The organism is Hahella sp. CR1, assembly GCF_029813005.1.
Taxonomy (GTDB): Bacteria; Pseudomonadota; Gammaproteobacteria; order Pseudomonadales; family Oleiphilaceae; genus Hahella.
This window is the reverse complement of sequence record NZ_JAPELK010000001.1, coordinates 632,831-690,501: the sequence shown is the minus strand read 5'-3', so window position 1 is coordinate 690,501 and position 57,671 is coordinate 632,831. Positions and strand designations below refer to the sequence as shown.

Below are 57,671 nucleotides of genomic sequence, written 5' to 3'. Positions count from 1 at the left end.
ATCTCAACCAAATTGAGTTAATATCGCTTTTTAATCGTTAATTTCACAGTGATAATTGCACACAGCTCAATTATCACTTATTTCAGGAGGTATGTATGCGGCCGTTTCATCTGGCCTTTCCCGTGACGAATCTGGACGCCGCCCGCGCCTTTTATGTGGATCGTTTCGGCTGCGCTATCGGTCGTACCGCGGAGCGCTGGATCGACTTTGACTTCTTTGGCCACCAGATTACCGCCCATCTCGTGGAAAGCCCTCAGGAAGACGCCGGCCGCAACGCCGTTGACGGCGACAGCATCCGCGTGCCGCATTTCGGCGTTATTCTGGATAAAAGCGAATGGGAAACAGTGCGTGATCGCATTACCGAACGCTGCGACACCTTCCTGCTGGCGCCAAAAATCCGTTTTGTCGGCGAACCGGGTGAGCAAGGCACCTTCTTTGTCAGCGATCCGTCCGGCAACGTGCTGGAGTTTAAATACTTCAACAGCGACGCCGATATTTTCAGAACCTGATCCCGCTTCCAAACAACGGTAGAGATCTTCATGAACATCGTATTTCACAGCGGCGCATTCGACCTGCGGGAGTGGCGACGAGCCGCGCAAACCATCAGCCCGGAATTCCAGCTGCTGGCGCCAGAAGACGTCGCTATCGAAGAGATTGATGTTCTGCTTATCTGGCGCCCCACTCTGACGGACTGGACCCAGGCGTGTAACCTGAAATTGGTCATCGGTCTGGGCGCAGGCATAGACGGACTGCTTCGACAATTGCGCCTGCCAGCAGGGGTACCGGTAGAGCGTATGCGGGACGCCGGCATGCGTCAGGCGATGTCGGAATACGCCACCTACGCCGTCCTGCATTTTCAACGCAACTTCGACCAGTTTCGGCAAGCGCAACAGGACAAAGTCTGGCTGCCTCACAGCCCTTACCGCGCTAATCGGGAGACCCGCGTCGGCGTACTGGGACTGGGCAGCCTGGGAGGCGCAGTCGCCCAACACCTGAGTCAGTTGGGATATTCAACGTCAGGCTGGTCGCGCAGCGGTAAGTCACTGTCCGGCGTCGCCACTTTCGCCGGCGAGACGGCGCTGGATGAATTTCTCGGGCAATGCGACATTCTCATCAACATGCTGCCTCATAATGCAGCGACGGAGAGCTTCCTGAACCGAGACCGTCTCTCCCGCCTGCCGCAAGGGTCCGCCGTGGTTTGCGTATCCCGCGGTGCGGTGACCGACGAAAACGCGCTTCTGGAGCACCTGGACAACGGCCATTTACGCGGCGTCATGATGGATGTGTTCCAACAAGAACCCTTGCCCGTCGCTCATCCGTTATGGAGCCACCCGAAAGTGTGGGTGACGCCTCATCAAAGCGCGCCCACTCAAATCGAACCGGCTTTGCGGGAAGTCATGGATATCCTGCGGGAACGAGGGCTTGTCTGAGCTTGCCCCGTCAAGTTTCCGTTCTTGCATCCTTTCATCTCTGCAATCCTGGCTTAAGAGACCTACTGTCGCCGTGATAACGCGGCGTCTTGCATCGGCTTCATTACCGGGCGCCGTTGCATGCTTCCGCGTCATTTCGGGGCGGTTTCCCACCTCCAAAACACGACTTTTTGTCTTGTTAAAACAGCAAAAAGCGTGCGCTCACTCACCTGCCAGACAGCGCCTTTTGGTACGCGGTATGCAGGGTAAAAGTTTTTTGTTATCTTCCGGGACTTTCCACTTTTACCGCCACCAATGGATAAGGGCTAGACCATGGCGAACCAAGCCAAAACCAACATCGACTGGATTGATACGGCGAAGGGCGTTTGTATTTTGTTGGTGGTGCTTCACCACGTCATTATTACTTCCTATGCTTTGCCTGGAGTTGAGTTAAGCTCCACCGCCGTCAAGTTTGAACATTTTCACCATTTGGTGAGCACCTATCTGGCGCCATTGCGCATGCCGCTGTTTTTTATGATCTCCGGTTTTCTGGTGCATCGCGCCGTCACTCAGTATCGTTGGAGCGATGTGGCGCAGAAGCGCATCTATAATCTGGCTTACCTTTTTGTGCTTTGGGGCGTATTGCAATGGTTATGCGTTACCGTAGTGGATTGGGCGGCTGGCGCTGAAAAACAACAGCCAGGTGTCACCAACGCCCTGTATTCTTCCAGTCTAACTGAATTCGTATCTCTGACTTTGGCCGGATCAAGCAGTCTTTGGTACCTCTATGCCCTACCCTGGTATTTCACCATCTGCAAATTGTTGTCCAGTCGCTGGCCGCTGGCGATGTTGGTTTTGTTGGCGGGTTATATAATTGGGCAAACCTTTGTCCTTTACTGGCCCACCAAGAGCATTATCGCCTATGGCGTATTTTACGGATTAGGTTGCTTCTACGGCCGTCAACTGTTCTCCCTGCTCAGCCGCATTAGTCTGCGCAGTATTGCATTACTGGCGTTGCTTGGGTTGGCTGCGCTGAGCTTGAAACTGCTGCACTGGGAGCACGCCTTGTTCACCAGCTTGCTGCTAGTGAGTATCAGTGTCATGGGGTTCGCGTTCACGCAATCCATTGCGGATTTCAAAATGTTGCGCTGGATGGGTAAAAACACACTGCAAATTTACGTGTTGCATCGAATATTTATAGAAATAGCTGATGTCTGGCTGGCGCCGGCGCTGATCAAGGCCGGCGTATTCGACAGCAGTGCGGCGGTCACCGGTTGGTACGCGCTGTATCCCACTCTGGCGACCCTGGGCGTCACCGCGCTGTCTCTGTTCGTCTGGAGCCTCACCAATCGCGGCCCGGGCGTCTTTCTTTACACCGCGCCTGATTTCCATGTGCGGGCGGCGCGCCTCTCCGCACTGGTGGTGAAGCGTTAAAAACGAATAGGCCCGGTGCGGCGAACGCATCGGGTGCGTTTACAACGCCCCTTCCACATAGTGATTCACAATGGCCTGATGGCGACCGTTGTTTTTCAGCTGATCCAGCGCCTGCTGAAAACGCTGCACCACGTCATCCGGCGTCTGCAGGCTGAACGCGAAATACTGATCTGAATCTTTCAAAGTAAAGATCTCTTCATAGTCACCCGGTTTCAGTTTCATCTGCTTGATGTACCAGGCTGCGCCCAGCCTGCCGTATGCCCAGGCGTCCACCTGTCCAAGGCTCAGCATCGCCAGAGCCACCTGAGGGCTGGAAGTGCGCCGCAGCGCGCTGTCAGGCACGCCGTTGTTGAGTAACAACTGCTCGCCGATATCGTCGCGCACCGTGGCGATGCGCAGCGTCTTCAAATCCTGCAGAGACGCAACGCGCAGAGATTTATCGCGGCGAGCGGTAATCACGATATGAGAGGGGATAATCGGTCCCACCCATTTGAACAGACCATCACGGTGCTCCGTGCGGGTCATTGCGAACAGCACCGCATTGGGGCTTTGCTGCACATGGGTGTAGGCGCGCGCCCAGGGCATCAACAACATATCTGCGCGGGTTTGCGAGTAACCGGCAATCTGCAGCATCTCTTCCATCAGATCCACAGATACGCCTTGCAGACGACCGTTCTCCGCAAAGTTCAACGGAGCGTAATCCTCCGTCATCATATTTAAGCCGTCCGCGGCGCGGCAGGCGCCCGCCAAAGCGAAACACAGCAAAGCGAGGCGGACGGACAGTCTGATCAGAGCAGAAATTTTCGTCATCATCAGCGATATCCCTTGTGACTGAAAGCGCTGCCCCGGCGCGGGATTGTCTTGTTTGACGCGGTATCCGGACCGGGAATGTTAGACCTGAACCTGACCCATTCTATGCCCCTGCGCGCCGCTTTTTAACCCCTTATGGATTAAGGTTCCGCAGCCTTCACGGCTTGCCAGACCAGAAGCGAACAAACGTCGACGCCCTATCCCCAGGACGCCGTTTACAGGCAAAGATATGGCTAAAACAACCTATTTTATGTCATATACGCCAGTGTTAATCCTCAACGCCATGTGCGACGCTGAAAAATCCAAAAGGCTATCTGAAACACAGTAGACGCAATCAACAATAAAGGTAATACATCCATGAGCGAACTGCTTAATAAGCAATATCGTCTGGCCAAGCGACCAGTGGGCGAACCCGGCGACGATACCTGGGAATTCTGCGAGAAACCTGTCGCGCAGCCAGGCGCTGATGAAGTACTGGTGAAAATTCAATACGTGTCTCTTGATCCCGCCATGCGCGGCTGGCTCAACGAAGGCAAGTCCTACATTGCGCCGGTGCAAATCGGCGACGTCATGCGCGCCGGCGCCGTTGGCGAAGTTATCGCCTCCAACCATGCCGGCTTCACGCCCGGAGACATGGTGGTGGGAACATTGGGCGTCCAGCAATACGCCATCTGCAACGGTAAAGAACTGCACAAAGTCGATACGCGCATCGCCCCGGCGCCACGTTATCTTGGCGTCCTCGGCATGCCCGGTATGACCGCCTATTTCGGACTGTTGGACACCGGCAAGCCGCAAGAGGGCGAGACCGTAGTGGTGTCCGGCGCCGCCGGCGCAGTGGGCGGGGTGGTTGGCCAGATCGCCAAGATCAAAGGATGTCGCGTTGTGGGCATCGCCGGCGGTACTGAGAAGTGTCGCTATCTGATCGAAGAACTTGGCTTTGACGGCGTAGTGGATTACAAGAACGAAGATGTCATGGCGGGTCTGAAGCGGGAATGTCCCAACGGCGTCGACGTGTTCTTCGACAATGTCGGCGGCGATATTCTGGACGCCGTGCTTGCCCGCATCAATCTGCATGCGCGCATTGTCATTTGCGGCGCGATTTCCCAATACAACAACACCAAACCGGTGAAAGGTCCTTCCAACTATCTGTCCTTGCTGGTCAATCGCGCCCGCATGGAAGGGATTGTGGTGTTCGACAACAGCAAACATTACGGCAAGGCGGCCATGGAAATGGCTGGCTGGATGGCCGCCGGCAAACTGAAAGCGAAGGAGCATGTGGTGGAAGGCATTGAAAACTTCCCCAATACGCTGATGATGCTGTTCAGCGGCGACAACTTCGGCAAGCTGGTGCTCAAGGTAGCGGATAACTAAGGAGCGCGGATATGGCTTACGATCTGCAGGACAAGGTGATTCTGATCACCGGCGCCGCCTCCGGCATTGGCAAGGAGACCGCTCTCCTGCTGGCGCAGTTGGGGGCGGAAGTGGTTCTGTCCGACATTAATACGGAACAGGGCGACGCCGTCGCCGCATTGATTCGCGATCAGGGCGGCCGGGCGCATTTCTGCGCCGCCGATGTCACCCAGGCGGAGCAGGTCGCCCAGTTGCACGCCTTTGTGATGGAAGTCTGCGGCAGACTTGATTGCGCCGTTAACAGCGCAGGCGTAGAGCACGTCAACGCGAAGATGGCGGATATCGACGAAGCAACCTGGGATCAGGTGATCGACATCAACCTGAAGGGCGTGTTCCTGTGTATGCGTGAGCAGATCAAATGCATGCTGCCCCGCCGCGATGGGCGCATCATCAACCTCGCCTCTATCGCCGGTCTGCGCAGCGCGCCGTCGCTCGCACCCTACTCCGCCAGCAAGTTCGGCGTGGTGGGGCTGAGCAAGTCCGTTGCGGTTGAATACGCCAGCTCCGGCATTCGCATCAACGCGGTCTGTCCCAGCTTTATCAACACGCCGATGGTGCAACGCGCGCTGCAGGCGATGGACGAGAAGAAGGCGCTTAAGGTAGTGCGCGCCAATCCGATGCAACGGTTGGGCGAGCCGGCGGAAATAGGGCGTATGATCGCCTGGCTATGTTCAGATGAATCCAGTTTCATGACCGGACAGGCGGTGGCGCTGGATGGCGGATTAACCGCCTGAAGTCTCATCTGCTCCATCATTGATATGCCGGCGTCTTTCGTCAGCGTGACGAGCGACGCCGGATGTTGAAGGATCATGACGAGGCAGTTACGCCAATCGGCGCGCCGCCTCAAATAGGGGCTCAGAGGGCGTGGCGAACACCAGCCGCGGACCGACATTATGGGTCACCGCCGCCTTGATGATGACCGGGGTTACCGCATCCTGGTAGCGCAGATCAAATTCGATGTCCTCTTCTTCCCCATCGCCCAGTTGCGCCAAGGCCGCTAACGCCAGCGCGATCTTATCCTGCGCCAGCGGTTCATCCAGTTGCCCGCCCAAAGCGTCGAGAAAATCGCTCAGTCCATCGACCCCGCACGCCAGTTCAAATTCATGCATCGCTCCGCTCCTCCGAAGGTTATTCCACATGCGGAAATACTATACTCTTTGGTATCACAGGGAGTTTGATCCAAGGCAGAAAAACGATGTCGCCCATGCACTTGACTTGGGTCAGCAAGATAGCGTTAGCTAGAGCTATCCTAGTAATATTCCGAAACTCCGCTAACAATAATTAAGGATATTGCCTATGACATTTGATGTTGTCACCATCGGCAGCGCCACCGTAGATCACTTCGCCGACACGGATTCCGAGCTGATCCGCATCGACACGCGCACCACACATTCCGAACTCATCGCTTTTCCGTTAGGTAGTAAACTTTTAATCAAAGAGCTCAGAACCACCACTGGCGGCGGCGGCACCAATACCGCAGTGGCATTCTCCAGGCTGGGGCTGAATACCGGCTTTCTGGGCAAAGTCGGCGATGACGCCAATGGCGATTTCGTGCTGAATAAATTGCGCGAGGAACATATCAGTTTCATAGGCGCCCGAGGCGGACAGACCGGCTTTTCCGTTATCCTCAACAGCATCAAGGACGACCGATCCATTCTCGCCTACAAAGGAGCTAACGATCATCTTGAGACGGCGGATATTCAGCCCTTCCAGACCCGCTGGGTATATCTGTCGAGCATGCTGGAGCAGAGTTTCCAGACCGTCTGCGATCTGGTCGCCGGCAACGGCTTCAAGCTGGCCTTCAATCCCAGTAACTATCAGGCGGAGTTGGGCTACGCCAAGTTGTCGAAGTTGATCGACCGGGTGGAAATTCTGGTCATGAATAAAGAAGAAGCCTGTAAATTCCTCGGACTCAATTTCTTCAAGTCGCCATCGGTTCCCGACCTGATTCCAGAGCTGGCGAAGCTGCCGCCGGCCATTTTCGCCATCACGGACGGCGCGGAAGGGGCATATGTCTATGATCGCGAGCATTTGTATTATGCGCGCCCCCTGCCCGACCTGCAGGTAGTGGAGACCACCGGCGCCGGCGACGCCTTCGCCGCAACCTTTACCGCAGCTATTATTCTCGGCGAGAATACCGCCACAGCTCTCCACTACGCCATGACCAATTCAGAATCTGTCCTGCAACATAAAGGCGCCAAGGAAAAGCTGTTACCATTAGCGGAGCTACGGGATATTGCAGCCAGAACCCGTAGAGATATTGAAACACTGAATTTATAACTCGCCGGCGGCGTCCGAATGACGCGCCCGACAGCGCACAGCACGACAGTGGAGCCTCTTTAATGCAAAGCACAGAAACGATTCAATTGGAAGTCAAAAACGCGGTTCCCAGCGGCGGCGAACAAGAGACGACGTTGTGCATCGACTTATGGCGTCAGATTGACGGTTTCTTCAAGGATCGTCCTTTCAAGGTGGAAGACCCCTATCGCGGCAAGCTCGGCGAATACGATATTTCTCTGGATGCGTCAGACATGGTGCGCGCCCTGCAACAAGCCAAGGACAGCTCCGGCAGTTTCAATCACTATCGCCGCAAGCACGCCGAAGACAGCAGCGTCAGCCTGAGCGCCACGCTGAGCCTGAAAGTGGTGGCCCGTAACGACCTGACCGCGCCCTATTCCATTTATCACACCGCCAGCGTATTCATCCAACAGCTGATGCTGGGCATGAATATCGCGCTGCCAGGCTCCTGTCAGCTCCTGGCGACCCAATTCCTCGGCGAGCAGGCGCACCGTTTCGAGGCGCAGGACTTTGACTCCAAGGCGTTCTATGACGCCAATCAAAGCGCCGTGGACCATGGCTGGCCGCGTATCAGCCAGTTAAGTTTTGAGAAGGTCTGGGACTGGTTCGAAATGCTGGGAACCAGCCATCGTAATACCGCGATTTCCACCGCCAACAAAGTCCTGGTGGATATGCTGAAAATAGCCCAGCAGCGCTATCGTTACGGCGCCCGCACCGCCATGCTGGTCGCTAATCAGCTGGAAATGCTGATGGGCGCCCGCAGCGACGAAGACATGTTGCACCTACGCGAGCGGGTCACTCTAGTTCTAGGGCGCCCGCCTGAATCGGCGGACTGCTTCAAAGAATTGTATCGCCTGCGTCACGCTCTGTTTCTTGGCGAGCATCCGGTGCGTCGACCCGCTCTGGGTTATCACGACGCCGACGAAGAGATCAAGCAACAGCTTTCCCAGCACAATTCCGGGGTGGAAAAAGCCATCGCGGTGGTTCTGGCCCTGGTGCAGGATCTGATTGAAACCCAGTCCCGTGAATACACCTTTACCGAGCAAATGAGCCGCAAATAATGCCATTTGCCGAGTGTTAAGGGCGGCGCTGCCGCCCTTTTTCATTGGCTATTGCAAAAGCCCGTCTAAACTTAAAGTAAATAAATCCAACAGACCGACCAGATTTATGCCTTCCGTACTCCGTTCGCCCGGAGCTGTCCGATATTTCAGTGTTTGCGCCGCGCTGCTGGCGTTAATGTGGCTCATCGCCAGTCCGTTATCCCAGGCTGACGCCCTCCAACCCAAACTTCTGCTCGTGCTGAAGGGCGATAGCAACGCTTATTGGCGGCAGGTTTATCAGGGCGCGCAAAAAGCCGCCAACGAGGCTGGCGTCACCTTGTTGCATCGCAGCACCAAGGATGACGGCGACATTGCGGGGCAAATACAGATTCTGTCTTACCACCTTAGCCAAACGCCACCGGACGTCCTGATTCTGGCGCCGAACTCCGCCGAAGATCTGGGCCCCAGTGTGGCTCAATACCGCGCCAAGAATATTCCCGTGCTGGTGGTGGACTCCGATCTCGCCGGCGACGCCCACCAGGGACTGGTGGCCACCGACAATTACGCCGCTGGCCAACTGGCCGCCCGCGCCCTGCTCACCACCCTCGATCTGAGCAAGAAGCGCAATGTGGTTCTGCTGCGCCTGCGGGCGGGCAACTCCTCGACGGATCAGCGGGAACAGGGGTTTCTGGACGTGCTCATGGAGTACGACATGATCCACATCGCCGCCGCTCCGTACGTCGGCGACGATCGCGGCGCCGCGCGCAGCGAAATGTTGCGCTTGCTGAAGGAATTGCCGACCATAGACGGCCTGTTCACACCCAATGAATCCACAACTGTCGGCGCCCTGGTGGCGATTCGGCAAGCGGGTACATCAAAGAGGTTTGGCTTCATCGGCTTCGATCAGACGGAGGAATTGGAAGCGGCGATGTATGCGGGAGAAATCAGCAATCTAGTGGTGCAGAATCCGGAGTATATGGGCTATCTGGCGGTGCAGAGGGCATTGGATCTGATCAAAGGAAAGCCCATACCGGCGTTCACCGACACCGGCGTCAAACTACTGCAGCCGCTGCCCAAGCCCTGAATTAATCACGGTCGCCCTGAAACCAGCGAAACAGATCCATGGCGAACACCATTGATATCGAACAACCGAAAATATATAGCGCAATCAACCATCCAGGCGGCGACTGAGTCGCCTCCTCAGGCAACGCAAGATTGAGTAGATACAATAACAACAGCAACACGCCGCACAGCCTGAGCCGGTAGGCGCGGCTGACCAGTCTGGAAAGCATGAACCACTCCTGATCAAAACCCGAGGGTCTCATTAAATCCTATCCGGCGCCACCGAAACGATAACTCCACCACAGACTCAGCCCTAAGGTCTTGGCCTGCTTCCATTGCAGACGATCCATGGTCACGCCAAGATACAGGTCATAAACCTGCAGGTTGAGATTGAGGGCGTCCGCGTTGAAATAATAGCGCCCCCCCAGCGTCAGCCCCTCATTGAAACGGTAGGCGGCCCCTATGAGACCCAGGTCGGACTTATCGTGACGCCGCCAACCAACGCCCAGACTGACTGCATCGTTCAGGTGATATTCGCTCCATAAAAACCCTCGCAGCGGCAACTCCTGCACGTGATCACGATAGCCTTCATTGCCGCTCAACGCCGGCGACACGTCCAAGGCGCCGTCTTCATCATAATCAATGGTGTCGGAGGTAGCGCGGGCGACCGTCGCCGTCGCGCGATCCCAATATATGCGGTTGAACGCATCCTCCAGCGCCAGACGCGCCTCCCATTGTGGATGCGGCCGCCATTGCAGATACAGATCCACCGCAAACCCATCGCCACTGACGTTTTCCGGCGGACGGTCCAGCAGGTGATCTTCCGTATAGGCGTAATCCAGCTCCAACTCGCCTGTGGGTGAAGCGTCCGGCGTATCCAGATAGCCGCGCAGATAGCCCTCCGTCAGCTCATCCGCACGAAAGTAGGAAAGCGCCAACTTGACGTTGAAAGCCTCCGTCAATGCAAACCGGTAACCCAGCTTAACGCCTTTCGCACGCAGTTGGTTCGCCGCCAGGTAAAGGTCATAGTGGGCGTCGCTTTCATGCGGCAGGTCATTGTTGTAGAGGTATATCAGTTCCGCAGCGTCGGGACTGAATTCAAGGTAGTAGTCGTAACGCTCGACGAAGGACAGGCTCAGGTTGCGATATTCGGCGCCGATCTCGATATGATCATGTGTGTACGCCACATCGCCCCGGGCCACGGGATCGCCTTTCAGGTCATGGGCGATTTGGTAAATCGGCGCCGCATTGCTGTAGGAAAAGCTTTCCACCTCCGTATACAGCCGCCAGTCGTCATCGCTCGCCGCAACCATCTCCCCATAGACCAGCGTGCAACCCAGCGCGCCAATCAGCGTAATACGTCTTAGCTGTTTTCCATAATCAGACAAAAGCCAGATTCCGTTTTTAATGATTCGTTTCGCAAGCGCCAAGCGTTAAAAAGGGAGGACAAGCCTCCCTTTAGGTTTCGCATACTGTATTCAGCTTAGTTTAAAACGATTCAAAGTCACCATCGCTGAAGCGCACCAACACCACGCCACTCACTTCGGATATGGTGGCGTATTGGGTTCCGTTGTTAGTGATGGTTCCAGTCACTTTATCATCGGAGCCTTCCGCCACGGACAGTGTGACGCCATCCTGGTTGGTGACGATGAGTGTCTGCGCGACGGAATCGACGGCCGCATTCAGAGTGACGCCGCCATACTTCAGTTCCAGGGTCGCCTGCCCGGATTCCAGGCCGGTGCGATCCACGATCAGCTTCACGCTGATGGCGTCAGCGACGCCATTGACCGTCACTTTGAATATGAGGGTGGCGTCAGCGTCTACATAGGTCGATCCGTTCTCATCCGTACAGGTTTCTGAGGATGTTCCGCCTGACATAGAGCCCTCGCAGCTCAGGGTTACGCCCGTGGCGTTCGCATTCAGCGCCAGCGATGCGAAAAATGAGTCTGTGGCGTTACTGAACTGACCGCTCAACGTCATCGCAAACGTTCCTGCGGTGTAACTTTCCATCCAACTCTCTTCATAGGTGCTGCTGGTCTGGGTATCCGTCTCGTCGATATCCGCGGAAAACGCCGATAAAGTCGCACTCATCGCCCCAGTGAAAGAAACCGGATTTCCTACTCCTTTCTCAGCCAGCGTCACATTCAGTCCCAAAGACAGATTACTGAGATCCAAATCTTCATCCTGTACGGTCGTAGATGTCCCGCCACTAGCGGTATCATCTTCGTCACTGGTGTAGGACAAAGTGACCATGACGCTACTGCCGTTGTTCACGCTTAGAGATACCGAGCTGGACTCCACGGCGCCCAGAATAGAGAAATTCACTTGCGCGCTGATTGCCTGGGTGGTGTTTGTGCCGCCGGAAATCGGCGTTTCCACTTCATCGCCCACATTGATGGTGGAAAGATCCGTGGCGGTCAACGATACGGCGACGCCTTCAATCGTGGTGTTTACCGTAAATGAAGCCCCGCCGCTCACGATATTAACGGTCACTATCGGAGAGCCATCCGTTGAGCCGTCTTCCGCAAAGGCCATGTAAGACGCCGCGATTTGCTCCAGCGCGATCGCCATGACGTCCAGCACTTCAGAGAGATTGTCATCCGTAGCAAAGGTAGCGGCGGCGATCTGGTCTGCAAACGCCTCTATTGACACCCGATCTGCAGTGCTCAACAGCATGCCGGTTCCCAGATTACGAATCTCCTGCACCATGGCCTTGGCCTGAGCTAATTCCGTCGCGTTGGCGGTATCGCTGGCCTCGCCTTCAGATTCATCAGTGGAGCCGTTGTTCTGCACATCGCTCTCTTCCGCAGTGATGATGGTGATCAGGCCGCCCAGGTCCAAATCGCCAGATTCATCCGCCGCCACTGCGGCGTTCAGAATATCCAAGGTGCTCGCCAAGATTTCCTGCAGCGTCGTCTTTGTCCCATCAGTGTCCGCTTTGTCCGCGATGCCGCCATCAGCGAAATCTTCCGCAAAGGCCGCTACCGCCTGCTCAATACTGAGCCCGGGAGAATCTCCCTGCACCGCCTGCACGATGGCTGCGCTTAGGGTGTTGTATTTGACCCCGCCCTGACCAGCGGCGGCCACCGCCGCCGGATTGGTGATGTCCACTATCGCAATTTTGGTCAGGTCACCCGCCACGCCAAAACGATTCGCCACTTTCGAATTCGCCGCCGTCACCGCCGCCTGGATATCAGACGCGCTGGTGGCGCCGCCCATAGTGATATCTTTCAGCGCCACCTGAGTGGCGACATCGGTCAATACAGTGATATTGACCGATATATTCGATGACCCCGTGGGAACCACTGCATTCAGCGCAAAGCCGCTGTCCGTCAGAGCGTAGTCCTGCCCAAAGGCGACACCGCTTCCGCATCCTCCGCTTAGATCGCAACGCATCAGCGTGCCGGTCGTTGGCGTAATGCGCACGACCACAGGCCCGCTGTAACCGGAACTCAACGTCAAATTGTAAGTTCCATCCGATCCAGTCGTGGTTTGGCCCAAAACGTTGGAGGTGTCCACCGCGCCATTGATCACCGGATAAGCGTGCACAAGGCCGCCGATGATAATGCCTTTCGAAGCCGCGCCACTCAGTGTGACGCTGGTCGAGCCGCCGCTGTCGTCATCACCGCCGCCACCGCCTCCGCCGCATGCAGTCAGAGCGATCGCCAGCATGAGAGGCGTCAGATTGTTCTTGAACCTATCGAATTTGGACATGTTTCCTCCTCGCGATAGCCGTAGCCTGTGAATTTTTCGTTTAACTTCCGCCTGCGTCAGCGCCGGAATCCCCCTTCCAATATGACCAGATTAAATCTGTCTCCGACCCAAATTCGCATAGGACGCAGTATTTAAGTAAAGCACAGCAGACCTGACGGAATGCTTGGCTGGCGGGATAATTCGTGACTATTTGTTACTAGTTTTTGAGGCACTGCGTAAGTGTTTAGCGCTATTGGCATTTTTTGATCTCGGGTGTATATTGATCTGCTCTCTTCAACTCCAACCCCAATGGAGGCCTGGTATCCATGCAAACTAAAAACATTCCTCTCGTCGCCTGACGAAGAACGCTCCAGGCCGGCTGATATTGATCGCGCTCAGGCGCACTACGCGTAACGCACATCATCAGCGACGCCCTTACTGATATTTTTCTGACAGAAACAAATAGGTCTTCGAATCTCCCCGTTTAACACCGGGATTGCGCTCTTTCTGCGCCGCAGGCCAGTTGTAGGCTTATAGCCAGGGTATACAATCAATGAACCACGAATTAAGGTCCCACAATCTGTGGGTGCTTTCATGGCCAATCTTTATTGAAGAAATAACCGGCGGTTTGGTGTTTCTCGCCGACGCCTATTTCCTCAGTCGCATCTCAGATGAAGTCGCCGCCACAGTTGGCGTGCTACTGCCAGTGTTATTGCTGGGGTTCTTCATCATCCCGATGTTCACCACCGCAGGCACCAGCGTCGCTTCGCAATACATGGGCGCGAAGCAAACGCAGCATATCTTGCCGACCTACATGGCGAACATCGGCATCAGCAGTCTGCTTGGGCTGCTGATGTTTATCGTCAGCTTCATTTACGCCGACCGCGTCGGCTTGTGGCTGGGCATGACGCCGGAGTTGAACGCACATTCAGAGACTTATCTTCTGGCGGTGTCGTTCAGCTTCTTCTGCATCGCTGTGCGTTTCTCCTACGCATCTATTCTGGCGTCGCGGGGCATGACCCACTGGAACATGGCCACTGCGCTGGCCACCAACGCGCTCAATGTGATTTTGAACGCAGCGTTCTTCCTGGGTTGGTTCGGGCTGCCCAAGATGGGCTTGCTGGGCATCGCCATGGCGACGTCGATTTCCTTCGCCGTGGGCGCGCTGCTGGTAATGTGGGTGGTGCATGGTCCGATGAAGATCCGTTTCCGTTTCAAAGGCATGTCCGGCCCGATTCGCCGCGTAATGCGTCCGATTCTGAAAATCGGCATTCCGTCGGCGATGGAGCCGTTCAGCTACACCGTGCAGCAGATAGTTGTATCCATGGCGGTGATCAGTCTGGGGCTGGAGGCGATGGGCGCCAACACCTATGTGTTGCGGGTGCTGGTGGTGGAAATCACCTTCGCCTTCGCCCTGGGCGCCGGCAGCCAGATTCTGATGGCGCACTTCATGGGCGCTGAAAACTTCAAAGAGGTGAACCGCATCTTCTGGAAGTCAGTGGCCTACGCATCCGGCTTCGCTTTCATCAACATGCTGATGTTTGTATGGATCTACGACAGCCTGCTGACCCTATTCACGGATAATCAGCAGATTATCGAGCTTAGCAAGTGGATGCTGGCGGCCTGCATCATCATGGAACCAGCGCGAGCGGTGAACATTATCGCCGGCATGGGCCTGAAAGGGGTGGGCGACGCCCGCTTCTCCGCCGTCAACAGCATGATCTTCATGTGGGCGGTGATTCCTTTCGTGTTCTGGGTCGGGCTCGATCTGGGCTACGGCATGCTGGGCGTGTGGATGTGCTTTGTCGTGGATGAATCCCTGCGGGCGGTCATCAACCTGTGGCGCTGGCGCACCGGTAAGTGGCGCAGCAAAGGCATCCGCCACGACAATGACGAAGGCGGCTTAGCGGAAGTTCCCGCCTGATGCGCCTCTCTTGATAAAGAAAAGCCCGGGAAACCGGGCTTTTTTTGGGGCGCGCATCCCTGTCGCGCCTTGCTCAGATAGTCATATCAGGTAAATAGCTGCGCAGGGCTTACTTCACCAGCCGAACGTTATCCACCTGGAAATGCACATTGCGCATTTCTGAATCCCACACTGGCAGAATCTCCAGAACCGAAGTCACTTCCGCAGTGTTAAGGCCATCATAGTCCGCAAAGTTAATCTCCACCGGATGCCAGACATTCAGCGCGGCGGAGCTGTCCAGAATAGCGATATCACCCGTGCCGCAATCCGCGCCGCAATTCACTTTCGCCATCAATCCAGTAGATGCGGCGAAATCGATGACTTTTACATCGAAAGTGAGTTTGCTCAGGGCGGAAACGTTTAGCGGCTTGGCCGACTTGAACAGCACAACGCCTTTCGCTGCATGCTCCGCCGCCGGAGCGCCGTATTGCGCATCCACAACGGTTCCCGCGCCGTCAGCAAGCGCCGCGTCGAGAGTCACGAAGCTGGCGTCTTCCTGATAGGGGTCCCAGGAGGAGACCGCCCACACGCCGGGCTGAGCGAACAATTCGGTGTCCGTCACGCCATCCGTATACACATCCGTGGTTTCCGTCAGCGCGACATTTTCCTGCGCGAAGCTGCTGCAATCCGGCGTGTCCGCAGCGGTATTCGGCTCCCAGCGGATATTTTCCAGAGACAGATCCATGGCGCCGCCAGAGTAAAGCAGGAACGGCGTATTGACGTTGCTGAAGTCGAGGCCGTCGTCCACAAAGCACTGGAAAGGAATGCTCACTTCCGTCCATTCACCCACCGGCAGGCCGCGCATAAAGTCGCCAACCGCTACTTCACCCAGACAGGGGTAAACGCAATGCAACGAGAGATTAACGTCGCCAGCAGGCGCTTCATTCACTTTAACCCGGAATTTCACCGACGTTTTTGAGTTGTAGTAAGGCGTCAGATCCTTGCCTTTGTTGTCTTCCGTGGCCTGCATGTAGATCTGGCCCACATCCGACCATTTCACCCGCTTGGCGCTGAACTGAATGGCGCCGTCTTCGGTGGAGACGCTCACTTCATTTCCTTCCAGCGCCGTGGTCACCGCCGGGTCCATGCTGACAGGCGTTCCGCCCCAATTGGAAGGGCCGCCAATGCGCATGACCCAGTCGCCCTGATTCTGTCCGCTGGTGAACAGATCAAGATTCACGTTGGTGGTTCCGCCATCGCCGGGATCGCTCTGATCGCAGCCAAAGGCCTGGCTTGCCTCGCTCAGATCGTCGCCCAGACTGTCGGCGTCCTGATAGCTCAGTCCGTAGCCGTAGGCGAACAGCGCATCACTGGCGTCGCCTTTATTCAACGGCGTGTGACAGGGCGAGTTTGGCCAGGAGTAAGACAACTTACCAACGAAATCGTTGTTGACGCCGCCGTCCGCTTTGGCGAACAGCACATCCGCTACACCCTCGCCTTCGCTGCCCGGCAACCAGGCGGCGACAAAGGCGTTGGAGCGGTTCAGCTCTTTATTCACATACAACGGACGCCCGGACAGGAAGACCGTCACCACCGGCACGCCGGCGTTGCGGATAGCTTCCAGCACCGCCAGATCCTGCGCATAATTGCGGGCATGCTCCAGCGTCTTGGCGCCTTCAAGATCGCCGACGCCTTCCGCATAGGGCGTTTCCCCGATCACGACAATCGCTGCGTCATGCAGGTTAGGGTCAGCGTCGCCGCCGTCCGCATCATAGGTCACATTGGAAGCGACATCCTGAATGCCTTTCAGGATGGACGTCGCGCCGGGAAAGTCCTCGGCTTCATTAAGGCCGGTCCCCTGCCAGGAAATGGTCCAGCCGCCGCTTTGATTGGACAGACTGTCCGCGGATTTGCCCGCCACCAGAATCCGGGCGTCCCGGCTCAGAGGCAGGATGCCGTTTTTATTCTTCAACAGCACCAGCGACTTACGCACCGCTTCCCGCGCCAGTTCCCTGTGTTCGCTGGAGCCCAGCACTTCCACTTTCCCCGCCAGAGCGCGCTGGGAGGGCTTGGGCTTATCAAAAAGACCTGCGCGCAGTTTGACCCGCAGAATGCGCGCCACGGCGTCATCAATGCGCGACATCTCAATGGCGCCGGCGTTTACGGAGTCGATGGTGTTTTGATAGAACGCCTTCCAGTCGGTTTTGTAAGGCACCATAAACAAATCTATGCCCGCGTTGACCGCCTGCGGACAGTTGCTTTCCGTGCAGCCATCCACCTGACCAATGCCGTTCCAGTCGGACACGATCAGACCATCAAAGCCCATCTTGCCTTTCAGCACATCGGTCAGCAGGTCCTTTCTGCCGTGCAGCTTCTCACCCTGCCAGCTGTTGAAAGACGCCATCACCGTCTGAGCGCCAGCGCGCAGGGCGGAGTAATAACCCTGGCCGTGCAGGTTAATCAGCGTATTCTGGTCCACCAGGTTGTCGCCCTGATCATTCCCCTTGTCCGTGCCGCCGTCGCCAATAAAGTGCTTGGCGGTGGCCACCACATGCGACTGATCGAAATTACCCTGCAGGCCCTCCACCATAGCGGCGCCGTAATTAAAGATAATCTCGCCATCCTCGGAGTAACCCTCATAGGTGCGCCCCCAGCGATCATCCCGCACCACGGCGAGCGTCGGCGCAAAGGTCCAGTCAATGCCTGTCACCGCCACTTCTTCCGCCGTCGCCGCGCCGATTCTGCGAATCAGATCCTTATCTCGCGCCGCGCCCAAGCCAATGTTGTGGGGAAACAGGGTCGCGCCCACCAGGTTGCTGTGACCGTGCACCGCGTCCGTCCCCCAGATAATGGGGATGGCGGCGTTACCGTCGCTCTCATCCATGGAGGCTTCCCACAACGCATCGGCGATATCCAGCCATTCCTGCACCGTCGCATGCTTTTTCGTGCCCGGCCAGGAACCGCCGCCGTTCAGCACGGAGCCGATGTGGTACTGTTTTACTTCTTCCGGGGTCAGATGCTGCAGCTCCGGCTGGATCATCTGTCCGATTTTTTCTTCCAGAGACATGGTCGCCATGATCTCGACGATCTTGGATTCTATCTGCGGGTCTTTGGCGATGGCGCTTTGAATAGCCGGCCAATCGCTGAAGGTATTGATGTAATCAACGCCGGCTACCGGGTCAGGCGTTCCCGGCCCATCTTTACCGTCGTTATCGTTGGAATCACTGCTGCACGCCGTCAGCGCCGCGACAATCATCATGGTCGACAGCGCCTTCAGCTTGAGGCGTCTGGATACGTACATGTGGTCACCTTTTTATATTTAGCGGTAGTGGACCGAAATTTTATGAAAGCGCTTTCATTTCAAAACCAATAAATCCGGCTCAATTTCCTGATACGTGATAGTTTGCTGAGTATCCCGACCTGAACAACGGACGATTACTAACGAAAACCAGGGAATTAGCCGGCTTTTTCGACGCTATGCGGTAAATGCACCGCAAAACAGCTCGCGCAAAAATGAAAGCGATTTCATAAATTGCCCTAATTCAGGCGTTATTGTCAATAGAACGCAATAACGCCGAAGCGGGGTTTTAAGATGCTGAGGAGTTTTTGGGAGGGGCGACGGAATCGCGCAACACCAGTTCCGGCTCAAACATGGGGGCCGGCTGCGTCCGGCGTTCGCCCTGAATGGATTGAATCGCCAGCGCCGCAGCGCGTTTACCCATGGCGTTCACCGGCTGACGCACGGTGGTCAGGGCCGGATACAGCAACGAGGCGTATTCCACGTCATCGAAGCCAACCAGGGAAATCTCTTCAGGAACGCTCAACTTGGCTTCGCGCAACGCCTTCATAGCGCCAGCGGCCATCTGATCGTTACAGGCGAATATGGCGGTGAAGTCGCGGCTGCGCTTCAATAAGCGCTGAGTAGCGACATATCCGCCCTCCACGGTGAAGTCGCCTTCCACCACCAAGTCCTTGTCATAGCGCATACCCAGATTTTCCAGCGAGCGACGATAGCCGGACAGACGCGCGCGTCCTTCCTCATTGCCTAACGGTCCACTGATACAGGCGATGCGGCGATGCCCTATGGACGCCAGATACTCCACCACCAGATGACTGCCCTGCTCGTTGTCGACGATGACGCATTCGCCAGCCAATTCAGGCACATAGCGGTTCAACAACACCAGCGGCGGAGATTTTTCCTTCAGGCTGATCAACTCTTCATCCGTCAGGCAGTACGGAAACAGAATGATGGCGTCGCAACGGCGGCCAGCCAGCATGTCGATGGTTTCCTTGATCTCGTCGGATGAGTAATTCTCTACGGAAATGATGAGGTTATAGCCGGATTCGCGCAAAGCGCGCTCCAGACTGGAAATAAGGGGACCGAAGAATACGCCAAGCAGATCCGTCACCACCAGACCGATATTATTAGAACGGTTGGTGACCAGTCCCTGAGCGAATGAATTGGGTCGATACCCCAGATCCTTCATGGCTTTAAATACCCGCTTACGGGTGCTTTCCTTAACGGGAGCCGTGTTGTTAATCACACGGGAGACTGTGGATATCGAGACCTTCGCACGGTCGGAGACTTCTTTTATTGTAATCATTCGGAGGACGGGCACCTTGCTTAAGGGGAAACGCTTTCAGAGCCGGCCATCATGGGAGAAGCGGGCAATGCATGTCAACTAGGCGATAGCCTAACAAGCTCCCTTGCAGCCCGCGCCTGCAGGCATAGCCACAACGGGAGTCTGCAGGAAGTTATGCGACAGTATGGGAAATTTGTCAATTCAGACGAAACACCACCGGCACCACGATGGTTTCCCGGTCGAGTCCATCCGCCGCCGCCAGACGCCAACCGGAGAGGGTTTTCAGCGCCTGCTTGTCGAGCACGGTGTAGCCGCTAGAGCGCTTGATGGAGACTTTCACGGGATTCCCCAATGCGTCCACCAACAGCTCCACCATGACAGTGCCCTGCCAGCCGCGCCGGGTGGCGAGGCCAGGATACTCAGGCTTCGGCGTATTGGCTTCGCCCAACTGATATCTGGGCTCCGAGGGCGCACTGACCGCCACAGGCGCAGAGACGGGCGCGGCGGCCACGGCTGGCGTCGGAACCGCCTGAGCGGGCTTGCTCACAGCGGGTGTGACCTGAGACTTCGCCGTTGCAGTTTGTGAAACAGGTTGCGGAACAGGTTTGTGCGCCGCCTGCGTTGGTTTAGGGGTTTTCTCTTTTACGACAGGTTTGTTTGCTGGAACCGGTTTTGGCTTGGGAGCGGGCGTCTCCACCGGCTTAAGCGCCACTTTGGGCTTCTGTGACACGGGTTCTGGCATGTCAGCGGGTTGAGGTTGTGGCGCTGACTTTAGAACTGGCTGCGGAGTCGGTTTCGGTTCCACAGGTTGAGATTGAGGTTGAGCCGGCGCTACGGAAACTGGCGTTGGCGCCGCCGGGGCCTGAATAGCCACGGTCATCGTGGTCGATTTCAACCGATCTCTAGTTGGCTGAGGGGAATTGAAATACAGCACCAACGCCAAATGCGCCGCCAGGGAGGCGACCAAGGCCATCCATAGTAATGGCGGGTATTTAGCGTTGCTGACGTCCGTGCTCACTTCAGACTCCAGGGCAGCAGATAAGGCTGTTCCTCATGTCGCCCCCGCACCACCGAGACGCCGAACGCCTGCTGGATGCGCTCATCACTCAAAACCTCGTTAGTGTCGCCCGCAACCAGGGTTCCGTCCGGCATCGCCAGCATCGCTTGTCCGCAAAACCGCAGCGCCAGGGTCAGATCGTGCAGCACTACAACGCCGATCCGGCCACTTCCAGCCCAATCCTGCAAATGGCTCATCACCTGAATCTGGTGCTGAGGGTCCAGACCCGCCACCGGTTCATCCGCCATCAATACGGGAGCGTCAACCGCCAGCGCACGCGCCAGCATCACCCTGGCGCGCTCGCCGCCGGATAAGCGGGTGACGGTGCGCTGCGCCAAATGCGTGACATCCGCTTGTCGCATGGCGTTCTGAATCAGGGCCTGATCTTGCGCGCTTAATTTGCTGCGATGGGTTTGCGCTGGAAAGCGGCCCAGACTGACCAGGGTTTCTACGCTCAAAGGCCAATGACAATCGGTATCCTGATCCAGATAAGAGATATGCTGCGCGCGCTGTTTCGGCGCCATGTCACACAGATCCTGACCTTGCAACCGCATGGCGCCGGATAACTTGGGGATCAGACCGACGATGGTTTTCAACAGGGTGGACTTGCCGGCGCCGTTGCTGCCCAGTATCGCTGTCAGTTGTCCAGATGGAAGACGGAAACTGACATCGGATAGAACCGGAGCGCCGGGATAACCCACCTGCAATCCGCTTAGCTCCAGGCTCAGCGCGTCGCTCATACCAACGCCTCCGCTTTACGCAGGTGACGCAGCAGCCACAGGAAAAACGGCCCGCCCAACAGCGCCGTAATGACGCCGACTCGCAACTCCGGTCCCGGCGGCAGACAGCGCACAGCAATATCAGTCAACAACATCAGGCTGGCGCCCGCCAAGGCGCTGGGAAGCAGTAATCGACCGGGCCGCCACTCGGTAAACGGCCGCAGCATGTGGGGCACCACCAGCCCCACGAAACCAATAACGCCGCTCACCGCTACACTGGCGCCGACCGCCAACGCTACTCCCAGGCCCGCCACCCATTGCACTTTCTGCAGACGCACCCCCATGGAGCGGGCGGTGTTTTCCCCCAGCGACAGGACATCCAGGGAACGCGACACGCTGAACAGCAACGCCATCCCCAGCAGCGCAGGCGGCGCCGCCAAATAAAAGTGCTGCAGAGTGCGATGTTCGAATGAACCCATCAGCCAGAACAGAATGTCCTGCACCGCAAAGGGATTCGGTGCCATATTTAACGCCAGCGCCGTCAACGCTGAACTGAACGAATTAATCGCGGCTCCGGCGAGGATGATCATCACGATGCCCGCTTCCGATCCTACAATCATTACCAGCGCCAGCAGTCCCAGCATGGCGCCGATAATGCCCGCCACGGGCGTAAACAGGCCGCTGGCGGAAAAGCCGAAGTAGATGGCGCACACCGAACTCAGCGCCGCCGTGGAGGAAACCCCCAGTACGCCGGCGTCCGCCAGCGGATTGCGCAACAGTCCCTGCAACACGGCGCCGGATAGCGCCAATACGGTTCCGCATAACAGCGCCAATAGTGTCCGCGGCAGACGGATTTCCCATAGAATCAATTGGGTTTCCAGATCCCACCCCGGCCAGCTCACCCCGGTCACCCGGCCGGTGCACAGAGACAAACCGATCAAAAAGGCGAGCGACAGGCTCAGAATCAGGAGCAAACGGTTATAAGTCATCTGCAGTCTCCGACCCTGACGCTTTACGCTCTTGCGCCAATATGTGATCCGCTACCTTTTGGGCCGCCAGCGTCATGGCGGGCGTTCCGCAGGAGAGCCAGTCGGCCGGGATATACAGGGGCTCGAAACGGGAAGGACGGCGCTTCAATAAAGGGTGCTCCACCCAATTCGTCGCCAACGCTTCGCTGTCATAGCTGTTGCTGACCATCAGCAACAAATCCGGCCGCCAGCGCACCAGCGTCTCCAGATCCACTTGCCCCCAGCCTTGCACGCCCTGTTCGCTCGCCACGTTAATCACGCCGATGGCGTCCAGGAAGGCGTCCTGGAAATTACTCTCGCCAGCGATCCAGCCATTGGCGTTCAGAATCAGCGCTCTGACTTGTTTATCCGCAATCTTCCCGTGAACCTCAGCGAAATAGGCCCTCAGCCCGCTAACGATACTGCCCGCCTGCTCCGGTTTGCGCACCGCTTCGCCCATCAGGCTCCAGCTTGACGCCAAATCATCGAGAGATTGCGGCAACGGAATCTCCACCCAACGCATATTAAACTTCCGCACCAGCGGCTTAAGCGAGGACGCGCCATACTGGCCCGCCATCACGATATCCGGCCGGAGTTCCAGCACTTGCTCGATAAAACCAAAGTTGGCGGGAATGTCACGCAAGGTCGGTGCAATTTCCAGCTCAGAGGGCTGATGGCTGAGCCAGGTGACCGACACCAGATTTTCCGGGGCGAGATACCCCATCATTTGGTCAACGCACTGATTGACCGACATGACCGTGGGCTCAGCGGCGCGCGCATCGCCCCCGTTGACGGAAAGTGTGAAAGTAAGCGCTGATAGCAATCCCAGGGCCCGAAAAGCCTTAACCAACATGCAGATGCCGCCTTGAATCGATGCGAGGTGCGAATCCGGCGTAAATTCCCCGTTTACGGTCGGAAAAAACAGGCTCCGAATGGGAGTCGAACAATGGCAGGTCTCCTGGCTTGCGTTTCGTAGTCCTGTCCCGCCTTCCCGAACATGGAGACAATCTCCACCCAGTGGCCTTTGATAACGTCGCGATAAGGAGGGGCGGCGTTATCCGGGACGAACTCTTCGCTCACAGTTGCGGGGACAGCTCCGGCTGATCGAACGCGCATAAAGCCGCGCCCACCGGATTCCCATTTAATCCTGCTCTCATCGAAAATGATCGAACTTTGAGCAACTGGAACCATTGCGGCCCACATTATCATGAATTGATCATTTTAAGTCCAGAAAGCCGCTGAGGGGCGCTGGACCTGCCTGCAAGATTGTGTCAGTTTTACGCTCCCGTAATTACCGACAAGAATAAGACTGTATGACCGACGCGCCCTTGTCCCGCCATGGACTCATTCTGAAACGTCTGCTGTTCCTCGTGTTCATGTATGCCGGACTGGCCTATGGCTTGAGCCTGTTGGAATATACCGTCTTCAATCTGACCGGCTGGTCGCCTGTGAGCATCGAACGCAGTGTCGAACTGCACAGCCGGGAAGAGGTAAAAAAGGAGTTCGATCTTTGCGGCGGCCCGCTATTCGCCGCCAACGCCGTGGTCAGCGCCCGGGAAGGCGATCGCCTGCTCGCCCGCTGCGGACGCTTCTGGCCTTTCTATCGTTACACCATTGAAGCCACCGCCCACCCATTGCTGCCGGGCTCTTTTATCCTGTATCCGGACGAAGCGCCGGCGGCCGTTACGGCGCGAGAGAATTTCATCATCAATATGCAGGTGATCAACGGCGGCTTCGCCCTGGTGGCGCTATTTGTGATTGGTTTGAGCTGTTTTGCAGGTTATCGCTTTCTTTTCAAGAAGGACGAAGAAGCCGGCTACAAGACCGCTTTTCACGGCTTTATCAGCAGCTTTCTGATGCTCGCCTGTTATAGCGGCGTCATGTTCTTCATTGATCCCACGTTCAGCTTCGGCTGGTAATCCCGCTTAGCCTGCGCGCAACCAAACGCCCAACTGGCGGATCGCGTCTTCCGCCTCCGCCGTCCAGGGCGCCGCGCAATTGAGCCGCAGGCAATGTCTGTACTTGTCGCCGTCGCCGCTGAACAGGGTTCCCGGCGCAATGCTCACGCCAGCGGCCAGCGCTTTGCGATACAACGCGACCGTATCGCAGTCCTCCTCCAGCTCCACCCATAACACAAACCCACCCGCTGGCTGCGATACTCGCACTCCAGTAGGAAAATGCCGCAGCACCGCCGTCGTCATACGCTCCACGTGCACCGCGAACTCATGGCGCATACGTCGCAGATGGCGGTCGAAATCCGCTTGCGCCAAATAATGCGCCACCGCCATCTGCGGCAAGCTTGGGCAGGCCAGGGTGCTGGCGAATTTCAGGTAACCGACCCGCGTCCGCCAGCGCCCCGGCGCCATCCATCCCACCCGCAAACCGGGGGCGATTGATTTGGAAAACGACGAGCAATACAGCACGCCGCCGGCGCGGTCATAACTCTTCGCCGCTCGCGGCCGCAGGCCGGAAAAGCCCAACTCGCCGTATATGTCATTTTCGATCAAGGGCACGCCCCAGACTTCCAGCAAACGCACCAGTTGCTCCTTGCGCTCATCCGGCATCAGACACCCCAGGGGATTGCTAAAGTTGGGCATCGCCACGCAGGCTTTGACCGGCCATTGCTCCAACGCCAGTTGCAGCGCCTCCAGGCTGAGTCCGCTTTTCGGGTCGGCGGGAATTTCCAGCGCCTTTAGTCCCAAGGCATCAATGACTTGCAGCAATCCAAAGTACGTTGGCGACTCCACCGCCACCACATCTCCCGGCTGTGTCACCGCCCTCAACGCCAGAGTCAGCGCTTCATGACAGCCATTGGTAATAAGAATGTCGTCCGGCTCCAGATCGCACCAAGCGTCCTTCATGCGTTGCGCAATGGCCTCGCGCAAACGCAACGCGCCAGGAGGAAAACTATACGCTTCAATCTCTTCACTGGGCCCGCGCAATGCCGCCCGGAATGCTTTTTCCATCGCCGCCGCCGGCAAGAACTGCGTCGCCGGCGCCGCCATGGCGAAATTCATACCCTTGGAAGATTGGGTCGCCTGCACCAGGCTCATGATGGTCTGCTGCGTGTCCACCAGGGTTGGCGCGCCTTCAAATCCGGTCACCTTGGGCAACGCCGCCTCCAGTTCGGCCAATCCATTCTGATTGCGACGGCGCACGTAATAACCGGATCGCGGCCGCGCCTCCACCCAACCCTGCCTCTCTAGCAGACGTTGCGCCGCCATGATGGTGGACACGCTGACGCTGAAGTGCTCCACCAGATCACGGGTGCCCGGTATACGCTCTCCCACCCCGTACATGCCCTGACGGATGCGTCCCGCCACAGCGTCAGCTACTTCTTCATATCGCTTTTTGCTCATGCCAATCGCCGCCTCATTCATACATAAACAAGTACAGTTCTTCATCGATATATCAGTACAGTGAGCGAAAATGAAAAACTGTATCGATATATATAAATTTTTCTTGGCCTATATCGCAATCTTTCGTCTGTTTATTGTTGATGTTTTTCCCCATCAACCTGATCAAGCAGGAGAAAGACTATGCAAACCGCCGCCCCCACACCGTATTGCTGGCTGAACGGAGCCATCGTTCCCGCAGCGGAAGCCGCGATTTCCGTCTACGATCACGGCTTGCTCTATGGGGACGGCGTCTTTGAGGGACTGCGTTTCTATCAACGTACGCCCTTTCGCATTGAGCGACATCTGCAGCGTCTGCAAGACTCCGCCGCCGCGTTGGGAATCACCCTGCCTTATGACGCCGACGCCTTACGCGAAGGAATCAGCGCGTTGATAAGCCGTTATGACGGCGAGAGCGGTTATCTGCGTTTGGTGGTGACCCGCGGCCCCGGCAACCTGGGGTTGAATCCGCGTAACTGTGCGACGCCGAATGTGTTCATTCTGGCGGATCAGCTCAGCATGGCCTCCAGCGAGGCGCAGGAGAAGGGGCTCAAACTGATTATCGCCTGCGTACGCCGCACCGTAGGAGCGGGATTGGACCCCAGAGTGAAAAGCCTCAACTACCTGACCTCGATCCTGGCCCGTATGGAAGCCAATGTCGCCGGCGCCGATGAAGCCTTGTTGCTGAACGAACGCGGTCAGGTGGCGGAAGCGTCGGCGGAAAACCTGTTCATCGTCCGCCAGAGTCGCCTGCTGACGCCGCCAACCAGCGACGGCGCGCTGGCGGGAGTAACCCGCTCGGTAATCATTGAGCTGGCTCAGGCCAACAACATACCTGTCAGTGAGCGCACGCTCACTCCCTACGACCTGTATACGGCGGAGGAATGCTTCCTGACCGGCAGCGGCGCAGGACTCTTACCCGTCGCGGAGGTGGACGGACGCCCCCTCCGCACATCGCCCGGCGAGGTTCTGCAACGCCTGCGTCAGGCTTTCGCCGCCTTGATAGCGCAAGAGTGCAGCGCTTAAATCACTCGCGCCCGTCAACGCATTCCGCGTTGGCGGGGTCGCTGTGGCAACGCACTTTTAGCATTAATTGCAGGGCTTTGGGGTCATAAGCGCCGTCCTGCTTCAACGCAATACGCACTTCTTTGAGCATATTGTTAAACCCGGCGGCTTCCTCCTGATTGGGATGTATCCACACCTTCGCAGGTATTTCCGCTTCCGCCTTTCGCACCATCTCCATCAGTTCATCAAAGCGCCCTTGGAAATGCTCCCGCGCATTCTGGGCGAAATCCGCATTGAAGCGGTCTTTACGCACCAGCATCTGGTAGGTCATCTGCGCAAAACTATATGAATACACACCACCATCCGGCTCTACGCCTTTATATAGCTCCAAAGGCTGGTAGGCGATCGCGGGAGCGTAGGCGACATCAACGCTGCCGTTATTGAACTTACCGGCGAAGCTGGAGGGCGTCGCGCCCACCACGGAGCCGCCCACATGGCGCACCATGGTGACCGCCGCGGGATCATAATCGAAGGTGGCGATTTTCTTGCCCTGTATGGTCTGTACGCTGTTGACGCGGCGGTCCCGCACCAGCACATACACCGCGCCGGCGGGCAACAGCCCGGCGACTTCAAAATAGCCGCTGGTCATCAGCTTGGCGGCCTTCGGCTGCGCCAGCGTCTGCAGAATCGTCTTCAGCTCGCCGTATCCCGGAATCGCGCCCAGCGCCACCAGGGTTCCGGTGAAACGGTTGAAGTCCCGCGCCCTCACGTCAGTCAGTAATACGGCGTCGCATTGGCCGGCGCGAAAGTCGTCAGCCGCGATTTTTTCGTCAGTGTAGGCGTTCAATTCCAGATCATAGCCCCAGTTCAGGGCCTGAATACGGGTGGCTTTCATCAGGTTATACACAGGGCCGGCGGCCCCAAGAGGATCAAAAACGCAATAGCTGCGTTGCTCAGCCGCTTGCGCGGTGAGTGCGGCGACGCCCAGGAATAGCCCCAGCAACGCACGACGAAGGCATGCTGTCATGGTGTGAATCTCCATTATTGTTATTGGTATTGAGGTTTTCCTTGTACAACGGTCGTCCCTGTCTGAGTCAGCCGAAATGGCCCATCCGCCGCGGCGTCATTGGGTTTCGAGTTCAGCCTGACTATCGCGAAATATATGACAAACTAACGCGTCTTAATGCCGCAGAGAGCACGTTTCCGCGATATTCAAGGAGAAGGAAAGATTCGCCCCAGTTTGGGGCAATATCCCGTGAGCCGTGTCAAAATTTACTTGTAAAACTGGCCCCAAGCCTTACTCCGCCCGGCTGAATGCATGATTTATGCGCTATCGCGGCTAGAACCACGCGGGCATTCGGGGTAATATGACCCTCCTTCGATGTAAGCCCGGACAACCAGCGGTAACGATCAGCTTTCCCTTTCAGCAATCATCACGAGTGACCACTTTTCCATGTTAAATTCCGATGCTTTAACCCAATTGAAACAGTTCAAACAAGACCTGCGTATCGCCAATAACCGTTTTGAAGGAACGGTGAAAGGCAGTCCGGGGCGTTTTGGGTTTGCTGTGTTGGATGACGGCAGAGAGTGCTTCCTGAACCCGGACGAAATGCAGAAAGTATTTCCGGGCGACCGAATTCTGGTGGAAGTCAGCCAGGACGACAAAGGCCGCGATGTCGCCAAAGTCGTGCAACACATGAGAAGTGAACTGAAGTATTTCGTTGGCCGTTATTTCACCCGTGGCCAAGGGCATTTCGTTGAGCCCGACCTGATGGGCATGAACCGTTGGATTTTCATTCCGCCGAAGAAGCGCCAGCAAGCGCACGTCAACGACCTGGTTCTGTGCCGTGTTTTGCAGCATCCCTTCCCTGAAGGCAAGCCACAGGCCGAGGTGGTGAAAATCATCGGCAAGCCAGGCGCATCCGGCCTGGAAGTGAATTACATGCTGGCCAAGTACAATCTGCAGGCGCACAACCGCGCCTCCATCAACGAAGCCGAGCTGCAGAAGCAAGTCGCCGCGGAGCTGGAAAAGCGTAAAGACCTGCGGGAAACGCCGTTCGTCACCATCGACGCCGCCAGCACCCAAGATATGGACGACGCTCTGTTCGCCACCGCCAAACCTGAAGGAGGCTGGGAGCTGCTGGCAGCCATCGCCGACCCGTCCTCACTGATTCCGGAAGGCGGCGACATCGACAAATATGCGCAGCGTCTGGGCAGCTCTTTCTACTTCGCCGACCGCACATTGCCTATGTTGCCAGCCAAACTGGCCAACCACTTCTGTTCACTGAAGTCCGGCGAAGACCGTCTGGCTCTGGTTTGCACAATGCAGATCGACGCTGATGGCGCCATTTCCTCTTACACCATCGAGGAAGCCGCTATTCGTTGCGCGGCCAATCTGGCTTATGAAGAGGTCGCCACCGCGTTAGCCTCCGGCGACGCCAGCGCCCATGCATACGGCGCGACTTTGCAAGCCTTGAATGAAGTCAGAACGGCTCTGGCCAGCCATCGCCGCGAGCACGCGCTGGTGAATGAAGACCGCCCGGACTATCAATTGGAGCTGGATGAGAACGGCAAGGTCAAGAACATCCATCGCAAGATCAACAGCGTCGCTCACTCCATCGTGGAGGAAGCGATGGTCGCATCCAATCGTTGTGCGGCGGACTTCCTGAAGCAGAATACCGAGCGTTCTCTGTACACTGCTCATAGCGGTTTCCGTCCTGAGCGTCTGGATCAGATCAAACAGATCGTCTCCGAGCAGATCTCCGACTACGATTGCAGCAACCTGCATACATGGGAAGGCTTCAAAAAATTCATGGACTTCCTGGACGCAAATCCACCGGAAGTTCCCGTGAAGGCCATCGCCAACCGTTTGCTGGCGCGTGGCGCGCTGTCTGACCAGCCCTGCCCTCATTTCGGCATGGGACTGCCTCACTACACCACCTTCACGTCCCCGATTCGCAAGTACGTGGACCTGAGCATTCATCGCCAGATCAAAGGCGTACTGAAGAATCAGAAGCCGCATACACTGAACGACAAAGCCATCCAGCAATTGCAGGAGTCTCTGCGCGCTGGTCGTAGCGCCGTGAACGAGTCTGAGACCTGGTTGAAGTGCGAATACGCGCAGACGCTGATCGGCAAGACTTTCGATGGCGTGGTGCAGCACACGACTGGCTCTGGATTCCAGGCGCGTCTGGATGAGAATGGCATTGAAGGCATGGTGAACCTGGGCGCCTTGCAGGAGAAGTTCCGCTTCGACGGCACTTACTTCCAGCACACTGGCGAGCATCGCCAATTCCGCCTGGAGCAACCTGTAAAAGTCACCATCAGCGCGGTCGACATGGAGAAAAAACTGATTCAGATGGAGCTGGCGGAGTCTGCCCCGGTAGCGCCGCCCGTTAAGGCGGAAGAGCCGCAAGCGGAGCAATAATCGTACATCGCCGCAGCGCTAGCCGGCGCTGCGGCGATTCCCGCCTCACCTCTTCAAAACAATGGCTTACCGGTACAGAGGATAAAACTTAAAGTCCTTTGGCCACTCTTCCCTGGGCTTAAACGCCAGCGCCACTTCCTGACCTTCCAGAGCGGACTCCGTAACCACCACATGGTCTGCGAAAGTTTTGGCTTTCTCGAACTGTTTTTCGTTCACCTTGCAGAGGGTTTTATAGAAAGGGCCTGACAACCACTCTCTTACTTCAGCTGTATCCTGAAACTTCAAATAGGCGGCGAGCGACGCGTGGGCCGCAGCCACCATGGCATACCCGGAAGGGATCGTGTCTTTGATCAGGATATACATTTTCATGGTAATCAGGATTCCGAGGCGTTTTTCACGCCAAAACTGGTGAGGCCCGCCTCCGCCAGTTTGCGACGGTAGCGACTGCTTTTGGGGATAAAATGAAGCTGTTCGCGCAATGAATCGATGTAGGCGTCCGGGGCCAGATCCAGCGTGTTTTCCGCGATTTGTTCTATCCAGATGCGGGTGCCAGCGGCTTGCCAGGGATCATGGGCGCTTTGTACGATATGCAGCAGCTCCAGGGCGGGCAGCAACGAAACATCGCCCAGACCGGCGTCAGTCATGTCCACCAGCAACGACCGCAGCGTAATCTCCGCGTCGATATAGCGTTCTTTGCTGTAGTAGGCCCAGGCCAGACGCAGATTAAGGTTGTAGCTGATCCCGTCGGTATATCCGGTGAAGGCCTTGGGACCGTATAGAAGAGATTCCAGACGCTTGATGGCGGCGTCGTTCAGGTCTTCATTCAGGTAGAACTCCAATAACCGCAATTCCACCGTGCGCTTGAAATCCACGGACTTGGAAGCCTTGATGCCCTGAATATAGGCGCGCTCCGCCTCCACCACCCGATGCAGTTCCGAAAGCGCATTGCCCTTCAACATATACAGTTGCGCCACACGCTGCTCATTACGACGGATATCGCTGTTGGCGAAGGCGCCGTCAATGTTCTTCAGGGCTGATGTATAGTCGGACTGGAATAAATAACACTCCACCAGCAGCTCATAAATATCAGGGATCAACTCGCCGTTCTGGATGCGCTCTTTTTGATATAGCCGCAAAGCTTCCTGCAAATACGCGATTGATACGGACTCTTTATCATTGGTGTTCATGAACAAGGCCTGCGCCAACTGATAAAGAATCTTTATTTTTTCTTCCGGGCTGATGCCGTTTCTTTCCGTCTCTTTTAGCGCCAAGTCGTAATATTTCTCGGCCATGACCTCATCGCCGGAATAGAAATAGTAGTCCCCTGCGGCAATCAGCAGACTCAGACGCTCTCTGGGGTTCTTTGCGTTGGCGATTTGTCCGTCCCAGTTCATGCCTTTCTTGGCCAGCCATGGGGCGACAATATCCTTCAGGGCGTCGCCATACCGGGTCTGCATCAGCGCCGCGGGCGCGCCAATGACCAAGGCCAGATAAAGCGTCATGCCAAACAGAAATTCCCAGGCGAATGGCGGCCTGTCCCGGAAACGCACCATCAGCGCCTTCACCTGCTGATAAGCCACTGCTTTACGCCAGGGCAGCTTTAGCGCTTTCACTCCCTCGTAGGCGGCGGCAAGCTGCTCGGGATACTCGCTCTCCTGTACGCGAGGGTGCATGCGACGAATATGGGCGAACAGTCTTGCCTGACGCCACTGATTTGGCAAAAGAAACGCCCAGAACACAGCAATCACCCCAAACACCGGCTCTTTGGACCACCAGGAAAACAGGGCGAACGCTAAGATACTGAGGCAGAAAAAGAAGATTTGCGCCGAAGGCCAGCGCCGAAACAAAAGCAGGTTCCAAAGCTGCCCGCCGTCCAAAGGTTGAATCGGCGCCAGATTTAAGTAGTTCAACACGATCAACATAAACGCCGCCGACGTCATCCAGCCTGGCGCGTCCGGCGGCATGTAAAAGCAAAGCGCAATCCCCAGGATGAGCCCTGGCGCAGGCCCCATTAAATCCACAATGACTTTTTGCCAGCTGGGAATACGTTCTTTTTCGCCCCGTGCGGCGGCGCCGAGAAAGGGAATGAAGAGTATCTGCAAGTCGCGATACCCACAGGCTTTCATCGCCAGCAAATGTCCCAACTCATGCAGAAACAATACGCCGATCAGGATCAGCAGGGAGAAGGCATCCAGTTTGAAGCCAAAGCTCAGGGCGAATACGCCCAATGAAACCAGTAGCAGTAGCGCTTTACCCAGCCATCCCGTCGCTTCCCCACTGGCCAGTATTGCGTCGTTACGCAGATGAGAAAGTACTTGGTAATCCAATGAAGATGCTGATGCTGGCGCGCCTTTCGCGATTTTCGCCAACCGCGCAGAGCCTGCCTGAAGCGATTTCTGCATGCGCCATGCGCCTTTGAGACTGAATTGCGCGCGCTGCGCATCCTTGGCAACCCGTTTCAAAACACCCTGCGCCAGCATTTGGTTTATACAATCGTCAAAGTACGCGGAGCCGGATGCGGCGATGGCTTCCGGCGTCTTTTCCAATCGCTCGACGGAGATTTGCTCTAACCGACGTAAGTGCGCGTTCCAGTGATCAGCAAGGTCGGCTACATAAGGGTCTTCTACATGGTAGTTGGCGACGTCCGACAGGATGAGATGCTTGTGTCCGTTTACCGTCTCGAAGGTTTCGCCATCACTGAAGAAAGTCAAAAAAGAGTACTGCGCCTCCCGCCCTGCGGATAAGTCCACATGGGGGCTCAGACAGGCATAGGTCCGCTGCTCAGGGTGGAACATGAAGCACAAGAAGGTTTCCCTGTCATCGTTACGGGACGCTTCACGACCACGCAGCCAGCAAAAATCCACAAATCCAAGTTCCGATAACTCCTTGATCCCTGGAGCCAAAATACGCCGATAGGCCTCTTCCACCTCGCCTTCATTAGCGACAACGAGTGAGGTTTCCAGCCCCATTCTGAGCTTCAATATTTGAAAAATAGCGGACCCGCGCACCAGGATTTGGATAAAGATGACAAATAACAGGAAACCAAACAGATAGGACATTTACCGCAACCGCTACAAAAACTTCCAGTACGCTCTCAAGTCGGAAGGAGCCGCCAGCAACGCAGTCACCGCAACGTCTGGCCGATTAAAAATCGCGCAATTATACCCAAATTGACCGCTATTACACTTAAATTCCGTCAATCCGCGGACAAATGTCCAATTTGAGACCCAGGCTACATTCAGCGCCACGGATTATTGCCAGCTTTTCCGCCATGCTGCTATGGTTTCCAGGCCTTGCCGCGCCTGGCTGTGCGGCTGACGCGATTAACAATAAAGACAAGACCGACTCTCATAATCATAATCACAACAGGAGCTAGGGATGATCGTAAAAGGGCAGCAGCATTTCCCTTACACAGCAGCCACCGTTTTCAGCGCTTTTGGCGCTCCCCACCACATTGAAGAGAAGCAACGCTTTCTCGGTTCCCGCAACATAGATATCCGTCAGTGCGAACAGACTGACTCCGCACTGGACTTGAAGATAATTCGCGAGGTGCCCGCAGAAGCCCCGGCGATGCTGAGAAAATTCATTTCCGAATGGAACCGGGTGACTCAGGAAGAACACTGGCGTGAGAATGCCGGCGAATACCGCGCGCAGGTGAAGGTGGATATACAGGGCGTGCCTGTTTCCATCAACGGCGAAATGCGTTTGTACTCAGAAGGGGAAGGCAGTGTCCATGAGGTCACGCTGAACTTCGAGTGTCGCGTGCCGCTGGTAGGCAAAAAGCTGGCGGAGTTCGTCGCCGCTAAGTCTCAGGAGACGATGCAGAACGAGTTCGCTTTTGTAGCGGATTATCTGCGCGCCAACCTCTAACGGATTGAAAAAAGAGGAGAAACAGGGAGGTTTCAGGCAGCCGGCCAACCCAAGAGCGGCCGGCGCCGGAGCGATGCAAAAAGAAGGTCTGTCAGGAATCGGCGTCGGACATCTGCTTCTGCAGATAGTTTTCCATGCCCACACGCTCCATCAGATCCAGCTGAGTCTCCAGCCAATCGACGTGCTCTTCTTCCGACTCCAAAATGTTTTCCAGAACCTCGCGGCTGATGTAATCGCGTACCTGCTCGCAATAGGCGATTGCTTCGCGCAAGTCTGGAATAGCTTTCAGTTCCAGCTTGAGGTCGCATTCCAGCATTTCTTTCGGGGTTTCGCCGATCATCAGCTTGCCCAGCTTTTGCAGGTTGGGAATGCCGTCCAGAAACAGAATCCGCTCGATCAATTGATCGGCGTGCTTCATTTCATCAATGGACTCTTCATATTCTTTCTTGCCCAGAGCCGTCAGGCCCCAGTTTTTATACATGCGCGCATGCAGAAAATACTGATTAATCGCAATCAGTTCATTAGCCAAAATCTGGTTAAGGTGTTCGATAACCTTCTTATCGCCCTTCATCACAGCGCTCCCGTCAGAATGATTCTCAATTGCAATAACCCCATAAAAACAAGGGGTTACCAACTCAACCCTTAAGGTTAGTTGTAACGGGAAGGAAAGTACAATCGAATTTTCAGGCGGCGGTCAGGGTAGGAATATCTGCTGCGTAAGCCAGTTGCTCCGCCATAGAGAGATCGTATTGAGATTTAGCCTCGTCAAATACTTCACGAGCGGCTTCCACACAGCGGGCGCAGTCTTTCGCCAATCCCAACGAACGCACTACATCACGCAGATGCTGAGCGCCTTTCGCGACTTCTTCGCGAATGGAGTGATCGGTAATTCCGTTGCAAAGACATACGTACATGAAAATCTCTCTCATTTATTAGCAGTCTGTGAAGAAAGTTAATGCTAATGAGAATGATTGTCAATAATGTTTTTAATAGTTTCTTTGCCGGACTGTAACCAAAATTTCCCGAGCTGTAGCGCAGTAAAATCGTTATAAAAAATTATTCCTGATTAATCATATGGATAGCATCCAACAGCGCGTCGCGCTTGGCTTCCGCCTCCTGTAACAGTTCGGGGGAGACGCCGCGGGCGCGGCCTTCGGCGATCAGGCGCTCCAATTCATCCGCCTTGTCCCGGGCGGCGGAGCGGAAGTTATTGAGCACTCGCTGATGCTGCTGCGCTTCCAGGCGGGCATAGGCTTCATGATCCGCCAGGGCTTCCGCATCCGGCGTTTTTTCTGGCGCACGCCTGGTGATGGGAGGAGCGCGCCGATCACCCTTTTCAATGGAGGCGGACAAGGACGCCAACGCCTCAATGTCGGTGGGCAACTCCGGGTATGCCTCTTCTTCATCTAACTGAGGTAGGACTTCTTCCTGAGTGACAGCTTGCATTGACGAGCCTACTGGCGGTGCAGATTTAGGCGCCTGCATCGGCGGTAGCTCAGCCGTCGGAACTGCGACAAGACTGGATGAAAGCGGGACCCCGTTCTTTGCCGCGTCAGCGCTGATGAAAAAGAAAAATCCTATCGCCATACAGACGGCGCAGAAGAACGCCGACAAGATCCAGCCACGTCGCCATGACTTCCGATTCATACCTTACTTTGCAGATTCGCCTGACGACGCAGATGGTTGATCAGCTCACTATAGGCCGCCACCGCCTGCTGAATCGCCAGCACATCGGTGGCAAGATAGCGCACCGTCTCGCTGTCGGCGGGATAATAGTCGTACTCGCGTCCGCTCACTTGCAGAATCACCCAATCTCCCGTCGGAGAACGAATAACTTCGCTGACGTCTCCCGGCGGGGTGGCGAAGGCCAATGACGCCAGCCAGTCCGTAGGTTTAACCGCATCCTTATGCAGCCAGCCTTCAGCGTCTAACGGCAAGTCGGCGGGATGGGATGGCGCTTTTAGATCCGCCCAGGACAGGCCGTTCATTAGCTGTTGGCGAGCGCGTCGCGCTGCGGCCTCATCGCCATATATCGCGCCGCGCGCCTTGATCTTCGCCAAAAAACGAAAGTCTTCCTGATGTCGCTGATAGTAACTGTTGATCTGCGCCGCGCTAACTTGCTCTCTGAACTTGATCAGCCCGGGATTATCGCCATGATTGCGTTTAATCACGCCCAATGCGTTGAGGATCTTGGGGTAAAAATAATGCGCCTCAATTGTCCGTCTCAGATCGTCAATGGCATCCCTTTCAACGCCGCCTTCATGACATAGCCACCATAAGCGCAGTTGATGTTGCTTCCAGGAAAGCATTTCCATACCCAAGAGTTTGACGTCGCCTTCCATCAGCGCCTTTTTACCCTGTATGGACTGTCCCTCGTATACTTCCAGCAATGTCAGCGGCACGTCTTGCTGGTCTGGAAAGGCCATACGGGCAAGTACCAGAGAGGCGGCGTTGTCCCGTTGCGCCGGCGTCAGTTGGTAGCCCAGAATCGACTGGGCGGCGATCGTCGCCAGCGCCTCCCGCGCCTCTACGCCGGGTTTGGAGTACTGTCGCATCAATTCCGAAGCTGGCCACTTGGGATATAGCTTGGCCAACGTCCGATCCAACTGGCGGCGGATGTGCCATCCATAGGCGTAGCCAATTTCAGTCCCCCGCCATTGCTCTTCAGGGAGTTCTCCTTGCGCCCAACGGTACATCAGCAAGGCGTCGATTAACTCGTCAGCAAAGGTTTTGCGATCCATTTTGCGAAGCTGGCTCGCCTGCTGATGCAACGCATCAAATGCTTCGCGCGACAGGCTGGTGTCATCCACCGACAAGTAGACGGAAGCGGAGGCCCCGCCTGCGCAGAGCAGGCAAAGGGCCAACGCCAGGACCTGGAATGTCCCGCGCATGATCAGAACCGGTTCATGGCGTGATTGAGAATGTGCACGGTCATGGCGATAGCGTGGGGCACCACGATTTTCGCCACAGCCAGCCGATCCGAGTGATCTGTGGAAGACAACACCACGCCGCCCATGGAGTAGGAAATTTCACCACCCTTGGTCAACAAAGGACGAATTTCCGCAGAGTTGGCGCTTAATGTGGGGAAGTCCGCCAGCGCCTGCTCCACCAGGTCGTCATCGTTCAGGTTCTCCGAGTCGTAGTAATCACGCACCCAGGCCTCCCAGCCGGAATGGTTCAATGCGGAGGTGGTCCAAGTATGGTGCGGCTGCAATAAGTCCGTGGTGTGCAGGGTGAAGCCCAGCGTCTGAATCGTAGGCTGCGCCCAGAATGCGCTATACCAGTATTGCCCCAGGTTATCGATGGGCTGAAAGGGAATGCTCTCAAAATCCTTGTACATGCTGTAGGTGGAGTAACTGCCCTGCCGATAGTTGCCCTCGGTGACCTGATAGCTCTTGTACTCAGAGTCCTCCGCCCCGAACCATCCAGTCTGACCGCCCGCGCCGTCATCCAGGTGGTCGCCTTTCAGCCAGGACGCCGCCATGTTATCGACATCCCCCTTCACGCTCAGCTTGGAGTAGTCATAGCCCCCAATGTCGTTGCCATGCGCGTCCGCCCCGCGAGTGTGGTTCTGGAAGTGCCAGTAAGAGGTGTAGTTGACGATGCTGGAGCCCAGACCCCATACCGGCGCCAGCACACAATCGCCGGTCACCGCGCCGCACAGAAAGGTGTCTTCGAAGTCATCCACGTCGTAGGCGCCCTGACCAATCATATCCGCCATCTGGGTCACGCTGATTCCCGCTGCAGCGGCCACCGCTTCCAGTTTGGCGTAGTTGGTGATGTCAGGATGCGTGCGCATGAACTCGACAGCGTCGATAACGAAGCGCTTGTGGGTTTCCTGTTTGAAAGCCAGAGCAGGTTGAGCCCCGAGGGAAGCAAGGATAACGCCGGCCAAAATCAGATTTTTATTTCCCATGAACAGTCATCTCCTTATTTTTTATCGTGTTTGTGCAAGGAAACTCTAACTACTGCGTGTTACAGAAAGGTTGTAACGAAAAAGATGAGAGCGCCTTTTCGTAATCGCCCGTCATTCCTGGATTAAGGGACCGACCCGCTTAACCAGGACGTTTTCTGCGGCATTCTCTGAACGCCGTTAGGAGAATAAAATATGATCAGGGTTACAATCACCCAAACAGGTGAACGCGACAGAAAATACGTATCGAAAAACCTAAGCCGCGCCAGCAACTGACTGGGTTCGTTAAGGGTTGAAATGAGGATGAAAAAAATAACTTGCGAAAAGGGGGTTGCCTTCTGAAAAGGCAGCGTCTATATTTTTCAGACCTGATTTCCAGGTCAAAAAGCATTCAAGATTTCTGACAACAGTCGAATTTAAAGTACGAATTTAGCAAACACATGAAGCAAGCCCTGATTCTAGTCGTCAACCTTATTATCGTCGCGGTGGTCGTCGTACCTTCGCGGGGGTTGGCGTTTACGAGTCGGAACTAGCAAAGTAAGACTTCGAAAAACCCCCGCTTCGCAAGAACCGGGGGTTTTTTTATGGCCCCCGCAGCAAGCGGCCACTGACGGGAACAGAGGATATGAACGGCGCACAATGTATTATCGAGAAGTTGACGAAGCACTCCGTTGACACCATTTTCGGGTATCCAGGGGGCTGCATCATGCCCCTGTATGACGCGCTCCTCGACGCCGATGTCAAACATGTCCTCTGCCGTCACGAACAAGCCGCCGCCCTCGCCGCCGACGGCTACGCCCGCGCCTCGGGCCGACTCGGCGTTTGTCTGGCCACCTCCGGTCCCGGCGCCACCAACCTGATCACTGGCGTGGCTAACGCTTACATGGATTCCATTCCCATGCTGGTTATCACCGGGCAAGTGCCGCGCGCCCTGATCGGCACAGACGCCTTTCAGGAAAGCGATATCCTGGGCATGACCTTAGGCGTAGTAAAACACTCATACCTGGTGGAAGACGCCAACGACCTGCCGCGCATCATGGACGAGGCCGTTGCGCTGGCCATGTCCGGCCGCCCTGGCCCGGTATGGCTGGATATCCCCAAAGACGTATTGCTGGAAGAGCTGGACTCAACGCCCGCACCGGCCGCCCTGGCCACAGAAAGCAGCGGAGGCGACCTGACGGATTGGGACAATCCGTTGGGACAAGCCCGTAAAATGATCAAGGCTGCAAAACGTCCGCTGATTTATAGCGGCGGCGGCGTCATGCTCGCAAAAGCAGTGACCAGCTACCGCCATTTCGCGGACGCCACCGGTATTCCGCAAGTGGTGACTTTGAAAGGCGTCGGCAACCCCGGCAAGCGCCATCCTCTCAATCTGGGCATGCTGGGCATGCATGGCTCCCGCGCCGCCAACGAGGCGGTGGAGCAATGCGATTTGCTCATCGTTATTGGCGCCCGCTTTGACGACCGCGCGACAGGTAAACCCAGCGCCTTCGCCCCCAACGCGCGCATCATTCACATTGACTGCGACCACAGCGAAATAGGAAAAATCAAACGCGCCGACTGTGTACTCTTGGGCGACATGCGGGAAATTCTGCGCGGGCTGCGCCAGCCTCTGGAAATCGCGGAATGGCGCGAACAGTGTATGGCGAGCAAGAGCCGCAACGGGTTCGCCGCCACTTCAAACGAGGATGATCCGGCGCCAATTCAGGGTCCTGACTTTATCGCCACCATGGACAAAGTAACGCCGCCTGAAGCCATCATAAGCTGCGACGTAGGGCAGCATCAGATGTGGGTGGCGCAGTATTTCGACTTCAATCACCCGCGCCAGCATCTGTCCAGCGGCGGACTCGGGACCATGGGATACGGCCTTCCCGCCGCCATGGGAGCGCAATTCGCAAAACCCGGCGCGCCGGTTATCAACGTGTCCGGCGACGGCTCTTTCATGATGAATATGCAGGAGCTCGCCACCATCCAGCGTTATGGCCTGCCGATTAAGCTCATCATTCTGGACAACCAGCGCCTGGGCATGGTGCGCCAGCAACAGGAGCTGTTCTACGCCGGCCGCTACAGCGAGGTGGATCTCTCTGATAACCCGGACTTCAGCGCCATCGCCAAAGCCTTTGGTATCCCCGCCATGACTATCAGCAAGCGCTGCCAGATGCGTCGCAGTATCGAAACGCTGCTCGCCTACCCTGGACCAATGTTGCTGCACGTACACATTGAAGAAGAAACCAACGTATGGCCAATCGTTAAACCCGGCGAAGCGAACGCCAATATGCTGGAGAACACTCCGGTGCCCACTATCGCCAATCAGCAAAAAGGAAGAGCCGCATGACATCCCCACGACATCCGCAAACTATTTTTGAATGCCAAATATCCAGTCAGCCTGGCGCTCTTGAACGCGTTATGCGAGTGGTGCGCGTACGCGGATTTCAAGTGGAGGACCTGCGACTGCAGCGACTGGCGGATGTCTATGAGGCGCAACTGATCGTTTCCGGTTCGCGTCCACCGGAAACGCTGCTGCGACAACTGCAAAAGCTATTGGATGTGAAAACGCTAAAGGCGCTCAACCAACCTACTCAGGCCGCAACGCCTGAATTAGCTTGCGCCTGAGCCGTCCCGGCAGGCGATGGGTGGAGTTTCCCGCTCCCCCATCGCCGCGGCGTCCCGCCGCTCCTTCCCTTATGAGCTTAATGCCCGCGATCGGCGATGTAGTCCGTGATCGCCGCGTAGAACTCCATTTCATCGAAGGTGTCAGGACCAACGCCTATGACGTCGATATGATCCTGATTCAGCACGTAAGCGAGAGACGTGGATTGCAATTCGCTGGGTCGGTTCAGGTCGCTGACATAGCCAAACGCCGGCTGTGCGTAGATGGAATCAAGCGATCCCCAACGCTCGTAATATTGCAACCGCTCCCCTTGTTGCTGGGAGTTGATGCCGACCAAACCATCGTCGTCCCGCTGATTGGCGTCGCCATCGCCCTGCCCGGCGGCGCCGTCGTGATTGCAATCATCCAGGCAGTAACCGTTGCCATCTATATTGAACAGACCTTCCGACACCAGCCATAACGCCGGGTTCACGTTGAGCCCGCTTTGCGCCGTCATCACCGACGCCGCATGTTCGATATAGGCGCCACTGGCGGGATAGTTCTGGTTGAACGCCTTCATACCAGTGGTGACGCCGTCCGCTTCATAATCGTCATACACCAGCTGCTTGGCGCCCGCCACCGCGTCGTTGCCGGCGGCGTAAACGACATTACCGTAGAAATTGGCCAGCACTTCTACGATGGAGTCGCGGAAATTGTCGAGTATAAATTTGGCGACGGGAGATCCCCTGTGTGGAGAGGAAACGCTGACGTGCGTCTTCACTACCCGATAGCCTTTACGTTCGTATAGCACACGCGCCGCCTTACGGCTGTCTACCCCGCCTTGGGAATGAGACACCAGATTGACGTAACGATTACCAGTGGTGGCCATGTAGCTTTCGATGTTATCCGCGAGTTGCTTGCCGCGAACTTCAGAGCTATGGAAAGGCTGTACGGCGGAAACGTAGCTTTGTTGATTATCGTTGATGTCGCCGTTGCAGGCGATTTCAAGGAATTTATCGCAGGGATCGAGCACATAAGTGCCGAAATCGTCGCCCCAGTAATCCAGTCCCAGGATATTGTTGAACCCGGCCATGCCGTGAGCGAAGACGATGGGGTACTTGGTTTTGTCTGCGTCCCGGGCCTGAGCGAGCGGTGCGCAGACCAACGAAGCGCAAACAAGCGCCGCCGGAACGGCCTTGAGCATTGGTTTCATGTTTTCAGTCCTCATTTTGTTTTTGTTGTAACGAGGTAATACGACTCTTTTGATCGTAATTCGGTTTTTTATTTTTGTTCTACGCCGGCGCCGATACAGGTTACGTGGAGGAACTCCGCTCAGCGTCATAAGAGTAAACCATAATATGAAGGGCAGTTCAGTTGTACCATCCCCCGAATGTGTGATGGCGCCGACAATTTTTCCCATTAAAACTTAACCCGCAATTGTTGCGGCGCCTTCAGGCTTGCATTCGCTCTGACTAAACAATAACAATCCCAGGCATGACAAAAATAACAAACGCTACTTCACGTCGAAGCGCTGTCCTGATAAGCGGCGGCCTCGCTTTAACTCTGATATCCGCCGTCGTGTTTTGGCATGATCGGCATTCCAGCGACGCCGCGACACAGCAAACATCGCCTGCGCCAACCTCTGCTTTGACGGCAGCGTCGCAATCCACGTCCACCGTTCAGACTGCAACGCCGTCCCAGGACGCCCTCGCCCAACGCAATCTGGAAGAAGAGGAACTGATCGGATATTTACAACGCACCTTCGGGGCGCATATCCAACATCCGAAAGTTCAGGTCCAGGTACTGGAAAAGCTCATGCGTTTCGTACAAAGCCGCTATCCTGAAAACTGGCGAGAACAACTGGCCATTCTGATCGGCGCCGCCTTTCCTGACCTGCAGGATGCGTTGATGCAGACCTTCGCCGCTCTGGAAACCTATACCGAGTGGATGAACACTGAACGCTATGCTCTGATATCCCTGAGCGACGCGGAAAAGCGCACTCGCCTCTGGCAAAAACGTGAGGCGCTGTTTGGCGAACAGGCCTACGAGATCTGGAAAGATCAGTGGCAGACCGAACAGTTTCAAGATCGCCTGGCCGACCTGGAGCAGTCTTCCGCTCCTGTAGAAGAGAAAATTGCGCAATATAAACAACAAATCCTGGCCAGCTTCCCCGAAAAAGCCGAACACCTCATCAACAATAAGAAGCAGGAGCTGACTGATCGCTTTCTGAGTCTCTCCTCTGTGCAGGAACAGTTGCGGGCCATGCCCCCGGAACAGCGCTATTCGCAGTTACGCCATTTACGTGAAGAAATGGGAATGGATGAAGCCGCGCTGAGCCGTTGGGGGGATCTGGATAAAACCCGGGACGAACGGAGAGCGAACGGCGACGCCTATATGGCGCAACGGCAGGCGCTGACAGAGGGTGACGCGCAGAATGCCGCGCGTATTCAGGCGCTGCAGCAGAAATATTTTGGCGACGAAGCGGATATCATCGCCGCCGAAGAAGCCAGCGGCTACTTCCGTTTCGAGAGCTCACAACAATACGGAATCAATTGAGGATCACCAATCAACCTGATTGGTTTTGCGGCCGACTTCCTTGGCTTTCTCCGACCATTCGATCCAGGCGTCGGATTCCTGCATCTGCTGTAGATAGGGGTCAATGTAAGGTTTGAGATAACGATACCCGTGCCCCCAGAAGTATTCTTCCGCCGCGACGCCAATCACCAGCATGAAGAAAATCACTCGTCCCCAGCGAATCGGCGGACGATAGCGACGCTCTTTTTTGGCGACCTGAGACACATGCTTTTTGATCGCCTCCGTCTGCTTGGCCGCCGTTTGCGCACGCAGGTTTTTCAAGACTCCGCGAATATCCGCCATGGCCACTTCCAGCGAGGGATAACGTTTATCCGGGCGTGTCTCCAACAGCCGAGTAATCAGCTCTTGAAGCCGGTTATGAAGCTCGGTAAATCTTTTACTGCGCACCAGACGTTGTCCGCGAATCACTGGCGGTTGCCCGGTCAGCGCGTGATAGCAGATAGCGCCCAGCGCGAACATGTCGCCGAGAATGCCCTTGGCGTCGGCATTTTCATACCAGTTCGGCTCGTCTGAATCGGTATAGTGGGCGCGCAAGCCGAAATCCGTGAGTTTGATGGAGCCCTCTTCATCCAGCAACAGGTTACTGGGACGCAAATTGCCATGCACAATCCGGTTACGGTGGGCGAACGCCAGCCCCTCCGCAATTTGCTCCGCCCACTCCACCACTTTCACCGCAGGCAGCGGGGCCAGCATTTGTTCGGCCATAGAGCCGCCGGGAAGATACTCCGTCACGATAACGTAACCTTTATCCCCCTTCGACACCGCAAGAATCTTGCAGATATTGGGATGACTAAGCCGCGCCAGCAGCTTGTGCTCTTTGATCCCCGGCGTATCAGCGGGCAACTTCTTCATGATCAGCAACTTCTGCTTGCCCTGATCTTCATATAAATAGACGGAGCTATGACGATCTTCCTTCAGCACGTCCAGTAGCGAAAACTTGGACTCTATCGCCTCGCTGTTGGATAGCGCCCGCTCCTTCTGGGCCTTGCTAAGATGACCGCCTTGCAGAATATGCAGCAATCCGTTTTTCACCTCGTCTGCGGAAGCCGGCCGCTCCGCCGGGTCTTTTTCCAGACAGCGCATGATCAGCGAATTCAAGGCCGGCGCCATATCCGGCTCAAATTTGCGCGGCGGCGGAATTTCTCCTTGCGGACAGACTCCTGTGAACAACTCATACATGAGGATGCCCAGTGCATAGATATCGCTCTGCACCGAGGCGGCGTCCGCCGACTTGTGCTGTTCCGGCGCCATATAGGCGGACGTGCCCATAATGTTGCTGGTTTCAGTATGCAGGGTTTTCTGTTTGCTGGACGAGTCGTAGAAATGCGCGATGCCAAAATCCAGCACCCGCGCCTGCCAATCATTGTCGATGAGGATATTGGAAGGCTTGATGTCGCGGTGAATCACGCCGTTCTTATGCGCGTACGCCAACGCCTTGCACAACTGCACCAGCACATCCATTTTGCGGGAAAAGTCGAGCTTGCCGCGGTTGATGGCGTCCTCAAGGGTCATGCCTTCCACATACTCCATGACGAAATAAGGGCGTCCCTTGCCGGTAACGCCCTTATCGATGACATGAATGATGTGGGGGTGATTCAGTTGCGCGATGATGAGAGATTCTTTTTCGAAGCGTTCCAGAATCTCAGGGTGATCTTTCAGGTTGGCGGACAGTATTTTTATGGCGACAGGACGTTGCAGCGACTCCTGCAGGGCTTTGTATACAGTCGCCATGCCGCCCTCGCCCAGCTTGCTGAGAACTTTGTATCCCTGCCACGCCATGTAGTTATCTTTTCCGAATTAGATGCATTAGTCCGTCGCCGAATCTCTCCAAAGCGTTACAGAGCGAACGCCAGCGCCAAAAACAGTATTGCGGCCAGTATGCCGCCTAAAGCCATGTAACGCCAAGGCCGTCCCGATGCGGATTGTGATGCGTTCGACTCGGCGAAAGGCGGCATGGGTCGGGTTTTTTCACCGGACAAATCGCGCTTGGGAGCAGCGTTGCTATGGGGCGCGCCGTCCTTATCAGTCACCACCAGCACGGTAACGTTGTCATCAGCGCCATTAGTGAGAGCAATTTCCACCAGCTCATCGGCTTTACTCTGCGAGTTACCGCGACGCGCCAACACTTCCTGAATCCGCTCCTCAGACACCACGCCATGCAATCCATCACTGCACATCAACCAGACATCCCCCGCCTGACGGGGCACGCGATAGGCGTCCACATGCAGCCCACCCTCACCCGCAGCGCCCACCGCCTGGGTGAGCACATGGCGAATGCGCGCCGCTTCTTCTTCAGATAGTCCGGTGCTGCGTTGTGCGACGGAATGATCTTCCGTCATCTGCATGATGAGGTCGTCCCGCAACAGATACACGCGGCTGTCGCCCACCCAGGCGACTTCCATTTCATCGGAATGCGCATGCAACGCCGCAACGGTGGACGCCGCGTAGCCGCGCTCGCCACTGATGTCGTCGCCTAACAAGGATTGATGAGCGAGCAGAATAGCCTGCTCCAATGGATGTCCGGCGTGCACCGCTCTTTGCATGGACTGGCACACGCTCGCGCTGGCGACTTCCCCACTGTCGCCCCCTCCAACGCCGTCGGCGACGGCATAGAGACTTGTCGATTCGTCTACTAATCCATTATCCTGATTTTGCTGCCGCCGGCCGGTATGAGTTGCGAAACCTACTTGCATTAAAAGATTTCCAAGTCCCTGATTCATGGGGATTAAAAAAGTATATTTCTTTAGTATAGATGGGTTTTCAGTTTAGTTTCCTTGACTATACTCTAAAGTGTTAAAGCGCCTTCTGACCGGCAGAACCTTAATTCAGTAGTCATTTCCACAAGTGTGAGCTTAACGAGGCCCCTAGCAGCATGCTGAAACTGCAATTCACCGATGGAAGCCGGGAGAGCATCTGGCTGGTAGAACCGCGCCTGAAAATAGGTAAGCATTCTTCCAACAACCTGATTCTCAACCAGCCGGACATCCAGGACTTTCATGCCGAGATACGTTTGCAGGAGGAACAGCTGTATCTGCTGAACCTCAGCCCCGACTATGTCGTGGGCGTTAACGGCAAAAAGGTGCAAAAAGCCGTAAAAATCAACGAAAACGATACCATCCAACTGGGAAAAGCCCACTTTAAAGTGGTGCATCCCGGAGCCGAGCATAAACCGAAACACGAAGCGCCGCAAAGCATCGCCCATAATGAATGGGGCCTGCAAACCAACGCCAGCTGGGCCAAGCAATCGTTTTACCCGATCGAAGACACCGTCATCATCGGCCGTGACGAACAGTGCGACATCACTGTGCCGGTATCCCATTTGTCGCGTCAGCACGCCCAGTTGACTGTGGCGGGAAATTATATGTTGGTCAAGGATTTAGGTTCCACCAACGGTACTTACCTGAACGGCGAGCGCATTACCCAGGGGCGCGCCAAACGAGGCGATCGTCTGCGTTTTGACGTCGTTACCTTTACCGTGACCGGGCCCGAAGATGACGGCGACCGCACCATCGTGCGTCCAGACGCCGTTGCGCAAGCGCCCTCTCCCGCGCCAACTGGTGAAGAAACCGTCGCCAATAATCCGCCGCCACGCCCAATGCGACCTGCTGCGCCGCCCAAAGCAGCCAGAAAACCGGCGCAAGAGAAACCCACTCCCGCTCAGGAAGTCGCAGCCAAAGCGGAGTCCAAAAGCGGCTATCTGCTTTACACCGTCATCGGCTTCGCCGTGGTGTTCGGCGCTCTGTCAGCCTTTTTCCTGCTCCGGTAAGGATACCGGTCGGGGCATCCCCTGTTACATTTTGCTCATGGGATTTCCTCCACCTTGCCCCTATAATAGGCGGTCGCCCCAGAACAACCTGCACAGCCGTTACTGATGTCGAATCCAGACCGTTTTCAGCAGTTTTTTTCTACAGACTGCCCGCAATTCTTTCGTCCGCTGACCAGCAAATACCGCGAAATGATCGTGGAATGCCTGCGTTTGCTGTATCAACGTTTCTACAGCAGCATGGCGGACTATGGACACGCCCTGAAGCGAGAGCAGATGGTGGAGATCTTCCAAACCGCCCTGACTCGCGCGCCGGAGCTGGAAACCGATGAAGACAGCGAAACTGAAGGGCGTTTCCGTACGGATCGCGACAAGGCCCTGTGGATTCTCAATACGCTGATTGACTACGGCTGGCTGGAGGTACAGGTCGACGAGGTCACGCTACAGTCCAGCTACCACTTCAGCCGTAAAGGGCGTTTGTTTACCCAGCCCTTTGTGGAGCTCAGCGGCGCGTCGGTGCGCACCCGTCACCGCAACACCCGCAATACCCGTAATGCGCTGCGGGCGTTTATTGAAGCCGGCGAAGTCCACGACCTGCTTGACGCCTATGAATACTCCGAGCGTATCATCAGCGACTTCACTGACATTATTACTGAGCTGGAAGATCGCAAGCGCCAATTGGTGAAAGAAATTGAGATCACCGCGCTGATCAAACGAGCCAGCGATGAATTCTTCGACTTCATGGACAAACGCTTCCAGCCGGATTTGTCAGTGCGCCTGTCGGCGGACTCCGTGGAGAAACACCGGGACGAGATCATGTCCCAGGTGCGTCAGATTCGCAGGCTCCCCAAAGAGGCCAAGGCGCACGCCGAAGGCGAGTTGCGCCGTCTGCTGCCGGATCGCGTGGTGGAGGGGCAATCCCTGCTCTGGCTGTTGTTGGATAATATAGAAATCCGGCTCACCAACGCCTGCGACATCATGCTGCCGGCCCTGCGCAGCGCGCTGCGTAACTTCACCCGACGCGCAGATATCATTATCCGTCAAATGAGCTATCTGGCCAGCCAGCGCCATAATGACATGGTGCAGATTTGCCAGGAGCTGACCGAGCTGCCGGCGGAGGAGCAACAGGCGCGCCTGGAGCGCGCAGGCGCCCTGATGGCCAATCTCAATGTGGGCCTTATCGACCCCAAACAGATCAGCCTGCGCGAAGGGCGCCGTAAGATTACCGTGGACAGCCGGGTGCTCAACGATGAGCCGCTGGATCAGGGCGCTCGTAAAGAGTTGTTCATACAACACGCGCTGGATCAGGCATTCGTCATCAATGACGACCGTACCCGACAGTATCTGATTCAGGCGCTGCGGGGCGGCCAACGCATCCAGACCAAACATCTGCCCATTAACGCCGCTCCCGATCTGTTGGCGGCGATGCATGCCGTAGAGCTGGGCTCCGTGTCAGGACTCTCCAGCGAATACGAGTTCGTAGTTGAGCCGACGGGCGATCTGGTCAGCAATGAATATTTACTGCAGGCGGATGATTTCATCATCGAAGTACGACCGAAAAAAGCGATGCAAGACACCTTATGATTCTGAGTCAATGCCTTGAAAATGAACTGTCCTCTGAAGGACTTCAGTTAACGGACTTCAGCGAGCTGGTGCTGCGTCTGCTGGATTACAGCATCATCTGCCGCGATGAAAGCCTGATCGAACAATCTTTGTATGATCGTTACCTGCGCATCGACAAGCTGGTGGACGATTATCTGTCCGTGCTCGGCGTGCGTCTGCTGCATGACCGTCAGTTTCAATATATCCGTGCGTATCCGCCGGGAGCGGAGGCGCCGGGCCTCGACGATGAGGTGGATCAGCCGTTCAACACCGGTTTGCGCGCGCGCCTGAATCAGCAGGAAATCGCCTTGATTCTGGTATTGCGCAGCCAGTACGACAAAGCCCTGCGAGAGGGTCAGGTGGACGATCAGGGCGGCGTCACGCTCAGCTTTGAGGCGCTGTCCATCGCCATGAAGAACCTGCTGCAACGCACCCTGCCGGAGAATCTGACGGAACGCCGCCAGCTGCTGAAGCGCCTGCGTCAGTTGCGTCTGTTGCAATTCAGCCAGGAAGACACGTTGGAAAGCGGCGAAAGCTGGGTCCGTATCCGTCCGCAAATCGTCAACTTCGTCAGCGATGAAGCGCTGTCTGCGTTGCGGGGAGAAGAGGCGCAGCAGGAAGACGCAGCGGCGTCCCCGGAAGAAAGCTAACCGGCGGAAGCTGGCCCAAGGACGGAATAAATAAGGCGGCGTCCACTATCAGTGATTTGAGAGCACCATGTTTCTAAAGAAATGCATCTACGTTAACTGGGGCAACATCCCCAACAGCGAATTCGATTTCGGCCCCATTAACCTGCTTTCCGGGGGCAACGGTTCCGGTAAAACCACGTCGGCGGACGCCATTCAGACGGTGATGACCGCCGCCCACGATTACCTGTTCACCTACAACCCAGGCCAGGATGAAACTACCCAACGGGGTCGCGGCGGCAAGCAGGTGCGTACGCTGTCTTCCTATGTACTTGGTTGCGACGATGGCAGCTTCGCCCGTCTGGAGCCTACCGAAGGCTATATCGCCGCCTGTTTTCATCCAACGACAGGCGAGTCCGCCGAGCCCTTCACCGCCCTTATCTGTTGCCGCGCCCACATCGATCAGGCTGGCTCGCAACGGGTGGCGCGCCAGGACGACCTGTTCTTCCTGATATTGCCGGGGGCGGAAATCAGTCTTTCCGACCTGCAGGGCGAAGACGCCAGCGGCGACAAATTCGTCATGCCCATGGACAAGATCGTGGCGCGCCTGCGCAAGAAATTCGAAGTGGAGAAGTACGACACCAAGAAAGGCTATCTAAAACGCCTTTACGGCATTCTGCGCGGCAAATCTCATGAGGTGCCGGAGCGTGAGGCGATGAACGCCGCTCGCGCATTCTCCCGTTTCATGGCCTATAAGCCGGTGAAAAGCATCAATGATTTCGTCGCAAATGAAATCCTGGAAAAGAAAGACCTGGGCGAAGCGATCCGCTCAGTCTCCGATCTGCTCAAAACTATCCACGGTATGGAGAGCGACGCGTCCCGCCTCAAGAACGCCATTCGCATTCTGAGCGACGCCACGGGCTACGGCGAGAGCTATATTCAACGCTGGATCGATTTGAATGTCTGGCAATACGTCGCCGCGCGCCACCAGTATCTGACGGATCAGGAAGCCTATCTCACCGCTAAGAAGCAGCAGAAGTCCCTGCAGGATGAGAAAGTCTCCAACCAGCAGGAGCGCGACACGCTGGAAGCCCGGCATGACCAGATCGAGGGCCGCCTGCTGGAGCTGACCGCCAAACGTATGGGCCATCAGCCCCTGCAGCAGAAAGACGAGCTGGAGAAGCTGATCGCCGCCAATGGCCGCGCCCTGCACGAACAAGCGCCGGGGCTGCTGGAGCAGAATCATCGTCTGGACGCCATCTTTCAGGCCACCAATAACATCATCAACCTGATGAAGAACCAGAATATCCTGGATGACGTACCGCGTCTGGGGCATAAGGATGTCTGGGCGGGAGCCCTGGAGTTCAGCCAACTGAAACAGCACGGTCAGGTGGATTTCGCCGCCCTGCTGGGACGCGACTGGGTGGATATCTCCCCCCTCGAAAGCCACCTCGATCAGGCGTTATTAATTCAACAGAAAGCCAACCAGTGGCAGCGCCAGTGGCACGATGGAGAAATCAGCGCCGACGGCGTCAGCTTGCGTGACCAAGTCAGTCGCGCCCTGCACCGACGCGAGAGCCTGAATCAGAAGCTGGAGCAGCAACGCCATCAGAAACAGGCGGAAATCGAAAGCCTGGAGACGCGTCAGGTCACTTACCCTTACCACGTCAAAACAGCGTTAGAGGCGATTCGCCGGGAGTGCCCCGAGGCGGACCCCCGAGTGCTCTGCGATTACGTCGAAATCAAAGACCCCAAATGGCAAAACGCCATCGAAGGCTATGTCGGCGGCGGACGCTTCTCGATTCTGGTGGAGCCGGAATACGAAGCCCGCGCCACCCGCATCCTGCGCTCCTTGAAAGGCGGCGGACTGGCGCGCGTGATCCAGGGTGAGAAAGCCCGCCGCGATTGCGAGCGCATGAATCTGGACAAAGATTCCATTATCCATGTCATGGAGTTCAGCCACGCCACCGCGCGCTACTACATCACCGCCAGCTACGGCAACGTGCTGCGGGTGCGTTCGGAGGAGGAGTTGCGAATGACTCGTCGCGGCGTCACCGCCAACGGCCTGGGTTCCGGCTCTTACAGCATGTTCCGTTGTGACGTGGCCGACAGTGAGCTGGTATTTGGACAGGAGGCGCGGGAACGCGCTCTGGACGCAAAGAGAGAAGAGCTGCAGCAAATCCGCATCGAGCACCAACGCGCTGGCGAGCAGTGGCAGGAATTGTCCAATCTGCTGCGCGCCGCGGATCAGATCAAGTCGCTGTCCTACGCCGACCGCCTGAAAGCCATGCTCGATATCCACCGGGAACTGCGCGAAGCGGAAGATCGCCTGGCCCACCTGGACTTGGCTGACTTCGAGCAACTGGAACAAGAGCTGGAGCAACTCAAGCAACAGGACAAAGAACTCAAGCAACGTATTGAGGTTCTTCTTAAGCGGGAAGGCAGTCTGCAAACCGAGCTGGCGCAGAAGGCGGATCTCTGTAAGGCGCTCAGCGAACGTAAAGACGCCTCGGAAACCAAGCAGGACGAGAAAGAAGAGTCCCTGCGCTCAATCGCGTCCCTGTGGCCGAATTTCGATAGCGAAGCGCGGCTGCAGGAAGCGGATCAATGTGCGGAAAGCATCCGTTCCGATCAGCTGCATCTGGAGTTGCAGGATACTCAATCCAACATTGAAAGCCTGGCGCGACAGTTCGAAAACAAGCTGATTGAGCACAACCAGTCAAGCAATCCGCTGGATCAGATCGCCTATCTACCCGACTATGACCAGATGCACAACCGCGCATTCTTCAGCCGCATTTGTGAAGTCAGCCGGGAAATCGACAAAATCCGCAACCGCCTGAAAAACAACATCCTGGTGGAGAAACAAGAGAAGCTGGCGCAGTTGAAACTGGCGTTCAACAACACCTTCGTCACCCATCTCTGCCACGCCATCTATCAGGCCATCAATGACGGCAAGAAGATCCTGGAGGACATGAACCGGGAGCTGGAGCACCATCGTTTCGGCGCCGATCGTGAATCCTTCCGCTTCGACTGGACCTGGGTGCCGGAATTCAAGGAATACTGGGATTTCTTCAAGGAAATCATCGCCCTGCCTAATCTCGGCGAAGGCGCCACGCTGTTTGACGCGGAGTTGTCGAAGAAAGCTTCGCAGGTGCGTGATCGCATGATGGCGATGTTGCTTTCCGACGACGAGCAAAAGGCGATGCGGGAGCTTGAGCGCATCTCGGATTATCGCAACTACCGCAATTACGAGATTTATAAGGAGCCGCAAGGCAAACAACCGATTCCGTTGTCGCAATACGGCACCGGCAGCGGCGGCCAGCTGGAGACCCCGGCCTACATCATCCGCTCGGCGGCGATCACCTCCGCATTCCGCTTCAACGAAGGCGACAGTCATCTGCGTATGGTGCTGGTGGACGAAGCCTTCTCGAAAATGGATGAAACCCGCTCCCGCGAGGTCATCAACTATCTGACCCAGACTTTAGGCCTGCAATTGGTGTTCATTATGCCCACCAGCAAATCCGGCCCCTTCATGGACCTGATCAGCAACCAGTTCGTGTTCACAAAATGCCCTACCACCCGCCCGGTTGGCGAGCTGCAAACCCGCGTTCTGGTGGACAGGCAAAAGTGCAACCAGGAAAAAATCGCCGAACTCTGGGCCAACCACCGCAAACAGATCCGCCACCAGTTCGCTCTGGATTTTATGGAGGAGTTTGGTTGAAGACGTTTTAACTTACGTTTTCAACATGCAAGCCGAGGGCTCCGGCCCTCATGCTTCAGCTATCTATTCCTACGTCACGACGCTACCAATAACTATAGCCGTGAATTTCACGGAAATTGCTCCATACTTAGAGACAACACTGGGTTCAATGAGTTTTGGAGACGCACATGGACAGTCGATCTTGGCTCTTTGGGATTCACCTCATTACCGCACTGTCGCTATCCCTGGCCGCATTTTCGGCGCAGGCCACCGGACGCATTTTCGGCATCGCCGGCAAGAGCGTGGAGGACATCAATTTCATCAACGCCTGGAAGGGATGTGAAGAAGAGGCCCGCCTCAATGACGACACCTGTATTCACATTGGAGAAGTTGGTCCCGCACATTTTCGCACTCAAGACCGTGTGTTGCTGGAGGCGATGGATCGACGCATTGACGGCATTGCCGTTTCCGTCACCAATTCTGAATACCTCGCTGCAAGTTCTTTACGAGCTGCTTCAGAACGCGGCATTCCCATCATTACCTTTGATTCCGATCTGGAAAAACCTCACGACAGCTTGCGTAGCGCTTACGTGGGACCCGACAACCTTGGCTTTGGACGCAATCTCGCCACTCAGGCCATGCGTCTGCGACCGCAAGGCGGCGCTGTTTGTCTGATGAGCGGCGGCCCTTACAACCCAAACCTTAACGCGCGCTTGCTGGGCGTGCGGCAGGTGCTTAGCGGAGATGACGCCTTTCCCGCTGACCGCAAACTCACTGGCGAAAACGGATGGCATGAGCCTGTTCGCTGTCCTTGGTACAACTGGGATAAATACGATCGCGCCCTGCTGCAAATGCGGGAGGCGATCTATAACAAGGAGATCAATGTATTCCTCTCCGTCGGCTCATGGCCTCAGATAGACCTCAATCTTTACCGGGAAGTCATGATGCCGGCGAAGGCTGAGTATCTTGATTCGCTCAACAAGATAGTTGTCATAGGCATAGGCACGCCACTGCCTGAACAGCTGGATCAGTTGAGTGAGAAGCTCGTCCATGCCTTTGTTTCCATTGATTTCGAGGAAATGGGACGGATCAGTTACCGCTATCTGAAAAAGCTCTCAGAGGGAGAGCGAGTTCCTGAAATCACTTATACGGAAAACCGCATCTACCGTTGGGACGATCCCGCCATTATGGAAAGACGCGTCACCAAGGAGTGAGCTGTATAGATTTCAACGCACTTATTCCCCGCATGCCTTGTAAGGGCGGATTGATCACGTCCGCCCTCCGCTTACCGCCTCCTTTCCAGCCGCATAAGCAGTCCGTTACGTTCCGACTTATACAGCGCTTTCTCTCTGATTCTATTTGATATTTTTCCGATAAAACGACCTAACGCCCCTAGGGTTTGCCCCAGGCTACTTCCACTGTTTGCGTCCGTTACACTAACCGGCCCCTTCTTTTCCAAATGACGCATATAGAGTTCCAGCAGACGTAGGTGACAGATATGGACGGAGTAGTACTTGATATCAATCATAACAACCGTGAAGGCGTGTTGAGATGTCATCAAGGCAACCGTTACGCCTTCAGCCTGGCTGAGTGGAAAAGTCAGGAAGCGCCGCGACGGGGAGACAAAGTGGACTTCCTTCCTCTGGGCACGCTAGCGACGGAAATCTATTTTCTGGAAAGGGCCGCCACACCAGAGCCAACGCCTGCGCCAAACGCTTCAGCTCAGGTAGCAACGCCTTCCCCCACCACGCACGCTTCCCCCACGTCGCAACCGCAGTCGAGTGAACGCGTCAACACCAATCCGGCATCAGGCAAGGCCACGTTTTCCCACACCTCTGGCCTGGCGGTGACCAGCTTTATATTCAGCCTCATTGGCCTGTTCTTCTTTGGCTCCCTGATAGCGATTATCTGTGGACATATCGCGCTCCATAAAATTCGGGAAAGCGCTGGCGTACTGACCGGCGCGGGGCTGGCTATCACTGGCTTGGTGTTGGGCTATCTTGGCCTGTTAGGCACTGTCCTATGGATTGGTTATCAGGCGTACCATCAACAGCTCTGATACTCATCTGCTTTCTGTAGCAATCTTTCATTCTGGCGCTCATCACTTACGACCCCCGCGCGTGCTCCTGCTTCCGATTAAACCAATCAATCGGAAGCATAGTTATGATTACCTTTTTAAATAATGAGAATGATTCTAATCTAGCCATAACAAACAAACGGCTACCGTGGTACGGGGGGAGTCAGACATGGTTAAAACGTTCACCTTCGCCATCATCCATTTCAGCGTCGCCTTCACTGTAGGGTACCTGTTAACCGGCGACCTCATCGTCGGAGGCGCTATCGCATTAGTGGAGCCACTGTGCAACACTGTAGCCTATTTCTTTCATGAAAAGGCCTGGGAACGGTTCGGCCGGTTATCCAAGCCCGCCTCCTCTCCCGATGCAGCAGTACATGGAGCCGGCGCCGCAAGCGGTTAACCTTCCTTCCCGACCAGGCGGATCAAGGAGGCGCCATGAACAGTTTTAACACACTCTCCGATTTATCCGTCGGAGACCGCAGCTACCGCATCCATCTACTAAGTTCGATGCCGGCGGAATACAAAGTCGAACGGCTGCCTTACTCCATCAAGATTCTGCTGGAGAATCTGTTGCGGCGAGAAGACGGCTATAGCATCACCAAAGATGACATCGCAGCTCTCGCGCAATGGGACGCCAGCGCCCAACCCAGCGCGCAGGTTGCGTTCACGCCGGCGCGGGTTGTTTTACAGGATTTCACTGGCGTTCCAGTGGTGGTGGATCTGGCCGCCATGCGCGACGCGATGATGAGTCTCGGCGGCGACCCCAGGTTGATCAATCCCCTCGAACCCGTTGATCTGGTCATCGACCACTCTGTGATGGTCGACTATTTCGGCGACCAGGACGCCCTGGCGCGCAACACTCAGATAGAATTCGAACGCAATGAGGAACGTTACAAGTTTCTGCGTTGGGGACAAAAAGCGTTTTCCAATTTCAGGGTAGTCCCTCCCGGCACCGGCATCGTGCACCAAGTGAACCTGGAATATCTGGGACAGGTGGTGATGCAAAAAGAAATCGATGGTGAATGGTTCGCCTACCCTGACACCCTGGTCGGCACTGACTCTCACACCACCATGATTAATGGTCTCGGCGTATTGGGCTGGGGCGTTGGCGGCATTGAAGCGGAAGCCGCCATGCTGGGGCAGCCGGTCAGCATGCTGGCGCCGGAAGTCGTGGGCTTTAAATTCACCGGCAAGCTCGCCGAAGGCGCGACCGCCACAGATCTTGTTCTCACTGTCACGCAAATGCTGCGCAAGAAAGGCGTGGTAGGAAAGTTCGTCGAGTTTTACGGCGATGGTCTCGACCACCTGCCCTTAGCGGACCGCGCCACCATCGCCAATATGGCTCCGGAATACGGCGCCACCTGCGGCATCTTCCCTGTGGATAAAGAAACGCTAGCCTATCTCAAGCTTTCCGGCAGAGAGGACAGCCTGATCAATCTGGTGGAAACCTACGCCAAAGCCCAGGGCCTATGGCGGGAAACAGGCGATAGTCCAGCGCAATACAGTGATACTTTGACACTGGATCTGGGCTCAGTCACACCCAGTCTGGCCGGTCCCAAACGTCCACAGGACCGCGTCGCGCTCTCCGACGCCAAAGCCTCTTTTGAAAACACTCTTCAGGATTATCTGGACCTGAGTTCCGCTTCCGACAACAAGTCGACAGAAGAGCGCAACGGCGATTCTCATCAACTCCAGCATGGAGACGTCGTGATCGCCGCCATCACCTCTTGCACCAATACGTCGAACCCGGCTGTCATGCTGGCGGCCGGGCTCGTGGCGAGAAATGCGCGGCAGCGCGGGTTGACCGTCAAACCCTGGGTGAAAACATCCCTCGCTCCCGGTTCTCAGGTCGTACCGGCTTATCTCAAAGCGGCGGAGCTCATGGATGATCTGGAAGCCCTTGGCTTCAATCTGGTTGGATTTGGTTGCACCACCTGTATCGGTAATTCCGGGCCACTACCGGAAGCGATTCAAAGCGCCATCCGCAAAGACAAGCTCATGGTGACGTCCGTGCTATCCGGTAACCGCAACTTCGAAGGCCGCATACATCCAGAAGTGCGCGCCAATTATCTGGCTTCGCCGCCGTTAGTGGTGGCCTATGCCCTGGCCGGCTCCATGCGTATGGATATTTACAAAGATCCTCTTGGCCAGGACAAGAATGGCGAGAATGTCTACCTGAAGGATATCTGGCCTTCGCAAAAAGAGGTCGCCGACCTTATCGCCGCCACTGTTTCTTCAGAGCGTTATCGCAGCCAATATGCGGATGTTTTTACTGGGACTGACGCCTGGCGCGCACTGCCGGTTCCAGAGGGTAAAACCTACGATTGGCCCGACTCCAGCTACATCAAGAAACCACCGTTCTTTGACGGAATGACTCTATCGCCGCCTGCTCTGCCGAAAATCGAACAAGCGCGGACCTTGGTGAAGGTGGGCGACTCCATTACCACCGACCACATTTCCCCTGCCGGCTCCATCGGCCCGGATAGCCCCGCCGGAAAATATTTACTCGAATGCGGCGTCGAGCAACGGGATTTCAACAGTCTCGGCAGCCGTCGCGGCAATCATGAAGTGATGATGCGCGGCACCTTCGCCAATGTCAGATTACGCAACCAACTGGCGCCGGGAACCGAAGGCGGCTGGACCACACACTGGCCCAGCGGAGAAGTCGTCAGTATCTTCGACG

47 protein-coding genes and 1 riboswitch (1 of these 48 cut by a window edge) are annotated in these 57,671 nt (G+C 56.1%); of the genes, 24 read left to right on the top strand and 23 right to left on the bottom strand.

Translation table 11 applies throughout. The features are described 5' to 3' along the window. Window positions 1–95: 95 nt before the first annotated feature. The 3 genes from ONV78_RS03030 (at window position 96) to ONV78_RS03020 (ending at window position 2,843) form a co-directional block, all read left to right on the top strand. Window positions 96–509, top strand: coding sequence for a VOC family protein (locus tag ONV78_RS03030; RefSeq protein WP_216735953.1), 414 nt, complete (start codon window positions 96–98; stop codon window positions 507–509). Between the two features lie 30 nt (window positions 510–539). Further along, window positions 540–1,430 (top strand): NAD(P)-dependent oxidoreductase, encoded by an 891-nt coding sequence (locus ONV78_RS03025; protein ID WP_279500993.1) that lies wholly within the window; start codon window positions 540–542, stop codon window positions 1,428–1,430. A gap of 312 nt (window positions 1,431–1,742) precedes the next feature. Further along, window positions 1,743–2,843, top strand: a complete 1,101-nt coding sequence (locus ONV78_RS03020) for an acyltransferase family protein (RefSeq protein ID WP_279500991.1) — start codon at window positions 1,743–1,745, stop codon at window positions 2,841–2,843. Between the two features lie 39 nt (window positions 2,844–2,882). Here ONV78_RS03020 and ONV78_RS03015 read toward each other — a convergent pair whose 3' ends face one another. Further along, window positions 2,883–3,656, bottom strand: a complete 774-nt coding sequence (locus ONV78_RS03015) for a transporter substrate-binding domain-containing protein (RefSeq protein WP_279500988.1) — start codon at window positions 3,654–3,656, stop codon at window positions 2,883–2,885. A 354-nt stretch (window positions 3,657–4,010) separates the two neighbouring features. Here ONV78_RS03015 and ONV78_RS03010 point away from each other — a divergent pair, with 354 nt between their 5' ends. Both ONV78_RS03010 and ONV78_RS03005 read left to right on the top strand, forming a co-directional pair. Then, window positions 4,011–5,024, top strand: a complete 1,014-nt coding sequence (locus tag ONV78_RS03010) for an NADP-dependent oxidoreductase (protein WP_279500986.1) — start codon at window positions 4,011–4,013, stop codon at window positions 5,022–5,024. An 11-nt stretch (window positions 5,025–5,035) separates the two neighbouring features. Then, window positions 5,036–5,797 carry a glucose 1-dehydrogenase gene (locus ONV78_RS03005; protein WP_279500984.1) on the top strand — a complete coding sequence of 254 codons (762 nt, stop codon included), beginning with the start codon at window positions 5,036–5,038 and terminating at the stop codon, window positions 5,795–5,797. A gap of 87 nt (window positions 5,798–5,884) precedes the next feature. On the opposite strand, the gene ONV78_RS03000 is transcribed toward ONV78_RS03005, so the two are convergent. Beyond that, window positions 5,885–6,172: a hypothetical protein gene (locus ONV78_RS03000; protein ID WP_127974168.1), complete on the bottom strand. Its 288-nt coding sequence runs from the start codon at window positions 6,170–6,172 to the stop codon at window positions 5,885–5,887. A gap of 187 nt (window positions 6,173–6,359) precedes the next feature. Here ONV78_RS03000 and ONV78_RS02995 point away from each other — a divergent pair, with 187 nt between their 5' ends. The 3 genes from ONV78_RS02995 (at window position 6,360) to ONV78_RS02985 (ending at window position 9,485) form a co-directional block, all read left to right on the top strand. Next, the gene (locus tag ONV78_RS02995) at window positions 6,360–7,343 is read left to right on the top strand and encodes a carbohydrate kinase family protein (protein WP_216735947.1); all 984 of its coding nucleotides are present in this window, start codon (window positions 6,360–6,362) and stop codon (window positions 7,341–7,343) included. Window positions 7,344–7,405: 62 nt separating this feature from the next. After that, the gene (locus tag ONV78_RS02990) at window positions 7,406–8,422 is read left to right on the top strand and encodes a hypothetical protein (protein WP_279500981.1); all 1,017 of its coding nucleotides are present in this window, start codon (window positions 7,406–7,408) and stop codon (window positions 8,420–8,422) included. 106 nt (window positions 8,423–8,528) lie between these two features. Further along, window positions 8,529–9,485 (top strand): substrate-binding domain-containing protein, encoded by a 957-nt coding sequence (locus ONV78_RS02985; protein WP_279500980.1) that lies wholly within the window; start codon window positions 8,529–8,531, stop codon window positions 9,483–9,485. 1 nt (window position 9,486) lies between these two features. Here the strand turns inward: ONV78_RS02985 and ONV78_RS02980 are convergent, their stop codons facing one another. The 3 genes from ONV78_RS02980 to ONV78_RS02970 all read right to left on the bottom strand — a co-directional run bounded on the left by ONV78_RS02980 (window position 9,487) and on the right by ONV78_RS02970 (window position 13,177). Continuing rightward, a complete protein-coding gene (locus ONV78_RS02980) occupies window positions 9,487–9,693 on the bottom strand; it encodes a hypothetical protein (RefSeq protein ID WP_279500979.1) in 207 nt (68 codons plus the stop codon). 39 nt (window positions 9,694–9,732) lie between these two features. Continuing rightward, window positions 9,733–10,851, bottom strand: coding sequence for a hypothetical protein (locus ONV78_RS02975; RefSeq protein ID WP_279500977.1), 1,119 nt, complete (start codon window positions 10,849–10,851; stop codon window positions 9,733–9,735). A gap of 100 nt (window positions 10,852–10,951) precedes the next feature. Then, entirely contained in the window at window positions 10,952–13,177 is a 2,226-nt protein-coding gene (locus ONV78_RS02970) for a hypothetical protein (RefSeq protein ID WP_279500975.1), read from the bottom strand. A 532-nt stretch (window positions 13,178–13,709) separates the two neighbouring features. Between ONV78_RS02970 and ONV78_RS02965 the strand changes: the two genes are divergently transcribed. After that, a complete protein-coding gene (locus ONV78_RS02965) occupies window positions 13,710–15,080 on the top strand; it encodes an MATE family efflux transporter (protein WP_279500973.1) in 1,371 nt (456 codons plus the stop codon). 109 nt (window positions 15,081–15,189) lie between these two features. On the opposite strand, the gene ONV78_RS02960 is transcribed toward ONV78_RS02965, so the two are convergent. The 6 genes from ONV78_RS02960 to ONV78_RS02935 form a co-directional block, all read right to left on the bottom strand. Then, entirely contained in the window at window positions 15,190–18,360 is a 3,171-nt protein-coding gene (locus tag ONV78_RS02960) for a glycoside hydrolase family 3 protein (protein WP_279500972.1), read from the bottom strand. A 286-nt stretch (window positions 18,361–18,646) separates the two neighbouring features. Beyond that, window positions 18,647–19,663 (bottom strand): LacI family DNA-binding transcriptional regulator, encoded by a 1,017-nt coding sequence (locus tag ONV78_RS02955; protein ID WP_279500970.1) that lies wholly within the window; start codon window positions 19,661–19,663, stop codon window positions 18,647–18,649. Between the two features lie 175 nt (window positions 19,664–19,838). Next, window positions 19,839–20,660 (bottom strand): energy transducer TonB, encoded by an 822-nt coding sequence (locus tag ONV78_RS02950; protein ID WP_279500969.1) that lies wholly within the window; start codon window positions 20,658–20,660, stop codon window positions 19,839–19,841. Then, a complete protein-coding gene (locus tag ONV78_RS02945) occupies window positions 20,657–21,439 on the bottom strand; it encodes an ABC transporter ATP-binding protein (protein ID WP_279500965.1) in 783 nt (260 codons plus the stop codon). The genes ONV78_RS02950 and ONV78_RS02945 overlap by 4 nt, the downstream gene beginning before the upstream one ends. Continuing rightward, entirely contained in the window at window positions 21,436–22,407 is a 972-nt protein-coding gene (locus tag ONV78_RS02940) for an iron ABC transporter permease (RefSeq protein WP_279500963.1), read from the bottom strand. Before ONV78_RS02940 ends, ONV78_RS02945 begins: the two co-directional genes overlap by 4 nt. Then, the gene (locus tag ONV78_RS02935) at window positions 22,397–23,278 is read right to left on the bottom strand and encodes an ABC transporter substrate-binding protein (RefSeq protein ID WP_279500962.1); all 882 of its coding nucleotides are present in this window, start codon (window positions 23,276–23,278) and stop codon (window positions 22,397–22,399) included. The genes ONV78_RS02940 and ONV78_RS02935 overlap by 11 nt, the downstream gene beginning before the upstream one ends. Before the next feature lie 77 nt (window positions 23,279–23,355). Next, a riboswitch (cobalamin riboswitch) is annotated at window positions 23,356–23,632 on the bottom strand. A 106-nt stretch (window positions 23,633–23,738) separates the two neighbouring features. On the opposite strand from ONV78_RS02935, the gene ONV78_RS02930 reads away from it, so the two are divergent. After that, window positions 23,739–24,344 carry a hypothetical protein gene (locus tag ONV78_RS02930; protein WP_279500960.1) on the top strand — a complete coding sequence of 202 codons (606 nt, stop codon included), beginning with the start codon at window positions 23,739–23,741 and terminating at the stop codon, window positions 24,342–24,344. Window positions 24,345–24,350: 6 nt separating this feature from the next. Here the strand turns inward: ONV78_RS02930 and ONV78_RS02925 are convergent, their stop codons facing one another. After that, a complete protein-coding gene (locus ONV78_RS02925) occupies window positions 24,351–25,784 on the bottom strand; it encodes a PLP-dependent aminotransferase family protein (protein WP_279500959.1) in 1,434 nt (477 codons plus the stop codon). A gap of 180 nt (window positions 25,785–25,964) precedes the next feature. Here ONV78_RS02925 and ilvE point away from each other — a divergent pair, with 180 nt between their 5' ends. Continuing rightward, window positions 25,965–26,846 (top strand): branched-chain-amino-acid transaminase, encoded by an 882-nt coding sequence (gene ilvE, locus ONV78_RS02920; protein WP_279500958.1) that lies wholly within the window; start codon window positions 25,965–25,967, stop codon window positions 26,844–26,846. 1 nt (window position 26,847) lies between these two features. On the opposite strand, the gene ONV78_RS02915 is transcribed toward ilvE, so the two are convergent. Next, a complete protein-coding gene (locus ONV78_RS02915) occupies window positions 26,848–27,852 on the bottom strand; it encodes a putative solute-binding protein (protein ID WP_279500956.1) in 1,005 nt (334 codons plus the stop codon). A gap of 426 nt (window positions 27,853–28,278) precedes the next feature. On the opposite strand from ONV78_RS02915, the gene ONV78_RS02910 reads away from it, so the two are divergent. After that, on the top strand, window positions 28,279–30,252 hold the full coding sequence (locus tag ONV78_RS02910; protein WP_279500954.1) for a VacB/RNase II family 3'-5' exoribonuclease: 1,974 nt from the start codon (window positions 28,279–28,281) through the stop codon (window positions 30,250–30,252). Window positions 30,253–30,318: 66 nt separating this feature from the next. Here the strand turns inward: ONV78_RS02910 and ONV78_RS02905 are convergent, their stop codons facing one another. Next, complete coding sequence (locus ONV78_RS02905) at window positions 30,319–30,621, bottom strand: hypothetical protein (protein WP_279500952.1); 303 nt, start codon at window positions 30,619–30,621, stop codon at window positions 30,319–30,321. Window positions 30,622–30,626: 5 nt separating this feature from the next. Next, complete coding sequence (locus tag ONV78_RS02900) at window positions 30,627–33,311, bottom strand: site-2 protease family protein (RefSeq protein ID WP_279500950.1); 2,685 nt, start codon at window positions 33,309–33,311, stop codon at window positions 30,627–30,629. Window positions 33,312–33,630: 319 nt separating this feature from the next. On the opposite strand from ONV78_RS02900, the gene ONV78_RS02895 reads away from it, so the two are divergent. Next, window positions 33,631–34,122: a DUF2505 domain-containing protein gene (locus ONV78_RS02895; protein ID WP_216735928.1), complete on the top strand. Its 492-nt coding sequence runs from the start codon at window positions 33,631–33,633 to the stop codon at window positions 34,120–34,122. Window positions 34,123–34,213: 91 nt separating this feature from the next. Here the strand turns inward: ONV78_RS02895 and bfr are convergent, their stop codons facing one another. From bfr to ONV78_RS02870, 5 genes are all read right to left on the bottom strand, one after another. Continuing rightward, the gene (gene bfr / locus ONV78_RS02890) at window positions 34,214–34,693 is read right to left on the bottom strand and encodes a bacterioferritin (protein WP_011400513.1); all 480 of its coding nucleotides are present in this window, start codon (window positions 34,691–34,693) and stop codon (window positions 34,214–34,216) included. Between the two features lie 112 nt (window positions 34,694–34,805). Further along, complete coding sequence (locus ONV78_RS02885; RefSeq protein ID WP_241566926.1) at window positions 34,806–35,036, bottom strand: (2Fe-2S)-binding protein; 231 nt, start codon at window positions 35,034–35,036, stop codon at window positions 34,806–34,808. A 142-nt stretch (window positions 35,037–35,178) separates the two neighbouring features. Beyond that, window positions 35,179–35,568 (bottom strand): hypothetical protein, encoded by a 390-nt coding sequence (locus ONV78_RS02880; RefSeq protein ID WP_279500942.1) that lies wholly within the window; start codon window positions 35,566–35,568, stop codon window positions 35,179–35,181. Between the two features lie 197 nt (window positions 35,569–35,765). After that, a complete protein-coding gene (locus ONV78_RS02875) occupies window positions 35,766–37,013 on the bottom strand; it encodes a peptidylprolyl isomerase (protein WP_279500940.1) in 1,248 nt (415 codons plus the stop codon). A gap of 2 nt (window positions 37,014–37,015) precedes the next feature. Beyond that, window positions 37,016–38,038 (bottom strand): phospholipase, encoded by a 1,023-nt coding sequence (locus ONV78_RS02870; protein WP_279500937.1) that lies wholly within the window; start codon window positions 38,036–38,038, stop codon window positions 37,016–37,018. Window positions 38,039–38,660: 622 nt separating this feature from the next. Between ONV78_RS02870 and ilvG the strand changes: the two genes are divergently transcribed. Together ilvG and ONV78_RS02860 are read left to right on the top strand one after the other, a co-directional pair. Beyond that, window positions 38,661–40,370, top strand: coding sequence for an acetolactate synthase 2 catalytic subunit (gene ilvG / locus ONV78_RS02865; RefSeq protein WP_279500935.1), 1,710 nt, complete (start codon window positions 38,661–38,663; stop codon window positions 40,368–40,370). Further along, window positions 40,367–40,648, top strand: a complete 282-nt coding sequence (locus ONV78_RS02860) for an ACT domain-containing protein (RefSeq protein ID WP_279500934.1) — start codon at window positions 40,367–40,369, stop codon at window positions 40,646–40,648. Before ilvG ends, ONV78_RS02860 begins: the two co-directional genes overlap by 4 nt. Window positions 40,649–40,725: 77 nt before the next feature. Here ONV78_RS02860 and ONV78_RS02855 read toward each other — a convergent pair whose 3' ends face one another. Further along, a complete protein-coding gene (locus ONV78_RS02855; protein ID WP_279500933.1) occupies window positions 40,726–41,838 on the bottom strand; it encodes an acetyltransferase in 1,113 nt (370 codons plus the stop codon). Window positions 41,839–42,119: 281 nt separating this feature from the next. Between ONV78_RS02855 and ONV78_RS02850 the strand changes: the two genes are divergently transcribed. Further along, on the top strand, window positions 42,120–43,181 hold the full coding sequence (locus tag ONV78_RS02850) for a hypothetical protein (protein ID WP_279500932.1): 1,062 nt from the start codon (window positions 42,120–42,122) through the stop codon (window positions 43,179–43,181). Between the two features lie 3 nt (window positions 43,182–43,184). Here the strand turns inward: ONV78_RS02850 and ONV78_RS02845 are convergent, their stop codons facing one another. Both ONV78_RS02845 and ONV78_RS02840 read right to left on the bottom strand, forming a co-directional pair. Further along, window positions 43,185–44,999: a serine/threonine-protein kinase gene (locus ONV78_RS02845; protein ID WP_279500931.1), complete on the bottom strand. Its 1,815-nt coding sequence runs from the start codon at window positions 44,997–44,999 to the stop codon at window positions 43,185–43,187. Window positions 45,000–45,055: 56 nt separating this feature from the next. Next, entirely contained in the window at window positions 45,056–45,913 is an 858-nt protein-coding gene (locus ONV78_RS02840; RefSeq protein WP_279500929.1) for a protein phosphatase 2C domain-containing protein, read from the bottom strand. Window positions 45,914–46,092: 179 nt separating this feature from the next. Here ONV78_RS02840 and ONV78_RS02835 point away from each other — a divergent pair, with 179 nt between their 5' ends. From ONV78_RS02835 to acnA, 8 genes are all read left to right on the top strand, one after another. Further along, on the top strand, window positions 46,093–46,986 hold the full coding sequence (locus tag ONV78_RS02835) for an FHA domain-containing protein (RefSeq protein ID WP_279500927.1): 894 nt from the start codon (window positions 46,093–46,095) through the stop codon (window positions 46,984–46,986). Window positions 46,987–47,091: 105 nt separating this feature from the next. Further along, complete coding sequence (locus ONV78_RS02830; protein WP_279500925.1) at window positions 47,092–48,567, top strand: Wadjet anti-phage system protein JetA family protein; 1,476 nt, start codon at window positions 47,092–47,094, stop codon at window positions 48,565–48,567. Then, window positions 48,564–49,235, top strand: a complete 672-nt coding sequence (locus tag ONV78_RS02825; protein WP_216736583.1) for a DUF4194 domain-containing protein — start codon at window positions 48,564–48,566, stop codon at window positions 49,233–49,235. Before ONV78_RS02830 ends, ONV78_RS02825 begins: the two co-directional genes overlap by 4 nt. A 67-nt stretch (window positions 49,236–49,302) precedes the next feature. Continuing rightward, a complete protein-coding gene (locus ONV78_RS02820; protein WP_279500923.1) occupies window positions 49,303–52,932 on the top strand; it encodes an SbcC/MukB-like Walker B domain-containing protein in 3,630 nt (1,209 codons plus the stop codon). Window positions 52,933–53,099: 167 nt separating this feature from the next. Then, window positions 53,100–54,125, top strand: coding sequence for a substrate-binding domain-containing protein (locus ONV78_RS02815; RefSeq protein WP_279500921.1), 1,026 nt, complete (start codon window positions 53,100–53,102; stop codon window positions 54,123–54,125). Window positions 54,126–54,409: 284 nt separating this feature from the next. Next, entirely contained in the window at window positions 54,410–54,970 is a 561-nt protein-coding gene (locus ONV78_RS02810) for a DUF4190 domain-containing protein (RefSeq protein ID WP_279500919.1), read from the top strand. Window positions 54,971–55,157: 187 nt separating this feature from the next. Then, window positions 55,158–55,388: a DUF2061 domain-containing protein gene (locus ONV78_RS02805; protein WP_127974208.1), complete on the top strand. Its 231-nt coding sequence runs from the start codon at window positions 55,158–55,160 to the stop codon at window positions 55,386–55,388. Window positions 55,389–55,423: 35 nt separating this feature from the next. Next, window positions 55,424–57,671: the 5' portion of an aconitate hydratase AcnA gene (gene acnA, locus ONV78_RS02800; RefSeq protein WP_279500916.1), read on the top strand. 425 nt of this gene lie beyond the right edge of the window; only the first 2,248 of its 2,673 coding nucleotides appear in the window; it begins with the start codon at window positions 55,424–55,426; its stop codon lies off the right edge, out of view.

Excerpts from the sequence above, each read along its gene's own strand:
- ONV78_RS02980 (WP_279500979.1), bottom strand. The coding sequence starts at position 9,693 with ATGCTTTCCAGACTGGTCAGCCGCGCCTACCGGCTCAGGCTGTGCGGC.
- ONV78_RS02870 (WP_279500937.1), bottom strand. The coding sequence starts at position 38,038 with ATGGGAAATAAAAATCTGATTTTGGCCGGCGTTATCCTTGCTTCCCTC.
- ONV78_RS02825 (WP_216736583.1), top strand. The coding sequence starts at position 48,564 with ATGATTCTGAGTCAATGCCTTGAAAATGAACTGTCCTCTGAAGGACTT.
- ONV78_RS02925 (WP_279500959.1), bottom strand. The coding sequence starts at position 25,784 with ATGAGCAAAAAGCGATATGAAGAAGTAGCTGACGCTGTGGCGGGACGC.
- ONV78_RS02820 (WP_279500923.1), top strand. The coding sequence starts at position 49,303 with ATGTTTCTAAAGAAATGCATCTACGTTAACTGGGGCAACATCCCCAAC.
- ONV78_RS02860 (WP_279500934.1), top strand. The coding sequence starts at position 40,367 with ATGACATCCCCACGACATCCGCAAACTATTTTTGAATGCCAAATATCC.
- ONV78_RS02805 (WP_127974208.1), top strand. The coding sequence starts at position 55,158 with ATGGTTAAAACGTTCACCTTCGCCATCATCCATTTCAGCGTCGCCTTC.
- ONV78_RS02895 (WP_216735928.1), top strand. The coding sequence starts at position 33,631 with ATGATCGTAAAAGGGCAGCAGCATTTCCCTTACACAGCAGCCACCGTT.
- ONV78_RS02875 (WP_279500940.1), bottom strand. The coding sequence starts at position 37,013 with ATGCGCGGGACATTCCAGGTCCTGGCGTTGGCCCTTTGCCTGCTCTGC.
- ONV78_RS03025 (WP_279500993.1), top strand. The coding sequence starts at position 540 with ATGAACATCGTATTTCACAGCGGCGCATTCGACCTGCGGGAGTGGCGA.
- ONV78_RS02830 (WP_279500925.1), top strand. The coding sequence starts at position 47,092 with ATGTCGAATCCAGACCGTTTTCAGCAGTTTTTTTCTACAGACTGCCCG.
- ONV78_RS02880 (WP_279500942.1), bottom strand. The coding sequence starts at position 35,568 with ATGCAAGCTGTCACTCAGGAAGAAGTCCTACCTCAGTTAGATGAAGAA.
- ONV78_RS02900 (WP_279500950.1), bottom strand. The coding sequence starts at position 33,311 with ATGTCCTATCTGTTTGGTTTCCTGTTATTTGTCATCTTTATCCAAATC.
- ONV78_RS02910 (WP_279500954.1), top strand. The coding sequence starts at position 28,279 with ATGTTAAATTCCGATGCTTTAACCCAATTGAAACAGTTCAAACAAGAC.
- ONV78_RS03010 (WP_279500986.1), top strand. The coding sequence starts at position 4,011 with ATGAGCGAACTGCTTAATAAGCAATATCGTCTGGCCAAGCGACCAGTG.
- ONV78_RS02995 (WP_216735947.1), top strand. The coding sequence starts at position 6,360 with ATGACATTTGATGTTGTCACCATCGGCAGCGCCACCGTAGATCACTTC.
- ONV78_RS02970 (WP_279500975.1), bottom strand. The coding sequence starts at position 13,177 with ATGTCCAAATTCGATAGGTTCAAGAACAATCTGACGCCTCTCATGCTG.
- ONV78_RS02810 (WP_279500919.1), top strand. The coding sequence starts at position 54,410 with ATGGACGGAGTAGTACTTGATATCAATCATAACAACCGTGAAGGCGTG.
- ONV78_RS02965 (WP_279500973.1), top strand. The coding sequence starts at position 13,710 with ATGAACCACGAATTAAGGTCCCACAATCTGTGGGTGCTTTCATGGCCA.
- ONV78_RS02840 (WP_279500929.1), bottom strand. The coding sequence starts at position 45,913 with ATGCAAGTAGGTTTCGCAACTCATACCGGCCGGCGGCAGCAAAATCAG.
- ONV78_RS02885 (WP_241566926.1), bottom strand. The coding sequence starts at position 35,036 with ATGTACGTATGTCTTTGCAACGGAATTACCGATCACTCCATTCGCGAA.
- ONV78_RS02935 (WP_279500962.1), bottom strand. The coding sequence starts at position 23,278 with ATGTTGGTTAAGGCTTTTCGGGCCCTGGGATTGCTATCAGCGCTTACT.
- ONV78_RS02955 (WP_279500970.1), bottom strand. The coding sequence starts at position 19,663 with ATGATTACAATAAAAGAAGTCTCCGACCGTGCGAAGGTCTCGATATCC.
- ONV78_RS02855 (WP_279500933.1), bottom strand. The coding sequence starts at position 41,838 with ATGAAACCAATGCTCAAGGCCGTTCCGGCGGCGCTTGTTTGCGCTTCG.
- ONV78_RS03030 (WP_216735953.1), top strand. The coding sequence starts at position 96 with ATGCGGCCGTTTCATCTGGCCTTTCCCGTGACGAATCTGGACGCCGCC.
- ilvG (WP_279500935.1), top strand. The coding sequence starts at position 38,661 with ATGAACGGCGCACAATGTATTATCGAGAAGTTGACGAAGCACTCCGTT.
- ONV78_RS02940 (WP_279500963.1), bottom strand. The coding sequence starts at position 22,407 with ATGACTTATAACCGTTTGCTCCTGATTCTGAGCCTGTCGCTCGCCTTT.
- ilvE (WP_279500958.1), top strand. The coding sequence starts at position 25,965 with ATGCAAACCGCCGCCCCCACACCGTATTGCTGGCTGAACGGAGCCATC.
- ONV78_RS02960 (WP_279500972.1), bottom strand. The coding sequence starts at position 18,360 with ATGTACGTATCCAGACGCCTCAAGCTGAAGGCGCTGTCGACCATGATG.
- ONV78_RS02815 (WP_279500921.1), top strand. The coding sequence starts at position 53,100 with ATGGACAGTCGATCTTGGCTCTTTGGGATTCACCTCATTACCGCACTG.
- ONV78_RS03020 (WP_279500991.1), top strand. The coding sequence starts at position 1,743 with ATGGCGAACCAAGCCAAAACCAACATCGACTGGATTGATACGGCGAAG.
- ONV78_RS03005 (WP_279500984.1), top strand. The coding sequence starts at position 5,036 with ATGGCTTACGATCTGCAGGACAAGGTGATTCTGATCACCGGCGCCGCC.
- ONV78_RS02850 (WP_279500932.1), top strand. The coding sequence starts at position 42,120 with ATGACAAAAATAACAAACGCTACTTCACGTCGAAGCGCTGTCCTGATA.
- ONV78_RS02930 (WP_279500960.1), top strand. The coding sequence starts at position 23,739 with ATGACCGACGCGCCCTTGTCCCGCCATGGACTCATTCTGAAACGTCTG.
- ONV78_RS02845 (WP_279500931.1), bottom strand. The coding sequence starts at position 44,999 with ATGGCGTGGCAGGGATACAAAGTTCTCAGCAAGCTGGGCGAGGGCGGC.
- ONV78_RS02905 (WP_279500952.1), bottom strand. The coding sequence starts at position 30,621 with ATGAAAATGTATATCCTGATCAAAGACACGATCCCTTCCGGGTATGCC.
- bfr (WP_011400513.1), bottom strand. The coding sequence starts at position 34,693 with ATGAAGGGCGATAAGAAGGTTATCGAACACCTTAACCAGATTTTGGCT.
- ONV78_RS03015 (WP_279500988.1), bottom strand. The coding sequence starts at position 3,656 with ATGATGACGAAAATTTCTGCTCTGATCAGACTGTCCGTCCGCCTCGCT.
- ONV78_RS02990 (WP_279500981.1), top strand. The coding sequence starts at position 7,406 with ATGCAAAGCACAGAAACGATTCAATTGGAAGTCAAAAACGCGGTTCCC.
- ONV78_RS02835 (WP_279500927.1), top strand. The coding sequence starts at position 46,093 with ATGCTGAAACTGCAATTCACCGATGGAAGCCGGGAGAGCATCTGGCTG.
- ONV78_RS02915 (WP_279500956.1), bottom strand. The coding sequence starts at position 27,852 with ATGACAGCATGCCTTCGTCGTGCGTTGCTGGGGCTATTCCTGGGCGTC.
- ONV78_RS02985 (WP_279500980.1), top strand. The coding sequence starts at position 8,529 with ATGCCTTCCGTACTCCGTTCGCCCGGAGCTGTCCGATATTTCAGTGTT.
- ONV78_RS03000 (WP_127974168.1), bottom strand. The coding sequence starts at position 6,172 with ATGCATGAATTTGAACTGGCGTGCGGGGTCGATGGACTGAGCGATTTT.
- ONV78_RS02945 (WP_279500965.1), bottom strand. The coding sequence starts at position 21,439 with ATGAGCGACGCGCTGAGCCTGGAGCTAAGCGGATTGCAGGTGGGTTAT.